The sequence below is a fragment of the Paraburkholderia sp. RL17-337-BIB-A genome (genome assembly GCF_046025895.1).
Lineage (GTDB): Bacteria > Pseudomonadota > Gammaproteobacteria > Burkholderiales > Burkholderiaceae > Paraburkholderia > Paraburkholderia fungorum_C.
This window is the reverse complement of the sequence record NZ_JARESY010000001.1, coordinates 4,541,189-4,598,859: the sequence shown is the minus strand read 5'-3', so window position 1 is coordinate 4,598,859 and position 57,671 is coordinate 4,541,189. Positions and strand designations below refer to the sequence as shown.

At 60.4% G+C, this 57,671-nt stretch carries 44 protein-coding genes and 1 pseudogene (1 of these 45 cut by a window edge); 9 read left to right on the top strand and 36 right to left on the bottom strand.

The window, feature by feature from the left end; genetic code table 11:
- Positions 1 to 169: 169 nt before the first annotated feature.
- A complete protein-coding gene (gene speG / locus P0D84_RS20490) occupies positions 170 to 712 on the bottom strand; it encodes a spermidine N1-acetyltransferase (RefSeq protein ID WP_408339384.1) in 543 nt (180 codons plus the stop codon).
- Positions 713 to 989: 277 nt separating this feature from the next.
- Here speG and P0D84_RS20485 point away from each other — a divergent pair, with 277 nt between their 5' ends.
- Positions 990 to 1,166 (top strand): hypothetical protein, encoded by a 177-nt coding sequence (locus P0D84_RS20485; protein ID WP_408339381.1) that lies wholly within the window; start codon positions 990 to 992, stop codon positions 1,164 to 1,166.
- Between the two features lie 6 nt (positions 1,167 to 1,172).
- On the opposite strand, the gene P0D84_RS20480 is transcribed toward P0D84_RS20485, so the two are convergent.
- The gene (locus P0D84_RS20480; RefSeq protein WP_408339378.1) at positions 1,173 to 1,598 is read right to left on the bottom strand and encodes an HIT family protein; all 426 of its coding nucleotides are present in this window, start codon (positions 1,596 to 1,598) and stop codon (positions 1,173 to 1,175) included.
- A gap of 70 nt (positions 1,599 to 1,668) precedes the next feature.
- Positions 1,669 to 2,604: a GlxA family transcriptional regulator gene (locus P0D84_RS20475; RefSeq protein ID WP_408339375.1), complete on the bottom strand. Its 936-nt coding sequence runs from the start codon at positions 2,602 to 2,604 to the stop codon at positions 1,669 to 1,671.
- 175 nt (positions 2,605 to 2,779) lie between these two features.
- Here P0D84_RS20475 and P0D84_RS20470 point away from each other — a divergent pair, with 175 nt between their 5' ends.
- Positions 2,780 to 3,592, top strand: a complete 813-nt coding sequence (locus P0D84_RS20470) for an SDR family NAD(P)-dependent oxidoreductase (protein WP_408339372.1) — start codon at positions 2,780 to 2,782, stop codon at positions 3,590 to 3,592.
- 117 nt (positions 3,593 to 3,709) lie between these two features.
- On the opposite strand, the gene P0D84_RS20465 is transcribed toward P0D84_RS20470, so the two are convergent.
- Positions 3,710 to 4,237, bottom strand: a complete 528-nt coding sequence (locus P0D84_RS20465) for an Lrp/AsnC family transcriptional regulator (RefSeq protein ID WP_179735367.1) — start codon at positions 4,235 to 4,237, stop codon at positions 3,710 to 3,712.
- A gap of 152 nt (positions 4,238 to 4,389) precedes the next feature.
- On the opposite strand from P0D84_RS20465, the gene mdeB reads away from it, so the two are divergent.
- Positions 4,390 to 7,212 (top strand): alpha-ketoglutarate dehydrogenase, encoded by a 2,823-nt coding sequence (gene mdeB / locus P0D84_RS20460; protein ID WP_408339369.1) that lies wholly within the window; start codon positions 4,390 to 4,392, stop codon positions 7,210 to 7,212.
- Positions 7,213 to 7,316: 104 nt separating this feature from the next.
- Here mdeB and P0D84_RS20455 read toward each other — a convergent pair whose 3' ends face one another.
- From P0D84_RS20455 to P0D84_RS20425, 7 genes are all read right to left on the bottom strand, one after another.
- The gene (locus tag P0D84_RS20455; protein WP_408339367.1) at positions 7,317 to 8,426 is read right to left on the bottom strand and encodes a diguanylate cyclase; all 1,110 of its coding nucleotides are present in this window, start codon (positions 8,424 to 8,426) and stop codon (positions 7,317 to 7,319) included.
- Between the two features lie 82 nt (positions 8,427 to 8,508).
- Positions 8,509 to 9,537 (bottom strand): chemotaxis response regulator protein-glutamate methylesterase, encoded by a 1,029-nt coding sequence (locus P0D84_RS20450; RefSeq protein ID WP_408339365.1) that lies wholly within the window; start codon positions 9,535 to 9,537, stop codon positions 8,509 to 8,511.
- Positions 9,538 to 9,554: 17 nt separating this feature from the next.
- Positions 9,555 to 11,999 (bottom strand): hybrid sensor histidine kinase/response regulator, encoded by a 2,445-nt coding sequence (locus tag P0D84_RS20445; protein ID WP_408339362.1) that lies wholly within the window; start codon positions 11,997 to 11,999, stop codon positions 9,555 to 9,557.
- On the bottom strand, positions 11,996 to 12,676 hold the full coding sequence (locus P0D84_RS20440; RefSeq protein ID WP_408339360.1) for a chemotaxis protein CheW: 681 nt from the start codon (positions 12,674 to 12,676) through the stop codon (positions 11,996 to 11,998). The genes P0D84_RS20445 and P0D84_RS20440 overlap by 4 nt, the downstream gene beginning before the upstream one ends.
- A complete protein-coding gene (locus tag P0D84_RS20435; protein ID WP_408339357.1) occupies positions 12,669 to 14,249 on the bottom strand; it encodes a CheR family methyltransferase in 1,581 nt (526 codons plus the stop codon). Before P0D84_RS20435 ends, P0D84_RS20440 begins: the two co-directional genes overlap by 8 nt.
- The gene (locus tag P0D84_RS20430) at positions 14,246 to 14,710 is read right to left on the bottom strand and encodes a chemotaxis protein CheW (RefSeq protein WP_408339355.1); all 465 of its coding nucleotides are present in this window, start codon (positions 14,708 to 14,710) and stop codon (positions 14,246 to 14,248) included. Before P0D84_RS20430 ends, P0D84_RS20435 begins: the two co-directional genes overlap by 4 nt.
- Positions 14,711 to 14,780: 70 nt before the next feature.
- Positions 14,781 to 16,406: a methyl-accepting chemotaxis protein gene (locus tag P0D84_RS20425; RefSeq protein WP_408339353.1), complete on the bottom strand. Its 1,626-nt coding sequence runs from the start codon at positions 16,404 to 16,406 to the stop codon at positions 14,781 to 14,783.
- Between the two features lie 344 nt (positions 16,407 to 16,750).
- Between P0D84_RS20425 and P0D84_RS20420 the strand changes: the two genes are divergently transcribed.
- The gene (locus P0D84_RS20420) at positions 16,751 to 17,083 is read left to right on the top strand and encodes an ecotin precursor (RefSeq protein ID WP_408339351.1); all 333 of its coding nucleotides are present in this window, start codon (positions 16,751 to 16,753) and stop codon (positions 17,081 to 17,083) included.
- Positions 17,084 to 17,186: 103 nt separating this feature from the next.
- Here P0D84_RS20420 and P0D84_RS20415 read toward each other — a convergent pair whose 3' ends face one another.
- From P0D84_RS20415 to mnmE, 3 genes are all read right to left on the bottom strand, one after another.
- Positions 17,187 to 17,348 carry a hypothetical protein gene (locus tag P0D84_RS20415; RefSeq protein WP_408339349.1) on the bottom strand — a complete coding sequence of 54 codons (162 nt, stop codon included), beginning with the start codon at positions 17,346 to 17,348 and terminating at the stop codon, positions 17,187 to 17,189.
- 355 nt (positions 17,349 to 17,703) lie between these two features.
- Entirely contained in the window at positions 17,704 to 18,921 is a 1,218-nt protein-coding gene (locus tag P0D84_RS20410) for a tyrosine-type recombinase/integrase (protein ID WP_408339347.1), read from the bottom strand.
- Between the two features lie 297 nt (positions 18,922 to 19,218).
- A complete protein-coding gene (gene mnmE / locus P0D84_RS20405; protein ID WP_408339345.1) occupies positions 19,219 to 20,613 on the bottom strand; it encodes a tRNA uridine-5-carboxymethylaminomethyl(34) synthesis GTPase MnmE in 1,395 nt (464 codons plus the stop codon).
- Between the two features lie 345 nt (positions 20,614 to 20,958).
- Here mnmE and P0D84_RS20400 point away from each other — a divergent pair, with 345 nt between their 5' ends.
- Positions 20,959 to 21,432: an XRE family transcriptional regulator gene (locus P0D84_RS20400; RefSeq protein ID WP_408339343.1), complete on the top strand. Its 474-nt coding sequence runs from the start codon at positions 20,959 to 20,961 to the stop codon at positions 21,430 to 21,432.
- Between the two features lie 104 nt (positions 21,433 to 21,536).
- Here P0D84_RS20400 and yidC read toward each other — a convergent pair whose 3' ends face one another.
- From yidC to rpmH, 4 genes are all read right to left on the bottom strand, one after another.
- The gene (yidC, locus tag P0D84_RS20395; protein ID WP_408339341.1) at positions 21,537 to 23,195 is read right to left on the bottom strand and encodes a membrane protein insertase YidC; all 1,659 of its coding nucleotides are present in this window, start codon (positions 23,193 to 23,195) and stop codon (positions 21,537 to 21,539) included.
- A 30-nt stretch (positions 23,196 to 23,225) separates the two neighbouring features.
- A complete protein-coding gene (gene yidD, locus P0D84_RS20390) occupies positions 23,226 to 23,456 on the bottom strand; it encodes a membrane protein insertion efficiency factor YidD (RefSeq protein ID WP_081936011.1) in 231 nt (76 codons plus the stop codon).
- A 124-nt stretch (positions 23,457 to 23,580) separates the two neighbouring features.
- Positions 23,581 to 24,084, bottom strand: a complete 504-nt coding sequence (rnpA, locus tag P0D84_RS20385; RefSeq protein WP_408339339.1) for a ribonuclease P protein component — start codon at positions 24,082 to 24,084, stop codon at positions 23,581 to 23,583.
- 10 nt (positions 24,085 to 24,094) lie between these two features.
- A complete protein-coding gene (gene rpmH, locus P0D84_RS20380) occupies positions 24,095 to 24,229 on the bottom strand; it encodes a 50S ribosomal protein L34 (protein ID WP_004198824.1) in 135 nt (44 codons plus the stop codon).
- A 392-nt stretch (positions 24,230 to 24,621) separates the two neighbouring features.
- Here rpmH and dnaA point away from each other — a divergent pair, with 392 nt between their 5' ends.
- The 3 genes from dnaA (at position 24,622) to gyrB (ending at position 30,171) form a co-directional block, all read left to right on the top strand.
- On the top strand, positions 24,622 to 26,259 hold the full coding sequence (dnaA, locus tag P0D84_RS20375) for a chromosomal replication initiator protein DnaA (RefSeq protein WP_408339337.1): 1,638 nt from the start codon (positions 24,622 to 24,624) through the stop codon (positions 26,257 to 26,259).
- Between the two features lie 219 nt (positions 26,260 to 26,478).
- Positions 26,479 to 27,582, top strand: a complete 1,104-nt coding sequence (dnaN, locus tag P0D84_RS20370; RefSeq protein WP_408339335.1) for a DNA polymerase III subunit beta — start codon at positions 26,479 to 26,481, stop codon at positions 27,580 to 27,582.
- Positions 27,583 to 27,696: 114 nt separating this feature from the next.
- A complete protein-coding gene (gene gyrB, locus P0D84_RS20365; RefSeq protein WP_408339333.1) occupies positions 27,697 to 30,171 on the top strand; it encodes a DNA topoisomerase (ATP-hydrolyzing) subunit B in 2,475 nt (824 codons plus the stop codon).
- A 1,189-nt stretch (positions 30,172 to 31,360) separates the two neighbouring features.
- Here gyrB and P0D84_RS20360 read toward each other — a convergent pair.
- From P0D84_RS20360 to P0D84_RS20305, 12 genes and pseudogenes are all read right to left on the bottom strand, one after another.
- Positions 31,361 to 32,566, bottom strand: coding sequence for an EAL domain-containing response regulator (locus P0D84_RS20360; RefSeq protein WP_408339331.1), 1,206 nt, complete (start codon positions 32,564 to 32,566; stop codon positions 31,361 to 31,363).
- Between the two features lie 49 nt (positions 32,567 to 32,615).
- Positions 32,616 to 33,779, bottom strand: a complete 1,164-nt coding sequence (locus tag P0D84_RS20355; RefSeq protein ID WP_408339329.1) for a response regulator — start codon at positions 33,777 to 33,779, stop codon at positions 32,616 to 32,618.
- A gap of 22 nt (positions 33,780 to 33,801) precedes the next feature.
- Positions 33,802 to 38,259 carry a PAS domain S-box protein gene (locus P0D84_RS20350; protein ID WP_408339327.1) on the bottom strand — a complete coding sequence of 1,486 codons (4,458 nt, stop codon included), beginning with the start codon at positions 38,257 to 38,259 and terminating at the stop codon, positions 33,802 to 33,804.
- 491 nt (positions 38,260 to 38,750) lie between these two features.
- Positions 38,751 to 38,972: a hypothetical protein gene (locus P0D84_RS20345; protein ID WP_408339325.1), complete on the bottom strand. Its 222-nt coding sequence runs from the start codon at positions 38,970 to 38,972 to the stop codon at positions 38,751 to 38,753.
- 132 nt (positions 38,973 to 39,104) lie between these two features.
- The gene (locus tag P0D84_RS20340; protein ID WP_408339323.1) at positions 39,105 to 40,733 is read right to left on the bottom strand and encodes an EAL domain-containing protein; all 1,629 of its coding nucleotides are present in this window, start codon (positions 40,731 to 40,733) and stop codon (positions 39,105 to 39,107) included.
- Between the two features lie 140 nt (positions 40,734 to 40,873).
- Entirely contained in the window at positions 40,874 to 43,048 is a 2,175-nt protein-coding gene (locus tag P0D84_RS20335) for an EAL domain-containing protein (RefSeq protein ID WP_408339321.1), read from the bottom strand.
- A gap of 249 nt (positions 43,049 to 43,297) precedes the next feature.
- Positions 43,298 to 44,926, bottom strand: coding sequence for an EAL domain-containing protein (locus tag P0D84_RS20330; RefSeq protein WP_408339319.1), 1,629 nt, complete (start codon positions 44,924 to 44,926; stop codon positions 43,298 to 43,300).
- A gap of 107 nt (positions 44,927 to 45,033) precedes the next feature.
- Positions 45,034 to 45,240, bottom strand: a complete 207-nt coding sequence (locus P0D84_RS20325) for a hypothetical protein (protein ID WP_408339317.1) — start codon at positions 45,238 to 45,240, stop codon at positions 45,034 to 45,036.
- A 232-nt stretch (positions 45,241 to 45,472) separates the two neighbouring features.
- Positions 45,473 to 45,782, bottom strand: a pseudogene (locus tag P0D84_RS20320) (recombinase family protein); the annotation flags it as partial.
- A 357-nt stretch (positions 45,783 to 46,139) separates the two neighbouring features.
- A complete protein-coding gene (locus P0D84_RS20315) occupies positions 46,140 to 46,628 on the bottom strand; it encodes a hypothetical protein (RefSeq protein WP_408339315.1) in 489 nt (162 codons plus the stop codon).
- Positions 46,629 to 47,221: 593 nt separating this feature from the next.
- Entirely contained in the window at positions 47,222 to 47,383 is a 162-nt protein-coding gene (locus tag P0D84_RS20310) for a SymE family type I addiction module toxin (protein WP_408339908.1), read from the bottom strand.
- A 494-nt stretch (positions 47,384 to 47,877) separates the two neighbouring features.
- Positions 47,878 to 48,873 carry a DNA/RNA helicase domain-containing protein gene (locus P0D84_RS20305; protein WP_408339313.1) on the bottom strand — a complete coding sequence of 332 codons (996 nt, stop codon included), beginning with the start codon at positions 48,871 to 48,873 and terminating at the stop codon, positions 47,878 to 47,880.
- Between the two features lie 613 nt (positions 48,874 to 49,486).
- On the opposite strand from P0D84_RS20305, the gene P0D84_RS20300 reads away from it, so the two are divergent.
- Entirely contained in the window at positions 49,487 to 50,158 is a 672-nt protein-coding gene (locus P0D84_RS20300) for a hypothetical protein (RefSeq protein WP_408339311.1), read from the top strand.
- A gap of 61 nt (positions 50,159 to 50,219) precedes the next feature.
- Here the strand turns inward: P0D84_RS20300 and P0D84_RS20295 are convergent, their stop codons facing one another.
- The 6 genes from P0D84_RS20295 to P0D84_RS20270 form a co-directional block, all read right to left on the bottom strand.
- Positions 50,220 to 50,576, bottom strand: a complete 357-nt coding sequence (locus P0D84_RS20295) for a nucleotide pyrophosphohydrolase (protein ID WP_408339309.1) — start codon at positions 50,574 to 50,576, stop codon at positions 50,220 to 50,222.
- A gap of 76 nt (positions 50,577 to 50,652) precedes the next feature.
- Entirely contained in the window at positions 50,653 to 51,840 is a 1,188-nt protein-coding gene (locus P0D84_RS20290; protein WP_408339307.1) for a DUF3322 domain-containing protein, read from the bottom strand.
- The gene (locus P0D84_RS20285) at positions 51,837 to 55,211 is read right to left on the bottom strand and encodes an ATP-binding protein (RefSeq protein WP_408339305.1); all 3,375 of its coding nucleotides are present in this window, start codon (positions 55,209 to 55,211) and stop codon (positions 51,837 to 51,839) included. Before P0D84_RS20285 ends, P0D84_RS20290 begins: the two co-directional genes overlap by 4 nt.
- The gene (locus P0D84_RS20280) at positions 55,204 to 55,854 is read right to left on the bottom strand and encodes a DUF4194 domain-containing protein (protein WP_408339303.1); all 651 of its coding nucleotides are present in this window, start codon (positions 55,852 to 55,854) and stop codon (positions 55,204 to 55,206) included. Before P0D84_RS20280 ends, P0D84_RS20285 begins: the two co-directional genes overlap by 8 nt.
- Before the next feature lie 2 nt (positions 55,855 to 55,856).
- On the bottom strand, positions 55,857 to 57,308 hold the full coding sequence (locus P0D84_RS20275; RefSeq protein ID WP_408339301.1) for a DUF3375 domain-containing protein: 1,452 nt from the start codon (positions 57,306 to 57,308) through the stop codon (positions 55,857 to 55,859).
- A gap of 138 nt (positions 57,309 to 57,446) precedes the next feature.
- Positions 57,447 to 57,671: the 3' portion of a reverse transcriptase family protein gene (locus P0D84_RS20270; RefSeq protein ID WP_408339299.1), read on the bottom strand. 783 nt of this gene lie beyond the right edge of the window; 225 of the gene's 1,008 nt are visible here — the last part of the coding sequence; the start codon falls outside the window, past its right edge; the stop codon is at positions 57,447 to 57,449.

The window sequence follows — 57,671 nt, the reverse complement described above, 5'->3', positions numbered from 1 at the left end:
TCTAATTAAGTGGATTAATACAATTACGGGATGAACTTGGTGCATTGCACACAAAGTCATTCACCCGACTAATCAGAAATCACGAAATAACGGCGTACTTGCAGAAGATAAAAGGTGCCAGGTGCGCCAGGCGATGCGGCATGGCGCATCTGGGCGACGCAGGTTGAGGTCACAGGTTGTGCTGATTGATCTTGAAGAACTCGGACTGAAACATGCACATGCGCAACGCATTGTGATAGCTGCCATTGCCGAAAAACTCCTCGATTAGCTCGGCCTCATGCCGGAAACCGCACTTCTCATAGACGTGGATGGCAGCGGTATTCGACTTGTCGACGATCAGGTAGACCTTGCGCAGATTCAGCACCGAGAACGCGTAGTCAATCGCGAGCTGCGTGGCGACCGTGGCGTAGCCGCGGCCTTGCGCATGCGGCGCGATGATGATCTGAAACTCGCCGCGCCGGTGAATGTAGTCGAGCTCGATCAATTCGACGACGCCGACGGTTTGGCCTTCGTTGTCGATCGCCACGAAGCGGCGCTCGCGCAGATCGTGCACGTGCTGGTCGTACAGTTGGGTCAGTTCGGAGAACGTTTCATAGGGCTCTTCGAACCAGTAACGCATGATCTTTGCGTTGTTGTTCACTTCGTGGACAAAACGCAAATCGGTGCGTTCGAGCGGGCGCAGGGTCAGTTCGCTGCTGCGTTCGATAATCATTGGATTCCCCTTGAGAATTATTGGTTTGAGTGCGCACGCTCAGCGTGAGCGCTCAGGCCTTGCGTTTCCTGTTAGTCCGAGCTCGGCGGAGGGGAGTTCTTGCAATGCCCGGCGCTGGTGCCGCGCATTCTTGCAAGTGCGAGGCGCCGCGCGGGTTCGGCGAGGCTAGGGCGTCGCGTTGTCGCCGGACGCCTGTCGCAAGTTTGTGAGGGACACGGCACTGTGTGGCACATGCGGTGCTCTACAATGAAATCATGCTCTTGCGATGGAGGCTACCGTGATTGAGCACTTGATATTAGGCGCCTTTCTGGTCATCCCGCTGCTCATCGTCGCGTTTCTTTTCTCCGACGAATTGTGGCAGGAACATCGGCATCTGCACGACATCCATCTCGAGCCCGTGAAACCTCGCCGCGACTGGCGGCATCCGCTGCGCCGCTGGCGGCATCGGCTGTAGGTAGCGTCAGTGGGCGCGCCAATGGTCGCGAATGCGCTTGGCCAGCGCTTCGAGCGTGGCCGCATCGGCGGCCTCGCGTGCATGCATGCGTAGCGGTTGTCCTTCCCAGCGCGGGATCACGTGAAAATGCACGTGCGGTACCGTTTGTCCCGCTGCGGCGCCATTGAATTGTCCGATGAACACGCCGTCCGGGCGCAGGGCCGCGCGAATGGCAATGGCGAGTTTCTGTGCCATGCGCATGCAGGCCACTGTCGACGCATCCGACAACTCGAATATTTCAACCGCTGCTTCCTTCGGCACGATCAGCACGTGCCCGTCGGCTTGCGCCATCAGGTCCATGAAGGCCAGCGCCGCATCGCTTTCCGCCACTTTGATGCAGGGTAGTTCGCCGCGCAGAATTTTCGCGAAGGGATTGCTGTCGTCGTAGTTCATCACGCGTCCTCGTAGGTTGCCGTCGGTAATAAAGGTGAGCTGCTGTCGGCAATATTGTCCACCACATCTATTACAAAGCGCGTGCTGCGCGTTTGATTGCTTGCGGCGGCTGGCCGAACGCGCGTAGAAAGGCGCGCCGCATCCGTTCGGTATCGATGAAGCCGGTTTCGGTGGCGACCGCTTCCATCGAGTGACGGCCCGCTTCGAGCATGGTGCGGGCGGCTTCCACGCGCAGCGCCTCGATGGCCTTGGCCGGCGATTGGCGCGTTTCGTCGCGAAAGGCGCGGCTGAACTGACGTGGGCTCAGATGCGCGACGTCGGCGAGCTGTTCGACCGTCAACGGCTCGCGCAGATGGTTTTTGGCGTACGACAGCGCGTCCTGAATGCGGTCGGACTTCGGCTCCAGATCGAGCATGGCCGAGAACTGCGACTGCCCGCCGGTGCGCCGATGATAGACCACGAGCTTCTTGGCGATGGCGCGCGAGACCGCGACGCCGAGATCGCTTTCGATCAGCGCCAGACACATGTCGATGCACGCCGTCATGCCCGCCGAGGTCCACACCGAGCCGTCGACGATGAAAATGCGATCGTCGTCGATACGGGTCTCGGGAAAGCGCCGCTGCAATTCGCGGGCATGGTGCCAGTGGGTCGTGGCGTGCCGGCCGTTCAGAATGCCGGCTTCGGCCAGCACGAAGGCGCCGGTGCAGATGCTGGTGGTGCGGCGCGAGACCGCGAGCGCGTCGTTCAAAAACGCCAGCAACGCCGGCGATGACGGCTCGATCTGCATCGAGCCCGTTACCACCACCGTGTCATAGGCCGGATCGCCGAACGGTTGCGTTGCGATCTCGACGCCCGACGAACTGCGCACCATTCCGCCCTGTTCGGAGATGACTTCCACCGCGTACTCCGGCTGACCGGCCTCGAGGTTCGCCAGCTCGAACACGGAGATCGCCACCATATCGAGGATCTGGAAGCCGGGGAAAACCACCACGCCAATGCGTTTCATCGCGATGTCCCAAAACGAGGTAAATATGACATTTGAGACAAAAGGCTACGCGCCTAGACTTCACTCGTCAACACCGCGTCGCCAACTAGAGGGCAGGGCGACGGTGGCACCAGGTTTTCCCATTCATCGATCAGGGCTCAGGCGTGACGCGCACAGCCCGCAAGGAGAGCTTCACATGGCAACGCAAGCAAACAAGGGCACGGCATTGATTACGGGCGCATCGTCGGGCATCGGCGCGGTGTATGCGGACCGCCTCGCGCGGCGCGGTTACGACCTGATTCTGGTGGCGCGCGACGTCAAGCGCCTCACCGGCGTGGCCGAGCGCCTCGCCGGCGAAACCGGCCGGCACATAGATATCGTGGCCGCCGATCTCACCGACAAAGCCGACACGCGCCGCATCGAAGAACGTCTGCGGACCGACCGCAACATCACGATGCTGGTCAACAACGCGGGCGTCGGCGCGACGGCTTCGCTAATCGACTCGGACGTGGATCAGCTCGAACTCATGATCGACTTGAATGTGACGGCGCTGACGCGCCTGACGGCGGCGATCGTGCCGGGTTTCGTGGAGCGGGGTAACGGTGTCCTGATCAATATTTCGTCGGTCGTCGCGCTGTCGCCGGAGTTGCTGAACGGCACCTACAGCGGCACCAAGGCCTACGTGTTGAACCTGACGCAGTCGCTGCATCATGAAGTGGGCGGCAAGGGCGTGCAATTGCAGGCCGTCCTGCCGGGTGCCACGAGCACCGCGTTCTGGGACCGCGCGGGTCTGGCGGTCGAGCATCTGCCCACGCAGATCGTGATGACCGCCGAGGACATGGTGGATGCCGCGCTCGTCGGCCTCGATCAAGGCGAACTGGTGACGATTCCGTCCTTGCCGGATGCAGCCGACTGGGAGCGCTTCAACACCGCTCGCCAGCATCTGGGGCCGAATCTATCGCATAAGCTGCCGGCTGCGCGTTATTCGCGCGGGGCAGCGGCGGCTTAGTGCGTCTGACGCGGCTGATTGGGCGCGCTTCAACGCCGCGTGGCAGCACCCGTCGCATAAGTTGTCCATTGCGCGCTATACGTGTGGGTCAGAGGCATAGTGCGGCGCGCGGGACGCTCACCGCCAATCCGTCGCCACGTCGTCGGGATCGACCAGCGTCAGTCCCGACGACGGCAGCGGCAACGCCGTCTTGTAGCGCACCTGCTTGAGCGCAAAGCTCGAACGAATGTTGGAAATGCCCGGAATCTTCGTCAGATGGTCGACGATGAAGCGCTCCAGCGTCTGCATATCCGGCATCACTACCCGCAACAGATAGTCGGCGTCGCCCGTCATCAGATAACACTCCATCACCTCGGGGCGCTCCGAAATCGCCTGCTCGAAACGTAGCAGCGCGTCTTCTACCTGCTTTTCCAGACTCACCTGAATGAACACATTGATGCGCAGCCCGAGCGGTTCCGGGTTCAGCAATGTGACCTGCTGCTTGAACAGACCCAGCTTTTCGAGCGCACGCACGCGATTGAAGCAAGGCGTGGGCGACAGATTCACCGAGCGGGCGAGATCCGCATTGGTGATGCGCGCGTTCTGCTGCAACTGGCTCAGGATGCCGATGTCGATGCGGTCGAGTCGTCTGGGCGGCGTGGTCATAGATGAAATATTCCGTGGCAGGTGCGAAATCCGGAATAAATAGCCTATCGGAGCGCGCGGTGGCAAGCAAATGAGAGGCTAATTTTGTGACCACGTGGGTACCATTGACTCACTCGATCTTGAGCCGGATGTGTGGATACGGGAGTGGCGCCATGACGGATTTGTCCAGTGGTAACGAGCAGTTGCGGTCTTTGGATCTCCAGCGCGCTGAACGTGCGGAGCGTGAAGATACCGACCCGCAGGAAACCGCCGAATGGCTGGAAGCGCTCGATGCAGTCGTCGCGCATGTCGGCCGGGATCGCGCGCAGTTCCTGTTCGACAAGCTCGCGGGGCATGCGCTGTCGCTGGGCGTCGAATCGGCGCGGACCAACGTCACGCCGTACCAGAACACGATCCCGCTCGAGCAACAGCCGCGCTACCCCGGCAATCTCGAGCTCGAAGAGCGCCTTGCCGGCGCGCTGCGCTGGAATGCGCTCGCGATGGTGGTGCGTGCAAACCAGGCTTACGGCGAACTCGGCGGCCATATCGCGAGTTATGCGTCGGCGGCGGATCTGTTCGAGGTCGGCTTCAATCATTTCTTCCGCGCTGCGGCACCGAGCGGCGAGGAGGGCACGGGCGATCTCGTGTACTTCCAGCCGCATTCGTCGCCGGGTGTGTATGCGCGGGCTTATCTCGAAGGCTTTCTCTCCGAGGAAAATCTGCAGCACTATCGTCGCGAGATCGGTGGCCCCGGGCTGTGCTCGTATCCACACCCTTGGCTGATGCCGGACTTCTGGCAGTTCCCGACCGGCTCGATGGGCATCGGCCCGATCAACGCGATTTATCAAGCGCGCTTCATGCGCTACCTCGCCAACCGCGGCCTCGCGCAGACCGATGGCCGCAAAGTGTGGGGTTTCTTCGGCGACGGCGAGATGGACGAGCCGGAATCGACCGGCGCGCTGTCGCTCGCGGCGCGCGAAGGGCTCGATAACCTCGTGTTCGTGATCAACTGCAATCTGCAGCGCCTGGATGGTCCGGTGCGCAGCAACGGCCGGATCATCGACGAACTCGAAGCGCATTTCATCGGCGCCGGCTGGAACGTGATCAAGGTGGTGTGGGGCTCGGACTGGGACGCGCTGTTCTCGCGGGACCGCACCGGCGCGTTGCTGCGAGCGTTCGCACACACCGTCGACGGCCAGTTCCAGACTTTCTCGGCCAACGACGGCGCGTACAACCGCGAGCGTTTCTTCGGCCAGAACCCGGAGCTTGCCGCGCTCGCCGCGCAATTGAGCGACGACGACATCGACCGCCTGCGCCGCGGCGGCCACGACGTGCGCAAGCTGCACGCGGCGTATGCGAAGGCGCTCGCGCATCGCGGCCAGCCGGCGGTGATTCTCGCGAAGACGATGAAGGGCTTCGGCATGGGTACGACAGGTCAGGGCCGTATGACCACGCATCAGCAGAAGAAACTCGGCTTCGACGATCTGAAGGCGTTTCGCGACCGCTTCCGTTTGCCGCTGACGGATGAGGACGTCGAACAGGTGAAGTTTTACAAACCCGCGGACGACAGCCCGGAGATGCAATACCTGCATGCGCGCCGGGCTGCCTTGGGAGGCTATCTGCCCAGAAGGCGGAGAGTTGCATCGACGGGGCTGATCGTCCCGCCGATGTCTTCCTGGGGGCAATTCGCACTGGATTCGAACGGCCGCGAGATGTCCACGACGATGGCGCTGGTCCGCATGCTGACCGCGCTGCTCAAGGACCGCGAAGTCGGCCCGCGCGTGGTGCCGATCGTCGCCGATGAAGCCCGCACCTTCGGCATGGCGAACATGTTCCGCCAGGTCGGCATCTATTCGCCGCTTGGGCAGTTGTATGAGCCGGAAGATCTGGGTTCGATGCTGTACTACCGCGAGGACACCAAAGGGCAGATTCTCGAAGAGGGCATTTCGGAGGCGGGCGCGGTGTCGTCGTGGATCGCGGCGGCGACTTCGTACAGCGTGCATAACCTGCCGATGCTGCCGTTCTACATTTACTACTCGATGTTCGGCTTTCAGCGCATCGGCGATCTGATCTGGGCAGCAGCGGATCAACGCGCGAGAGGTTTCCTGATCGGCGCGACCTCGGGCAAGACGACGCTCGGCGGCGAAGGGTTGCAGCATCAGGACGGCACGAGCCATCTGGCGGCATCGACGATTCCGAACTGCCGTGCGTACGATCCGGCGTTCGCTTATGAGCTTGCCGCGATCGTCGACGAGGGCATGCGCGAGATGGTCGAACAACAGCGCGACGTGTTCTATTACGTGACGGTGATGAACGAGAACTACGCGCAGCCTTCGGTGCCGGGGGGTGATTTGCAGACGCTGCGTGAGGGCATTCTTAAGGGTATTTATCCGCTCGCCACGCAAGTGCAGGGTGCTGCCTCGGCGACGCAAACGCAGGCGCCAACGTTGACTACGCAAACGCAGGAAGCAACCTCAACGAGGCACGGACGCAAGGCAACTTCAGCGCAAGTACAGTTGCTCGGCGCAGGCGCGATCCTTGGCGAAGTCATCGCGGCGCAGCAACTGCTCAAGGATGAATGGCAGATCGACGCCGCCGTATGGAGCGTGACGAGCTTCACCGAATTGCAGCGCGATGGGATGACGTCGGAGAGAAACGCGCGTCTTGGCGAGGCGACAGATGCGCCGTACGTGACGAAAGCGCTCGAAGCCTCGCAAGGCCCAATCATCGCCGCGACCGACTACGTCCGCGCAGTGCCGGAACTGATCCGCGCCTACATGCCGCGCCGCTACGTGACGCTCGGTACCGATGGCTTCGGCCGCAGCGACACACGCCAGGCGTTGCGCGAGTTCTTCGAAGTGGATCGCAAAGCGATTGTGATCGCGGCGTTGAAGGCGCTGGCGGACGAGAGCGCTATTGATGCAAGCCTGCTCGCAAAAGCACGCAGCAAGTATCGCGGCGATGCGCCAGCAGGTGCTGCGTCGTGGCAATGCTGATGCAGTACGGCTAATGAACCCGCGCCGTTTCCATTAAAAACGCGCCCCGGCGACATGCCGAGGCGCGTTGCCACTTAGCAGCGCTCAAATCGCAGCGCAAAAAATCAGCCGCTCACCGCCACCTGATTCTTCCCATCCCGCTTCGCCCGATACAGCCCGACGTCGGCGGCTTCGATCAGTGTCGTCACCGGCTCCGCGCCGGACGGCACGATCATCGCCGCACCGATGCTGATCGTCACGACACCGCTCGCAGAGCCTGCATGCGGGATGTCGAGTGCCTCGATAGCAATGCGGATTTTTTCAGCCAGCAAGCGCAAGCCACCCGACGACGCCCCCGGCAACACCACCGCGAACTCTTCACCGCCAAACCGCGCCGCGAGATCGGACGAACGTCCCAGGCACGACTCGACGGTGTGCGCGACCTGTTTGAGCACTTCGTCGCCGGCGACGTGCCCATAGGTGTCGTTGTAGGCCTTGAAGTTATCCACGTCGATCATCAGGAAGCCGAGGCCGGTCTTGTCGCGCGTCCCGCGACGCCATTCAGCGGCGAGGTACTGATCGAGATAGCGGCGGTTCGACAAGCCCGTCAAGCCGTCCGAATGCGTGAGCCGCTGCAATTCCAGATTGGTGGCGAGCAACTGCTGTTGCGATTGACGCAGCGCCCGATAAGCCTCGTCACGCTGCAGCAGATTCAGATACGAGCGTGAGTGATAGCGAATCCGCGCGATCAACTCGATGCGGTCCGGCAGCTTCACCAGATAGTCGTTCGCGCCCGCAGCGAAGGCCGCGCTCTTCACCAGCGGCTCTTCCTTGGTGGACAGCACGATGATCGGAATATCGCGCGTCGCCGGATTCTGCCGGTATTGCCGCACGAGCGTGAGGCCGTCGGTGCCGGGCATCACGAGGTCTTGCAGGATCACCGTGGCCCGGGTTTCCGCCGCGCAGTGCACCGCTTCTTCGGGCGACGCGCAGTAATGGAAATCGACGCTCGGTTCATCGGCGAGCGCCTGACGGATCGCCTCGGCGATGATCGCCTGATCGTCGACCAGCAGCACCATGATCGGGCACTCAGCCGCGGGCGGGTTGCCGAGGATGCGCGCCAACGCGTCGTCGATGGCGCTATTAGGCGCGTCCTCCGCGTACGTCTGCGCGTTCGCGTCGCGTGTGGCGAGATCCGGCGCGCTGGCGTTCTGTTGCGGTTTGGAAGTGTCCATGTTGGTCAGCCAGAATAAATTTCAGTGAATCGTAGCGAGCTAATGTGCGATCGACGTGCGGGTAGTGTGCGCCTGCCGGACGCTAACGTGTGCCCACGGATATACCCACGGCGCTGGCGAGCGCGGCGGCAATCCGGGGCAGCGGCAGGATCGCGGCGGCGGCATCGAGCGCCGCTGCCGCCTTCGGCATGCCGTACACGGCGCTGGTTGCCTCGTCCTGAGCGATCGTCTGATAGCCCTTGGTGCGCATCGCCTTGAGGCCGATCGCACCGTCGCGGCCCATACCGGTCAGCAGCACGCCGATCGCCCGTGCCGGCCAGCGTGCCACGACACTCTGAAAAAACACGTCGACGGAAGGCCGGTAGGGCGTTTCGGCCGGCACGCTCGTGTAGCCGAGCACGTTGGGCAGCTTCAGGTGCAGATGGTCGTCCGTGGCGGCCAGCAGCGCGACGCCCGCTTGCGGCCGATCACCTTCGATGGCGATCCGCACGGGCAGCGCCGACTGCTGGTTCAGCCAGTCGGCCATGCCGGCGGCGAATGCCGCGTCGACGTGCTGGACGATCACGATGGCCGCCGCGAAATCCTTCGGCAAGCCTGCGAGCAACGTGGCGAGCGCCGCCGGCCCGCCCGCCGAAGCGCCGATCGCAACCAGCGGCGTGTCGCGGTTTGTCACGCTGGCCGGTCCTGCAGCCGCCGCGTAGCCCGACACATTACGCTCCTTGACCAGCGCGGCGACGTGGTCGATCTTCGCGATCAGAGTGGCGATGCTTTTGTGCGCGTCCGGACCGCTCAGCGAGGGCGTATCCACCGCATCGAGCGCGCCCGCGCCCATCGCTTCGTAGACGCGCCACGCGTTCGCGCCCACGTCGACGGTCACGATCAGGATCGCGCACGGCGCCTTCGCCATGATGCGGCGGGTGGCCTCGATCCCGTCGACGTTCGGCATCACGAGATCCATCAGCACGATGTCGGGCCGCTGCGCGGCGCAGAAATCGACCGCCTGCTGGCCGTCCTGCGCAACCCACAGCACCTCGTAGTCCTGGCGCGCGGCAAGCGCGCGGCGCAGCGCCTCGACGGCGAGCGGCAGGTCGTTGGCGATTCCGATTTTCATTCGTTTTGCCCGTAGGTTTAACCGTAAGCTTCGCCGATCAGATCACGCACTGCATCGAGCAATGCTTCGTCGTGGAAACTGCCTTTCGCCAGATAATAATCCGCGCCCGCGTTCAGGCCGGCGCGGCGGTCTTCTTCACGATCCTTGTACGAGACGATCATCACCGGCAGCGACTGCAGTTGCGGATCGCGCTTGATGAGCGTGACGAGTTCGATGCCGTCCATGCGCGGCATATCGATGTCGGTGATCACGAGGTCGAAGCGCTCGCCGCGCACCGCGTTCCAGCCGTCCATGCCGTCGACGGCGATCGTCACGTCGTAGCCGCGCGTCGCCAGCAGCTTGCGTTCGAGTTCGCGCACGGTGAGCGAATCGTCGACCACCAGCACGCGCCGTGTCGCGCGCTGTGCCGTGAGCGCGGCGCCGAGCTGCGTGTGCTGCAGATCGCCGCCAGCGACGAGCTTTTCGACCGAGCGCAGCCAGTCGTCGACGTCCGCAATCAGCACCGGGTCGCCGTTTTCCATCAACGCGCCGGCTGTGATGTTCCTGATCTTGCCGAGGCGCGGGTCGAGCGGGTGCACCACCAGCATCCGTTCGCCGAGAAAGCGATCGACCACCACGCCGAAGGTTTGTGCGCCGTCGCCGATCACGATCAGGCTGACGGTATCGGCTTCGTTGGCGGGCGGCGCGGTGTCGAGAATCTGATGCGCGGTGACGACGCCGATGCGGCGGCCGTCGAAGGCAATGTGCTGATGGCCTTCGAGCAGTTCGATCTCCGCGCGGCGCACGTGCAGCGTGCGGTTCACATGCGCGAGCGGCACGGCGTACGGCTCGCACGCGACTTCGACGAGCAGGCTGCGGATCACCGAGAGCGTGAGCGGCAGTTGCAACTGCACGCGCGTGCCGACGCCGGGTTCATGCGTGATGCGCACCGTGCCTCGCACACGCTTGACGACGTCGTGCACCGCGTCGAGTCCGACGCCACGGCCGGAGACCTCGGTGACCTGGTCGCGCAACGAGAAGCCGGGCAGGAACAGGAATTCGAGCAGTTCGATTTCGGACAGGCGAGCGGCCGTTTCGGCGCTCGCCAGCTTTTTGCGGACAATCGAGGTGCGTAGCCGGTCGAGGTCGATACCCGCGCCGTCGTCGATGACGGTGATGACCAGCGCGCCGGCGGTGTGACGCGCGTCGAGCGTGAGCGTGCCCTCTTCGGACTTGCCGAGCGCGAGACGGTGCGCGGGCGCTTCGATGCCGTGGTCGATCGCATTGCGCAGCAGGTGGCCGAGCGGCGCTTCGAGCAGATCGAGGATGTCGCGGTCGACCTGAGTCGATTCGCCGACCAGTTGCCAGCGCACCTTCTTGCCGAGCGAACGCGCGACGTCGCGCACCATGCGCGCAAGACCGCTGGTGCCGTCGCCGAAGGGGCGCATCCGGCATTGCAGTGCGGCGTCGTAAAGCTGCTGCGACAGATGTGTCGAGCGGCGGTCGAAGCTCTCCAGATCGGCGAGACGCTCGGCCAGCAGATGTTGCGATTCCGCGGTGAGGCGGCGCAATTCTTCGAGCGCGGCGTGCGCGCGCGGGTCGAGTCTCAGGTCGGCGAGCGTTTCGTGCAACTGATCCAGCGCGCGCGAGCCGTCACGTTGGACGCGTTTGACGCGCAGCATGGATTGCGCGAAGGGTTTGAGCCAGCGCGATTCGACCAGCGATTCACCGGATAGGGAGAGCAGCCGGTCGAGGTTGTCGGCGCGTACGCGCAGCATGCGGCCGGGGTCTGTTGCTGGGGGGCTTGCTTCGTTTGAGGTGGACTCGGAGGCGCTTGCAACCCTGCTCGCCGGTGTGGCTGAGGCGGGGGACGCTTCTGCGCGCAGCGCGTTGGCTAGCAGATTGAATGCGGCGTCGGCGTCGTGTCCAGCGCCGGCCGATGCGATTTGCGGTCCGGTGGCTACGCCGGGTGCAGGTGCAGGTGCAGATGCAGGTGCAGCGCCGGCGACGCGAGCACGAGTCGCGGCAGGACCCGTGGCAGGAACATAAGCAGCCGGCTGCACAGCATCCCGCCGCATCGCAGCGCCATGCGGCACGACACCCGTCATACGCGCCTGCAACGACGCCACGCACGCGCTCACGGCATCACGCGCCGACTCGTCCTCGTCATTGCCGATGCGCGCAACGATATCGACACCGCGCAGCAACTCATCGATCCACGCAGCATCGAGCATCGCGCGCCCTTCCTGCGCCGCGACGAAGCAATCTTCCATCGCGTGCGCGAGTTCGACACCGACCGGCACGCCGACGATACGCGCCGCGCCCTTCAGCGAATGCGCCGCGCGCATGCAGGCCTCGAGCGCCGCCGCATCGCGTGGCGCGCGGTCGAGAGCGAGCAGGCCGTCGTTGAGCACACGTGCCTGGGTTCGCGCTTCCTCGCGGAAGAGATCGATCAGCGACGGGCGGCGCGGGTCGTCCGTCATCCGAGACTCCGGTTCAAGGTATCGAACAAGGCATCGGCGTCGAGCAGGCCGACCGTCATGCCGCGCCACGGGGCAATGGCGCGTGTGTGAGCAGCGGCCGCGTGCGAGAGCGTCGCGGGCGGTGGGCAAAAGCTGGAGACCGCGATCCGATGCACGCCGTCGACCTGATCGACTGGAAACACCGCGTGCTCTTCGGCGCGCGAGACCACCAGCAAACGTGGCAGATCGTGACGCGCTGTATCGTCGCCGGCGGTGTCAGCTTCGAAACCCAGCAGATGCGCGAGCGACAGACACACCAGCAAGTCACCCTGCACATTCACCACGCCCAGCACCGCGCGATGTTGCCGATGCGGCAACGTATGAATCGGCCGCGTCTGCACGATGCGCTTGAAGATCGGCGTGGGCAGCGCGAGCCATTCGCCGCCGATACGGAAGATAAGGAACGATTCGCTCGCACCTTGTACATCGTGTCGTTGCTGTTGCGCCGGCGTGCGGGCGTCATGCTGCGAGAGATCCACGAGCGGAATCGGACGCTCCAGCAATTCGGCCGCGGCCGCTTCGAACACGGGGCAATTCAGACAGCGCACGTATTCGACCAGCCGCTCGCACGACGAATCGCCGCGCACGCCGATGCGGTTCCAGCAGTCGTCGAAGGTCACTGTGCGGTCCTCAACCACGTTGCGCTCCCTGTGCGCGCGACGCGCGTTCCATTAACAGACGCGCGCCGTTGCGATCGCCTTCGAGTTCGAGCAGTGTTGCCAGATGCGCGAGCGCTTCAGTGTGCCGCGGGTCGAGGTAGAGCGCCTTGCGATAGTGGCCGCGTGCGAGGTTCGTATCGCCGCTGGCGTCCGCCAGTACGCCAAGCAGGTAGAAGGCGTCGGCGTGCGGTGCGTGCTGTTCCAGATAAACGTTGATCGCATTCGCGGCTTCCGTCAGACGGCCTGCGTCGGCTAATGCGTGCGCGGCTTGCAGCGTGTCGCGTGCGGCGTTGGCCGGCGAGGTGATGGGCGGTGACATGAATTCGTGCGACTGCGATGCGGCTTTGGACGCCTGCAGTGAGTGTTGCGAAATGTCGTTCAGAGGCGTGCGCCGTGAAATACCGTTCGCGGGCGGGTGCTGTGAAGTGTCCTTTGGCGGTGTGCGCCGCGAAATGTCGTTCAATGACGTGTGTTGCGAAGCTCCATCCAACGGCAAGCGTTGCGAAATACCTTCCAACGGCATGGGCGGCGAAATTCCGTTCTGTGGCGATTGCGTTGAGACGCCGCCGAACGAGTTACGCGCAACCGGATCGGGCCACGCGAAAGGCTCCGCCGAGAACACTTGCAGCGGCGCGAGCGCGGGCACTGCCGAATGGGTCATCGCGAGCGCGGCGGCCGTGGCGAGCGGCGCGGTGTGCCAGCCGTTGGACTGCGCTTCACCCGTCGCCGCGCGGCGGAACGCGAACGCCAAAGGAATCTTCGCCGACTGCATGCCGTGACGCATCAACAGCCCGGTTTCCGCGGGACCGACGAACAGCGTGCCGTTTTCTGCCAACACGCTGTTGAGCGCATGCAAGGCCGTCTGCTGTGCTGCGCGGTCGAAGTAAATCAGCACGTTGCGGCAGAACACGAAGTCGTAGACGCCGAGCGCCGTCGCATCGAGTTGCATCAGGTTAGCGCGCGAGAACCGCACCGCGTCGACGACGCGCGGCGCGAGACGCCAGCCGTCTTCGGTGCGCGTGAAGTGCGCGTCACGGAATGGAAACGCATTGCCGCGAAACGAGTTGCGGCCGTACACGGCGCGCTGCGCGACGGCCAGCGAACGCTCGCTGATATCCATCGCGTCGATGCGCATGTGCGCGGCGTCGATGCCGGCGTCGAGCAGCGTCATCGCGATCGTGTACGGTTCTTCGCCGGTCGAGCAGGGCAAGCTCAGAATCCGCAGCGGCAGCGCGGTGCCGCGCTCGCCGAGGCGTTCGTGCGCGAGACGCGCAAGCGCTTTGAACGCGTCGGCGTCGCGATAGAACCAGGTCTCCGGCACCACCACCGTTTCCACCAGCGCCTGCACCATGGCGGGCGACGCGTGCGCAGCTTCCCAGTAGTCGGCGAGCGTGGCGCCGGCGTGACCGTCCGCGTACCAGGCGGCGGCGCGCTGATCGACCGCGCGCTCGATCGCGCTATGACCGAGCGATGCTGCATCGAGCCCGATGGTTCGATACAGCAGATCGGTGAAGCGTCGATAAAGCGGCGCGTTGTCGTGATGCGCGTTCATGTGTGCGCCTCGGGAAACAGCAGGGCTTTGACGTCGTCGGGCAGCAGATGCTCGACGCGAATCCATTGCACCAGACCGCCTGCTTCGCTCGCGACCGGGCCCAGATAGCGCGCGTGCGGCAGGTCGATGCCGGCGTCATGAAACGTGTCGGCGGCGAGGCGGATGGTGCGCGTGGCGCCTTCAAGCAGGAGCGCGAGCAAGCGCACCGTGCCCGCATACGGATAGCGCACCAGCACCACACGCGTCGACATCAGCTGCGCCGCCGGGCGGCCGAGCGCGAGCGCCGGCAAATCGATCACCGGCAGCGGCGTGCCTTCGTGATCCAGCACGCCCGCGACCCACGACGGCGCGCCGGGGATCGTCTTCGGCGGCGACTGCGGCGTGAGCGACATCACACGCTCCACCTGCGTCGCGTCGATCACGTAGCGTTCGCTATCGAGCGTGAAGAGGATGAAGAGCATCGGCGTGGGCTTGGGCTGTGGGAAGGTGTGTGGGGCGGCGAGCGTGATTCAATGAGCCAGCCGCGACGCGTCAGGCCACCACCTTGAAGCGCGATACGCCAGTGCGCAAGCTATTGGCGACGTGCGTCAGATCGTCGATCGCCTGGGTCGACTGGCGCAGCGATTCCGCCGTCTGTTGCGCGGCCTCCGAGAGCTGCGTCAGCGCCTGGGTAATCTGCTCGGCGCCGGTGGCTTGGGTCTGCATGCCCTCGTTGACCATCGAGAAGCGCGGCGCGAGCGCCTGCACCTGCTGAATGATCTGCGTGAGATGGCCGCCCACGTTCTGCACGTCGAGCATGCCGCGCCGCACTTCTTCGGAGAACTTGTCCATGCCCATCACGCCCGCGGCAACCGCAGACTGGATTTCCTTGACCATCTGTTCGATGTCGTAGGTCGCCACGGCGGTTTGATCCGCGAGGCGGCGAATCTCGGTCGCCACGACCGCGAAGCCGCGGCCGTATTCGCCGGCTTTTTCTGCTTCGATCGCCGCGTTCAGCGAGAGCAGATTGGTCTGATCCGCGACCTTGGTGATGGTGGCGACGACCTGATTGATGTTGCTGGCCTTCTCGTTGAGGATCGCGAGCTTCGCGTTGACCGAGCCGGCCGCTTCCATCACGAGGCGCATGGTGTCTTCCATGCGCGCGAGACCCGCGTGCCCCGTGCCCGCGAGTGCCGCCGACTGGCCGGCCACTTCGGAAACCTCGTTCATGGTGCGCAGCAGGTCGCGCGAGGTCGCGAAGATTTCACGCGACGTGGCGCCGATCTCGGTGGTGGTCGCCGCGGTTTCGTTCGCGGTGGCTTGCTGTTCACGCGAGGTCGCGGCGATTTCCGTCACCGACGTCGTGACCTGGACTGCAGACTTTTGCGCCTGGCCGACCAGTGCGGTGATCTCGTCAGTCATGCGGTTGAAGCCCGCTTCGAGCGCGCCGATTTCGTCCGCGCGGTTCAGGTGCAGACGTTGCGTGAGATCGCCCGTGCGCATGACGTCGACGACTTTCAGCACCTTGGCCATCGGCGTGGTGACCGCGCGCAACAGCCAGTAACCGGCCAGCGCGGCGACCATGGCGGCGATCAGCAGCATCACGAGCAATACGACACGGGTCGTCCCGACCGAGCTGCGGATGTTTTCGGCGGCCTTGTCGGCGTCGGCCTTGTTGTTTTCGACCAATTTGCGCACCGACAGACGGCCCGCTTCCCAGATCGACGTGAGTTGCGAGTTGAAGATGTGCGCGGCGTTCTCTTTCGAACTCGGCAAGACGTTCAACAGGGAGGCCTGGATCGGCAGGTACTGCGCGTGTTGCTGGCGGAAGTCATTGAAGAACTCACGATCGCTTTCGCTATAGATGGTCGCGCCGTAATCGCCGAGGAGCTTCTGAAGGGTCTGCTCGGTCTCTTGCAAACGGGCTGTGTCGCGCTTGACGGCGTCGGGGTCCGTATCGACGTAAATGAGACGCTGCGTGACGGTGTAGTTCTCGAACCAGGCCGCGCGCATCGCGGTCGCGTAGTAGAGGCCGGGCATCGAATCGTCCTGCTGACTCTTCGCGTCGCGGTCGATGCCGCCGAGTTGCTCGAAAGTGACGATTGCCATTGCCAGCATCACGATCAGCACGATCCCGAAGCTGCACAGAATCCGTTTCCGGATGGTCCATTGTTTCACGCGCACGCCCCTTAACTTTTTTAGCTTGGACTCGACGCCCGATGTCGACTGGCGGTCTCGGGGTCGAACGATCGGAAAGCTTTGAGGGTCGTCGGATTTGTCCGACGGGTCATGCGGCGGATTTTACATTGATCGTGGGAATGGATGGCGGTGCGGAAGGGCGAGGTGGCATTTTGAGGTGTCGGCGGGTGCTGGCCTAAGGCTCACTGTTTTTTCTGGCGGAAATTGGTAAGCAAGGACGCCTGCGCGGCGTTACATCGGTAATCGCCAGTTACCAACTGCAGCATCTATTTCTGCAAGTACCCCACACAATCTGCTCCATGCCTGAACGGCGGGAGCGAAACATGAAAAAGATTGCGGTGGCGTTGTTGATGGTGGGGAGCCTGAGCGTAGCGGGGCAAGCTTCGGCTCATGGGAATGGCGGCGATGTGGTCGGTGCGCTGATCGGCGGTGCCGTGCTGGGCGCCGTGGTGACGTCCGCATTGAATCCGGCGCCGGTGGTGGCTTATCAGCAGCCAGTGTATGCGCAGCCGGTCTATCAGCCGGCGCCTGTGTATGCCGGGCCGCCGCCGGGATACTGCTATGACCAGTACCAGCGTGCGTACGTCGCGTGCGGTGCGCCGCCGCCCGCACAGTACGGGTATCCGCAGCAGCCGCAACCGCAACCGGGCTGGTAACGCCATGTATTAGCACGCGTCGTTTCGCGACGCTCGCGCTCGCGCGCACCAGAGAAAAAGGCCGTCGCGTGGTGCGACGGCCTTTCTTGTTGGGTATCCGCGCTCAGTGCTTGTGATGCAGCCACTCCGCATAGTGCGTGTCGAGCCAGCGTTCGAGGCGCTCCGGCTTCGTTTTGGCGTGGTAGTGGGACGCCGCCCAGATCACCGCGCCGACCAGCAGCATCACCGCCGGTCCCAGCAAATAGGCTACTAAAGATTCAGACATGGAGCCTCCGTCTCGGCTTTCATCCACGCTTTAGTTTAGGCGATGAACAGCGGGAAAGAAGGACGCTGTGAGGGGTTGGCTGGCGGTGAGGTGGGATTGACGTGATTGGGCGGGCTGGAAGGCGGAGCGCGCTCGCCGAGAACCCAGTGAAGAAGATGTTTTTATTTTAAATACAGGTCTTTGCAGGTTGTGTTTGTTTGTCTGTGTACCATCAAGCACGCCGTCGGCCTATGGTGAAATGGACTGCTGGAACGCGCATAGGACTCGCCGGACCTGCCGCGCATAGCCGATTACGCTCGTCGGCCAAGGCGTGCTGGATCATCTGCACGAATCTGGCGGCGAGCCTCGCGAACCTTCAGAACGCGACCGCGGGTTTGCGTGCCGCGCGCTCGATTTGAGCGTCGACAAAATCCGCCCACAGTTGCAAGGTCCGACGCTGCTCTGCGGCATGCCCAGCGTGGTGGCCCCCGCCCGAGGCGTCCTTGACGGCATGTGCCAGCGCATTTTCGATCGCATCCGAAGGTTGCCCCATCTCGCGTAAGTGGGTCGCGGCGGTGCGCCGGAAGTCATGTAAGACGAAATGCTCCACGTCGAGTCCGAGCGATTTGACGGCCTGGTTGAGCGTGCTTTTAGCGATCGGCCGATCGTCGCCCCTGACGCTTGGGAATACGAAATTTCGGCTGGTCTTCGTGTCCTGAAGCTCGCGAAGCAGGGCGACCGCCTGATGCGGGAGATGCACCACATGCTCGCGGTCCTTGTTCATCCGCGCGGCGGGGATCTTCCATCGCGCTGCGTCGAGGTTGAACTCGGACCAGGCTGCCTCGACGATGTCCGATTTCCGCACCATCGTCAGCACGAGCAGGTGCAAAGCCAATTTCAGCGGACGTCGAATGTTCGAGGCGTAGATCGCGCGGAGCATGGCGCCCATTTCGTCTGGAGCGAGTACGCGGGTGCGGCTGTCCGGCGTCGCGATGAAGCGGGCCGGGATGAGCGCCGCCGGATTGTCCGTGGCCAGCTGCCGGGCAATCAGGTACTCATAGAGCCGCTTGACCGCGTTGCGCGTGTGCAGCGCCATTTTGGGCGAGCCACGGCTTTTGATCTGATCGCATATCGCGCGGATGTCGTCGGCCGTTACGGCCTTGATCGGCTTGGCGCCGATGGCGGGGAGAACGTCCTTTTCGAGCGCGCGCCGCGTGGTGCGCTGATACTCCGCCGATTTGCCGGCCATCTCCGTCGCGAGGTAGAGCTCCGCTGCTTCGCGCAGCACCTCGGCCTTGCTCTCTACACCGCGGTCGCGGCGTGCCGTGGCTACCGGCGAGACGCCGCCTGCAACCATCTCTGCGTATTTCTGCGCCTTGGCGCGCGCGACGCGTAGCGAAATCATCCGGTAGTCGCCAATCGTGACGAGCGGCTGACGCTTGCCGTTCAGTGAGTAGCGGAAGCGCCAGACCTTGGTGCCTGTGGTCATTACTTCGATGACGAGGCCGTTGCCGTCTGCGACGCAATATCGCGTCGCGCGGGGTTCAAGCGCGCGGATCTGCGTTTCGGTGAGAGGGGCGGCTAGTTTTGGCATGACGGGCGTTTGATACATGGGACAGCGGTGATTGTAGATCGGCCGTCGCTTGTGTACCAAAAAAATGGGTGGATTTTGGTCTACAAATTGTCTTCAGTGCACATTATGCAGACGTGAAGCAGGGGTAGCCGCTGATGCCACGCGTTGCTGCGCGTCAGCAGGTCGACCATTTTGGTGACTTTACCGAAATGGTGTTGGGCGCGGTGGCTCGACCGCTCAGGGACAGTCTTCGCCTTCTCGGCGGGCGATAACGTTTGACGGTGCGCTTGTGAAAATCGGTTGTCACCTGGCAGTAGATTATTTTCCGATACAAAACCGGCTGAAAATCACTCCGAGCAGATCATCCGAACTGAATTCGCCGGTGATGGAATTCAGCTGATCCTGCGCTAGCCGCAGTTCTTCGGCGAACAGATCCAAGGCTTGAGCGTTCTGATCGGCGTGCGCGGCAGCCGTCGCCAGATGCTCCTCAGCCGCGCGCAGCGCAATCAGATGCCGTTCGCGCGCGAGGTACACGCTTTCCGCGCCGGCCTGCCAGCCGGCGATGCGCAGCAATTCCTCGCGCAGCAACGCGACGCCATCGCCTTGTTTAGCCGACAGCCGTACTTCGCTGAGATCGAGATCGGCGTCCAGCGGGGTCACGGTCGGCGCGAGCTCGGTCAAGTCCGTCTTGTTCAGCACGCGCACCACCGGTACACCGCTCGGGAAACGCGCCGCGATCGTTTCGTCTTCGACGTTCATGCCAGTTCGTGCATCCAGCAGATGCAGGACGACGTCCGCGCGCTCAATCTCGTTCCACGTGCGCGCTATGCCGATCTTTTCCACCTCGTCTTCGGTATCGCGCAGGCCAGCTGTGTCGATCACATGCAGCGGAATGCCTTCGATCTGGATCGTCTGCGCGACCTTGTCGCGCGTCGTGCCGGCGATCGGCGTCACGATGGCCAACTCCGCGCCGGCCAGCGCGTTTAGCAACGACGACTTGCCGACGTTCGGCTGTCCCGCCAGCACCACCGACAAACCCTCGCGCAACAACGCACCTTGACGTGCTTCGCTCAGCACGTGCGCCAGGCGCTCGCGGATTCGCGCGAGCTTGCCGCGGGCGTCGGCGGCTTCGAGAAAGTCGATTTCCTCTTCCGGAAAATCGAGCGTCGCTTCCACCAGCATCCGCAGCGTGATGACTTCTTCGACCAGCGCATGGATGTCGCGCGAAAACGCGCCGTCGAGCGAGCGGCCCGCCGAGCGTGCCGCGGCCTCGGTGCTGGCCTCGATCAGATCGGCGACGGCTTCCGCTTGCGCCAGATCCAGCTTGTCGTTGAGAAACGCGCGCCGCGTGAATTCGCCCGGCTCAGCCAGACGCAAACCGAACGCACGGCCGGCCTCGATGCAACGTTGCAGCACCAGTTGCAGCACGACCGGACCGCCGTGGCCTTGCAATTCGAGCACGTGCTCACCGGTGTAGGAGTGCGGCGCGGGAAAGTACAGCGCGATGCCGCGGTCGAGCGCGTTGCCGGCCTCGTCGAGGAAGGGCACATAACTCGCGTGACGCGGCGCCAGTGCCTGGCCGGTGAGCGCTTGCATCAACGGCTGCGCGGCAGCTTCCCCAGCTCGGCCGAACGAAATTCGCACGACCCCGATTCCGCCTCGGCCGGGTGCAGTGGCAATGGCGACGATCGGATCGGAATCGGTGGCGAGCATGGGAATGAAACTATCAGAAGGGATTGAATGCGCAGGGAGCGGGCGCGAGGCATTGTAACGCGGGCACTGTCGGTTCTGGACCCAAGTCATTCCTAGCGCGGGCCAGTTTTCATAAGACAAATAGAGATTTATCTCGCGCAAGCTAAGATAGCCTAAGATTCACTTGCGACTAATCGACGCGCCAGAGTCGCTAAAACGCACACCCCACAAGGAAAAGACAGGATTTTGAAAAATCGTGAAACACGGTATTTGGCGGCTATTTCAGGCTAAAAATAGCTTATTTACGCTATAAAGTAGCCCAATTGGTTGTCCACTGATTATGCGTCGAATTGCACAATCGGGCCCATGCCGACCTCCAAAGAAAAAGCAGCTTTCGCCAAACGGCTGAAAGACTCACTCCCCAAAGACATTAAGGGCGGGACCGATTTAGCTAGGGAATTCAATCTGCTTTATAGCAGTGGCCCTGCAGTCTCACCACAAACCGCGCACAAATGGCTCGCGGGTACGACGATACCAAAGCGCGACAAGTTGCAGGTTTTAGCCGCCTGGTTGCAAAAGGACGTTCACTGGCTGCATTACGGGCCAGCGCCATCCGGCAAGGCAAAACCGCTTGCCCGCGGCGAAAAGTATCCACTTACGCCGGAAACGGTCGAGATGGTGACGCAGATGGCGAACCGGTTCGCGGGTTTGTCGCCGCGCCAGCGCAATCTGGTGGAAGAACTGATCACTGAATTTGACGGCGGCACGCAACAGGAAAGCGACGCCGCGCCTGAAGACGCATCGGCATCGAAAGATAAGGGACCATCCGCCGAGGCATAAAAAAAACCGCCCGGTGCAAACCGGGCGGCTTTTTTACGGCTAGCTTCAGCTTCTGCCTCTCAACCAGCGGGCGCTACCGCCGCCCGCCGCAGGCAAGACATCAATCAGGCCGCTTTCGCCTTCGACTGACCCATCATCCGCGTGATGTAGTACTGCTGGGCGATCGACAGCACGTTGTTCACCACGTAGTACAGCACCAGACCGGCCGGGAAGAAGAAGAACATGACCGAGAACGCGATCGGCATGAACATCATCATCTTGGCTTGAACCGGGTCCGGCGGCGTCGGGTTCAGCTTGGTCTGCAGGAACATCGAGACGGCCATCAGCACCGGCAGGATGAAGAACGGATCCTGTTGCGACAGATCGTGAATCCAGAGAATCCAAGGCGCGCCGCGCATTTCAACCGACGACAGCAGCACCCAGTACAGCGAGATGAACACCGGAATCTGAATCACGACCGGCAGACAGCCGCCGAACGGATTGACCTTCTCGGTCTTGTACAGCTCCATCAGCGCCGAATTCATCTTCTGCGGATCGCCCTTGAAGCGTTCGCGCAGCGCCTGCATACGCGGCGTGATCGCCTTCATGCGCGCCATCGACTTGTAGCTCGCGGCCGACAGCGGGAAGAACACGGCCTTGATCAGCAGCGTGAGCAGCACGATCGACCAGCCCCAGTTGCCGACATAGCTGTGGATCTTCTCGAGCAGCCAGAACAGCGGCTTGGCGATGATCGTGACCCAGCCATAGTCCTTCACCAGTTCCAGACCCGGGGCGATGCCTTCGAGCATGCGCTCTTCTTCCGGACCGGCGAACAGACGCGCGGACACGTCAACCGATTGGCCCGGGGCGATGGTCGCCACCGGTTGCTTCACGCCGACGCGATACAGCGTCGGATCGATCTTCTCGACGTAGATGTCGCGCTTCACGCCTTGCTGCGGAATCCATGCCGACGCGAAGTAATGCTGCACCATCGCGATCCAGCCGTTGTCGGCCGAATTGACGAAGTCTTCCTTGTTCTTGTCGATGTCGCCGAACGTCATCTTCTGGAAGTGGTGCTGGTCGGTGTAGACAGCCGGTCCGATGAACGTGTGCGAGAAGCGCGGCGTTTCCACCGGCTGGTCGTCGCGCACCAGTTCCATATAGACCGACGGGCTCACCGGCGCCGTGCCGACGTTCTCGATCTTCGTGTCGACGCCGATCACATAGCTGCCGCGCGTGAACGTGTAGGTCTTGATGACCTTCACGCCACCCTTGACCGGTGACTCGAAGCTGAGCTTGAACGATTTGGCGTCGCCCGTCAGGTCGGTCGGCTGGTTCGGGAGCGGCGTGTAGATGTCGTTATGGTTCGGGAAATCGCCGCCGAGCAGACCCGTGCGCGCCACGTACGTGTGGTTCGCGGTGCGGTCGAACAGGGTGATGACCAGATCCGGCTGCTTGCCGTCGCCCTGCTTGACGAGCGACAGCTTCGACAGCGTGCCGCCGCGGGTGTCGATCTCGCCGTTATAGACGTCGGTGCTGAACTTGATCAGCTGGCCTTCGGCCGCGGCCGGCGCATTGCCCGGCGCTGCTGCGTTGGTGGCCGGCAAATCGGCGGGCTGGGTTCCCGGCGTTGTGGTTCCCGGTGCGGCGCTACCGACGGTCTTGGTCGGCGTGGCGCTCGGGAAGAACATCGACGGGCGTCCGTGGTCGCGTTGCCAGTTGTCGAACAGCATGACAGCTGACATGAAAAAGATGACCCATAGGACGGTGCGTTTGATATCCATGCGTTGTCTCAGTGTCGATGGAACGGCGCGTCAGCGCTTTTCAGAAGTGGGAGGCGGGACGAGATCGATGCCGCCCGCGGAAAACGGGTGGCAGCGGCAAATACGCCTGGCGGCGAGATAAGTTCCGCGCGCGGCGCCATGATACTGGATTGCTTCGCGCGCGTAATCAGAGCAGGAAGGGTAAAAACGGCACCGGTTGCCGAGCATGGGGCTCACAGCAACCTTGTAGAAACGCAATAAAGCGAAGAGTACCGTTTGCATGGCTGGTGCGGCCGAACGGCGCCGCGCAACGTGGAGTACCGGGTGAGGCCCGCGCAGCAGGGCTGCCGAAGCAATTTCGGCGAACCGCGCTGCCCGTACGACCAATCGGGCGGTCACTTGAGCGTCATTCCGTCTTGGGCGCTTCCGCGGGCGGCGCCTCACGACGGGCAATTTCACGCGCTGCCTTGTCGAGCAGCGCCTCTATCTCGCTGCGGCACAGCGCCCTCACCGGGGGCGACGAGGCGCTCGGCAAAGCTTTCTTGTCGAAGCGCGTGTGCAGACGCAGCAGCACATCCCAACCGCCGAATTCCGCGCGACGCAGCCGGAAGGCTTCACGCGCGAGTCGACGTACCAGATTACGCGTGGCCGCGCGCGGCGCATACTTCTTGCCGATTACGAGGCCCAAGCGAGCGTCATTGCCGGTGGGCCGGCCGTACACCACGAAGTGCGCGGTGCGGCGCCACGGGCGCAAACGAAAAACGGATGAAAATTCATCCGTTTTCAGTAGCCTTGCGGCTTTGGGGAAGGCGGCTTGCGCTCGCAACGGAACCGAGCCCAGTTGCTGCGCCCCAGCCGTTCCCACGTTACTACCGCAGGCTTCGCTTCCCGGCACAGACGGAGCGCGCAATCCGCTAACCTTAGATGGCGAGGCGCTTGCGGCCCTTCGCGCGACGTGCGTTGATGACCTTGCGGCCACCAGCGGTCTTCATGCGAACGCGGAAGCCGTGGGTACGCTTGCGACGGGTAACGGAAGGTTGGTAAGTACGTTTCATGTTGCTCTCACTTGATCGACTGATCGAAAAATAACCGCACGATCATCGCTGAAGCGGCAATGGCCGGAGGTTTACTGAATTGGTTTTCGCGGAACCCGCTATTTAAACCGGTTTTTCGTTGACCGTCAATAGTTTAGCCAGGTCCAGCCTGGCCCCGAGGGGAGTTCGCCGGATGATCGGTCCCTGTGGATAACTCCCTTTCGCCGACGATTTGGCGTTAGAATCTCGCCTTACTTCCCAAAAATCCTGCACGCCGCTCCGGCTCGCTTGCCCCGCAAACCCTTGTGGCACAAGCGCCTGGAGCCGCTACGCCTGGCTGCTGAGGGCCTTGTTGCGCGCACGCGACAGGGGCAGCGGCGAACCGCCGTGCACACCATAACGACAGCAACTCGATGAACGATTTCTGGCAACACTGTTCCGCATTGCTGGAGCGTGAGCTTACGCCCCAGCAGTACGTGACGTGGATCAAACCGTTGGCCCCGGTCGCCTTCGACGCCGCTGCGAACACGCTCAGCATCGCCGCGCCGAACCGCTTCAAGCTTGACTGGGTCAAGAGCCAGTTCTCCGGCCGCATCGCGGATATGGCCCGCGATTTCTGGCACGCTCCGGTCGATGTGCAATTTGTGCTGGATCCGAAAGCCGGCATGCGTGCGCCGGCTGCGAGCTCGTCGCCGGCTCCGGCGCGTCCGTCTTCCGCCGCTGGCTCGATGGGCGGCGGCCAATCGGCTGGCTCGAATGGCGGCGGTGCCGCTGTGGACGCAGCCGTCGGCGCCGTGCAATCGGCGCAAGCCGCGCGCGCCAATGGCGCGAACAGCGCGATGGCGAACCTCAACGCGAATGCACGCGCCGCAGCTGAACAAAACGCAAACGCACGCGCGGCGGCGGCGGAAGATGCCGACCTCGATCTGCCCAGCCTCGACGCGAACGAGGCTGCGGCCGCACGCCGCACGTGGCGTCCGGGCCAAAGCGCGAGCTCGAACGGCAACGGCGAGAACGACTCGATGTACGAGCGTTCGAAGCTCAACCCCGTGCTGACCTTCGACAACTTCGTGACCGGTAAGGCCAACCAGTTGGCGCGCGCCGCGGCGATTCAGGTCGCGGACAACCCCGGCATCTCGTACAACCCGCTGTTTCTGTACGGCGGCGTGGGTTTGGGCAAGACCCACCTGATCCACGCAATTGGCAACCAGCTTCTGATGGACAAGGCCGGCGCGCGGATTCGCTACATCCACGCGGAACAGTACGTGTCCGACGTGGTGAAGGCCTACCAGCGCAAGGCGTTCGACGACTTCAAGCGCTATTACCACTCGCTCGACCTGCTGCTGATCGACGATATTCAGTTCTTCTCCGGCAAGTCCCGCACGCAAGAGGAATTCTTCTACGCATTCGAGGCGCTGGTCGCGAACAAGGCGCAGGTGATCATCACCAGCGACACGTATCCAAAGGAAATCTCCGGTATCGACGACCGCCTGATCTCGCGCTTCGACTCCGGTCTGACGGTGGCGATCGAGCCGCCCGAACTGGAAATGCGCGTCGCGATTCTGATGCGCAAGGCGCAATCGGAGTTCGTGAGCCTGAATGAAGACGTCGCGTTCTTCGTCGCCAAGCATCTGCGCTCGAACGTTCGTGAACTGGAAGGCGCGCTGCGCAAGATCCTCGCGTATTCGAAGTTCCACGGCCGCGAAATCACGATTGAAGTGACGAAAGAAGCGCTGAAAGACCTGCTGACGGTACAGAACCGGCAGATTTCGGTGGAAAACATCCAGAAGACCACGGCTGACTTCTACAGCATCAAAGTCGCGGACATGTATTCGAAGAAGCGTCCGGCGAACATCGCGCGGCCGCGGCAGATCGCGATGTATCTGGCGAAGGAGCTGACGCAGAAAAGTTTGCCGGAAATCGGCGAACTATTTGGCGGGCGCGATCACACCACCGTGCTGCACGCGGTGCGCAAGATTGCCGGCGAGCGCACGACAGACGCCCAGCTAAACCACGAACTGCACGTGCTGGAGCAGACGCTTAAAGGTTAAGCAGGCCGGACGTAAAAATCGACCTGTTTATTTCGGAACTCGCCCCCATTTTAGGGGAGCGGTTCTGTTTTCAGGCACAATACAGGTTTAACCGCCCGGCGGCCGCGGGCGGAATTCACGCCGTGACAGGCGCTGCGTGGCGCCGGCGGGGAGCCGCGGCTGCGCGCTGTAAGGCTGGCAAGCTAAGCGCGCAGGCCGTCATATCAACGAAGGAACTCTATGCAACTGGTCAAGACCGAACGCGATAACCTCCTCAGGCCGCTGCAAACCGTGAGCGGCATCGTCGAACGCCGCCATACGTTGCCGATCCTCGCCAATTTGCTGATTACCAAGAACGGCCCGGACGTGTCGTTCCTGTCGACCGACCTCGAGTTGCAGATCACCACGCGTGCCGATTTTGGCGTGGGCGGCGATTCGGTCGCGACCACGGTGGCAGCAAGAAAGCTCCTCGACATTCTGCGCGCCATGCCCGACGGGCAAGTTACGCTGACCTTGAACGACAAGCGTTTGACCGTGCAATCCGGCAAGAGCCGCTTTGCGCTGCAAACGCTGGCGGCCGACGAGTTCCCGACCGTCGCTCAAGCTAAAGACTACGGCGCGAATCTGGTGGTTCCCCAGAAAACGTTCCGCCAGTTGCTCGGCATGGTCCATTTCTCGATGGCCCAGCAGGACATCCGCTACTACCTGAACGGCATGCTGCTGGTGGTGGACGGCGACCAGCTGATGGCAGTCGCAACCGACGGCCACCGCCTCGCGTTCTCGTCGATGAAGATCGAAGGCTCGTTCGCGCGTCAGGAAGTGATCATTCCGCGCAAGACGATTCTGGAACTGCAGCGTCTGCTGGAAGACATCGACGACACGCTGAAGATCGACATCGCACCCACGCAGGTGAAATTCACGTTCGGCCAGGTCGAACTGGTGTCGAAGCTGGTGGAAGGCAAATTCCCCGACTTCCAGCGCGTGATTCCGAAGTCGCACAAGAATCAGTTCTTGATCGGCCGTGAAGAACTGCAGCGTTCGCTGCAACGCGCCGCGATTCTGACGTCGGACAAATTCAAGGGCGTGCGCTGCATCGTCGAGCCGGGCCAGTTGAAGATCATGTCGACCAACGCCGATCAGGAAGAGGCGCAGGAAGAACTGGAAATCGCGTACGACGGCGACAGCGTCGATATCGGGTTCAACGTCACGTATCTGCTCGACGTGCTCGCGAACCTGAAGGTCGACATGTTGCAAGTGAGCCTTGGCGACGCCAGCTCCAGCGCGTTGATCACGATTCCCGAGAACGACGAATTCAAATACGTCGTGATGCCGATGCGCATCTAACGCGTCCAAAAACCAAGAACACACCAAGGGGCGCAGCGCCCCTTTGGCGTTTTTATGGTGTTTTGAAAAGTCCCGAGCAGCAACCCAGCAGCAACGCAGAACCGGAAAAAATCCATGACTGAAACGAACAATTCGCAACCCGACAATAGCGGCTATGGCGCCTCGTCCATTCAGATCCTTGAAGGTCTGGAGGCGGTGCGCAAGCGTCCCGGGATGTATATCGGCGATACATCGGACGGCACCGGCCTGCATCACCTCGTGTTCGAAGTGCTCGACAACTCGATCGACGAAGCGTTGGCCGGGTACTGTAACGACATCCAGGTCACCATCCACGCGGACAACTCGATTTCGATCACCGACAACGGCCGCGGTGTGCCGACCGGTCTGAAGATGGACGACAAGCACGATCCGAAGCGCAGTGCCGCTGAAATCGTGATGACCGAGCTGCACGCCGGCGGCAAGTTCGACCAGAACAGCTACAAGGTGTCCGGCGGCCTGCACGGCGTGGGTGTGTCGTGCGTGAACGCGCTGTCGTCGTGGCTGCGCCTGACCATTCGCCGCGATGGCAAGAAGCACTTCATGGAGTTTCACCGTGGCGTGCCGCAGAACCGCATCGTCGAGGAGATCGACGGCGTGGCTGTCTCGCCGATTCAGGTGGTTGGCGACACCGAAAACCGCGGCACCGAAGTGCACTTCATGGCCGACGAGACGATCTTCGGCAATGTCGAATATCACTACGACATTCTGGCCAAGCGGATTCGCGAACTGTCGTTCCTGAATAACGGCGTGCGGATTCGCCTGCACGACTTGCGCAGCGGCAAGGAAGAAGATTTCGCGTTTGTGGGCGGTGTGAAGGGTTTTGTTGAGTACATCAACAAGAACAAGGCCGTCCTGCACCCGAACATTTTCCACGTCAGCGGTGAGAAGGACGGCATTGCCGTCGAAGTCGCGATGCAGTGGAACGACAGCTACAACGAAAACGTGCTGTGCTTCACGAACAACATTCCGCAGCGCGACGGCGGCTCGCACTTGACCGGTTTGCGTGCGGCGATGACGCGCGTGTTGAACAAGTACATCACCGATCACGAAGTCGCGAAGAAAGCGAAGGTTGAGACGGCCGGCGACGACATGCGCGAGGGGCTCTCGTGCGTGCTGTCGGTGAAGGTGCCGGAGCCGAAGTTCAGCGCGCAGACTAAGGACAAGCTGGTGTCGTCGGAAGTGCGCGCGCCGGTGGAGGATGTGGTCGCGAAGGCGCTCGAAGAATTCCTGCTGGAAACGCCGAACGACGCGAAGATCATTTGCGGCAAGATTGTTGATGCAGCGCGGGCGCGGGATGCGGCTCGGAAGGCGCGGGAGATGACGCGGCGGAAGGGTGTGCTGGATGGCGTTGGTTTGCCTGGGAAGCTGGCGGATTGCCAAGAGAAGGATCCGGCGAAGTCTGAGATTTATATCGTCGAGGGTGACTCGGCAGGCGGCTCGGCGAAGCAGGGACGGGATCGGAAGTTTCAGGCGATTTTGCCGCTGCGCGGCAAGGTGCTCAATGTGGAGAAGGCGCGCTATGACAAGCTGCTTTCTTCGGAGCAGATTGTGACTTTGATCACTGCCTTGGGTTGTGGCATCGGCAAGGAAGACTACAACCTCGACAAGCTGCGTTATCACCGCATCATCATCATGACCGATGCTGACGTGGACGGCGCGCACATCCGCACGCTGCTGCTGACGTTCTTCTATCGTCAGATGCCGGACATGATCGAGCGTGGGTATATCTATATCGCGCAGCCGCCGCTGTTCAAGATCAAGGCGGGTAAGGATGAGCGGTATTTGAAGGATGAGGCTGAGGTTAATGCTCACATCCTGAAGCTGGCCTTGCAGGGGTCGGAGTTGTTGGCTTCGGAAGGTGCTACGCCTATCACTGGTGATGCGCTTGGGGAGTTGGCTCGGGCTTATTTGTTGGCTCAAGCTGTTGTGAACCGACTGAGCCGGTTGTATGACGCTGGGGCGCTTGAGGCTGTGATGGATGGGGTTGTGATTGACCTGTCTAGCGAGGAAGCGGCTGAGGCTTCGGCGAAGGCGCTTGAGGCGAAGCTGCGGGATGATCCGTTGAAGCCTGAGGTTAAGGTCACGACGATGTATGACCCGGTGCGTGAGCTGCGCTCGCTGCGCGTTGCGCGGACTCATCACGGGAATCAGAAGATTTCTGTGCTGGATCAGGATTTTCAGCTGACCGCTGATTACCAACAGCTGATCAATACCGCTAATACGTTTAAGGGGTTGATTGGGACTGGAGCGGTGATTAAGCGTGGTGAGCGGAGTATGGCCGTTACCGACTTCAAGAGCGCTATGAAGTGGTTGCTGGCTGATGCTGAACGCAATATCTCGAAGCAGCGATACAAAGGCCTGGGCGAGATGAATCCTGGGCAGCTTTGGGAAACGACGATGGATCCGACGGTGCGTCGCTTGCTTCGTGTGCAGATTGAGGATGCTATTGCTGCCGACGGCATCTTTACGACGCTCATGGGGGATGATGTGGAGCCGCGTCGGGCTTTCATTGAGTCGAATGCGTTGCGGGCGGGGAATATTGACGTTTGAGGGCGTTGCTTCTGCAGGGAAACGGAAATCATTGGACTATCGCGGGGTTAGCTGGACTCGAATGCACGGAAATGATTAGATTTTCGCGCTTTTCATCAGAAAGCACTCAACGTTAGGTCCACGTCGCATGTTTTGAGGGGTGCGATCCGACGCGGTTGGCTCGAATTGCCCGATTAAGCAACTCGAAGGGTTACAGGTAAACAGCCTGTAACCCTTTTTGCGTTTGGGTGTTGGAACTCACCATGGAGAAGGGTTCGGTCAACCTCGCTGAGGAGCTGTCGGGTGCCACGGAAAGTGAAACTGTGCCAAGTAAGTGAAAAACTGCTGCCACAGATTATGAAAAAATCGAGTTAGTTTTCGTGAGCCTTGGTACTCGCCGCTCGAGACGGTAATCGAGCTAAGTGACCGCACACGCGGACGTCAGTTATTGCGACTGGCAGGCGGGGCGAAAGGTCAAGCAAGAGCGGTGGCCTCTTAATCCGTAGCGCGACTGTTCCGGTCATCCGCGCTGCGCCAATAAGTTGAAAGGGTTACAAGCGATTCGCTTGTAGCCCTTTTTGTTTTGCGGACCCACCTTAACCACGGTGCACCGGATTTGCTGAATGATGGGTCTGAGCAGATTAAATAGTATTGCTAACAATATTATGACGAAACGTCAGCGCGCTCGGGTCGCGACCTCTGTTGTGTTCCAAGCGTAATCACGCGGAGCGAAGGCTGGCGTCGTTGTCGGGAAGCTCGGTACCGTTCGGCGTACCAACCTTAAGGATTCTGCTGAGCGGAGAGGATAGAACTTCCGACCTTCGCATTGCGAATGTAAAAATGCGGCTAGCTATGAAGGCACTTATAGCTAATTCAACGCGTATTTGCCACAATATTGCCACACCGACCCACACCGGCACGATAGATGGCAACTTTTCGCAAGCGCGGTCCCTATCAATGGGAAGCACAAATACGACGGCGCGGCTAACCGTCCATACAGACAGCAGCGGGAAACATCGTCTGACCTCCGAGAACCGGCACCTCATGCAGGTACGCGCGGTTGGGCACGCTCGACTACGGCCAAACATGTGCGGCGCAGATCGGGCGATCGGGCAACCGGGCTTCGAACTTGCAAGCTCGATGTGTCTAAACGGAGCTAGACAACCGTAGAAGGCCGCCGGCAAGTTGGTTTCCAGATGCTAAAAAATGATTACAGATTTGCATAACGGCATTTCCACTCGGCGTGCCATTGATGCAACTGGTCCGCAGGCATCGGTCGACCGATAAAATAACCTTGTGCAACGTCGCACGAGGTAGCTCGCAGGAACTGCCAGTCTTCCGCGTTTTCAACTCCTTCCGCAACAGTGCTCAAATTTAGTTGCCGTGCAAGTGAAAGGCTAGCCTTCACGATGGCTTTACGCGATTCATCATGGCATGCGCTATGGATGAAGGTTCGATCTATCTTGAGTTCGTCAAACGGAATGTCTAGCAGATGCGCTAGTGACGCGTGACCGGTGCCGAAATCGTCGATCGACAGACTGATGCGTTTGAGTCTTAACCGCGTCATGATATCGAGCGATATGAGCCGATCGTGCATCAACCGTGTCTCAGTAATCTCCAGGATCAGTTTCGACAGGGAAAAGCCAGTGGCTTGTGCCGCGTCGACTACGAAATCCGGGAAATCCAGCGATGTCAGATTGTCCATCGATAGATTGACGGCAAGTCGCAAGTCGATGCCGTCTTGCTGCCACTCAGCAGCCTGCCTCAACGCTGCCGGCAAAACTGCACGAATGAGTTCGTCAACCAGTCCGTAGCGCTCCATCCGGTTGACAAATCGGTCTGCCGTAACGAGTCCGTCGCGCGGATGCTGCCAGCGGACCAACGCTTCGACCCCCAACAAGGACCCGGTGGACAGGGCAACTTGTGGTTGATAATAAGTTACGAGCTGGCCTTCAAGGATCGCCGCACACAGCTCGTGCAGTTGGTATGGCACGTCCTGCGGCTTCGCCGGTTCGCACTCTGCGGTCGCTGGCGCTTTGAGACGTTGTTGCACCTGCTCGCGCGTCGCTGGTTTCGATAGAGAGCCCAGCACGCGTAGCCCGTGTGCCGATGCCAGCTTCTCCGCGCTTTTGAGTATTCTCGGATCCTCTCCGCTCACGAGCACCAGGTGCCCGTTATATCCCGCCCGTACAAGTTGTCGCACGAAGTCGACACCATCCATCACGGGCATCTGCAAATCGGAAAACACCACATCGATGACGTGGTCTCCCGCTTCCAGGATGCCGAGCGCTTCTCTTGCGTTTTCGTACGGAATCACCTCGTGACCCAGTTGAGTCAGTTGCCTTTCAAGCAGCTTGAGTGCGAATGGCTCGTCGTCGACCACGAGGATTTTGCTTTTCTTTGGAGACTCGTTCATTCCACCCGCCGTTCGGGAGAGCTTTCGTTTGCACTGCGGGTAGCAGCGCTCATGGCGATGTAGTTACCGGAATAAACGTGTGTAGCTTGTCGAGCAACTTGACCCTGTCAAGAGGCTTGACCAGGAAGTCGGCGGCCCCAGCCCTCAGGCTTTCGACGACGACGTTGCGTTCGCTATGCCCCGTCACCATAATGATCTGTATGTCCGAAAAGTTCGCGATGTCCCGGATCCGGCGGGTCGCCTCGATTCCGTCGACATCAGGCAGCCCCACATCCATCAGAATGACGTTTGGCCGGTGCTGCCATAGCAACCCCATGACTTCGGCTGCAGACGACGCAAATATCAGGTCGATGTTCTGCCCCGCGAGAGCGCGCGCCACCAGCTTTTGCTGAAACTCATCGTCGTCCACCATCAACACCACCGGGCGAACCTGCCCAGCGAGCTCCAGCATCGCCCGCACCGGTGCCAGACGTGCACCGATGCTCCGTCCCGCGTCAGTGGCCAGCCCGCGCAAAGCCTCGATCGCGTGCACCATGGACCGAAAGTGCTTTCGCATGTTATCCATTTTGACACGATCGAGACCGCTACTCAGGTGAGACCCGGCCTCGGCGGGGACTTCCTTCAGCAACTCGTCGAAAGCCCCGTTGAGTGCGTGTTCTGCCTGCCTGACGGTAAGTCTGGCAACGTCGACATGCTGTCCGATCTGCGACACATACTGTGTCAACTCAGGTTCAAGCGCTGCGAGGGGGCGAGCCCGGACGGCCAGCTGGCTCACGGTCACCGGGTTCAGCGACGCTGCTTTCGCACGTTGCAATGCGTGGTGCACCGCCATCCGCAGGCGCGGAGCATCATTGGTAATTGGCCAGAACAGCACATAGTCGTCGAAGTGTTCTTTCTTGCACAGCTCATACACTCGCCAGAGCTCGTTCTTCGAGCACAGGATCAGCGTGCGGTGTGGCACGGCGTGGGCCACCTTACTGAGCCGGTAAAGGCCAAGGTAGTACTGCTGGGCCGCTTCAAGCGTGTCAAAGGCGAGAATCAGCACAGCGGGTCGATGCGCTTCGAAATCGCTGACCGCATGTTCGGGCTTGATCGAGAGCCGGACATTGTGAAATTCGTCGCTCAGCAGTGTCACGACGAGTTCAGCGTCAGCCACGGCTTCGGTTGCCACAAGAATCGGGGCGTTTTGCGCAGAGAAGTCAGCTTCTAACATTTTTGGGCAATTGTCATTTTTATCAGGTTGTCTCGAGCAGATGCGCAATCGCTTGTTCAACCGCAACGAGCGCAGCGTCGAACTGCTGGACCCAGCTAGCCAACGTGGCAAGGTCTCCCGCTTTACCAGCGTTTTCCAGCTGTGCGCAAAGGTCGCCCAATGCGATAGCACCGATCGAGCGGGAGGATGACTTCAATTTGTGCGCAACCGAACCCGCTTCGCGGCCGCGTCCCTGTGCGCAATGCGTGCGCAGTTCTGTCGCAAGATTCCGGACAGATTTCAGATAGTCTCCGAGTAACTCGCGCACGACGTCTGCGTCGTCGCCCACGATACTTTTCAGGACATCGATGTCCACCACGGCGGCGGAGTCTGTTTCATTCAATTGGACAGACCGCATTTTTTTGAGACGTAAGGCTTCCCGGGCCGGAAAGTGCTGTTCAAGTACCGCCTGCAACCGGCTGAGTTGCAATGGCTTCGTCAGATACCCATCCATACCGAGGGCAGCTGCCCGCGCGGCTTCGCCCTGAATTGCATTTGCCGTCAGGGCGATGACGGGCAAGCGCAGCTCGCTTTGTTCTTCGCGTCTGATGGTCTCCACGAGTTCGTACCCGTCCATCTTCGGCATATGGAGGTCGGTAAGCAGCAGTGCGTAACGGGTAGTACGCCAGAGATCCAACGCCTCCGTACCGTCACCGGCAACCTCGGCAACATGTCCAAGAAGCGCGAGCTGCCTCAGAATGACCTTCTGATTGATTTCATCGTCTTCCGCGACGAGAATGAGTCGCCCATCTTCGCGCGCCTGAGCGACGGTCATTGGCGGTTCGTCCCTATCCTGGCCGACCCTTACCACACTTGCGGCAATGTCGGCGGTGGACCGACCTACCGCCAGCAGCGCGGCATCCTTCAGCGACTTCCGTCGCAATCCCTCGGAGCCGATGACAACGACGCTGTGGCGTTCCGCACGGGCGGCGCAACGAAGACCAGGTACGATCCGCAACTCAGAGACCAATATGGGAGCGCTATCGCCTGAACCGAAAACTCGCGACGCTGACAGGTCGCCGAGATCCTCCCTCACAACCAGGACCGGGAGACGGGAATTCTGTATCGCCTGCTCGACGCCGCTCAAGTCATCTGCCACCGCAAGCTGGGCCCGTTCACGTTGCAGCCACGCACAAATACTGTCGAAGTCGTAGCTCGTCGAGCGCATTACCACGCAGCAGACACCGTTCAGGTCTGACCGTTCGCACGATGGCTGGGCTACGGGCACGTCGAACGGCAGGCGGACGGTGAACGTTGAACCTTCGCCCAGCGTACTGAGTACCGATAGGTCTCCTCCCATCAAATCCACAAGCCGGCGGCAGATGGCAAGGCCAAGCCCAGTCCCGCCGAATCTTCGGGTTGTCGACACCTCTGCCTGACTGAATGGCGTGAAGAGCCCGGCCAGCGTCTCCCTGGACATACCGATGCCGTTGTCCGCGACCTGGATACTCACTTCGAGCGGCGCTTCGCGCGACAGGTCGAGCCGAACAGACACGGAACCGGCCTTGCTCGGACGGCCACCCGAAAATTTAATCGCGTTGCCAACGAGGTTGTAGAGCAACTGCTTCAGCCGCGTGTCATCGGAGAGCACAACGTCTGGTACGTCGGGTGCAACGAAGGTGGCGAGTCGGACACCGGCCCTTTTAGCTACAGGCGTCAGAGAAGTGCTGACGTTTTCGACAAGGTCGACGATGGCGACCGGTGTACTTTCGATCTGAAGGCGCCCCGCTTCGATTTTCGAAAAATCCAGAATGTCGTCGATGATCGTCAGAAGTGAGTTGGCTGATTCGCGGATGGTGGAGACCATGTCGTCCTGATCCGGAGTCAGTGCAGTCCGGGCGAGGACGTCAGTCATGCCGATGACGCCGTTCATCGGCGTCCGGATCTCGTGGCTCATTGTTGCAAGAAAAGAGCTTTTGGTCCGCGACGCTGCCTCCGCTTCAGCTCTTGCCTGCTCGAGCTGTTCGGTTGCGCTACGGCTCTCCGTAACATCTCGTGCCGTAGCGTAGACAATGCCATCCAGTTGTATCGCCTTCCATGCCAGCCAGCGAGACGATCCATCCTTGCACAAATAGCGGTTCTCGAAATGGTCTATCGGGTCGCCCGAGCGATGTAGTTCTATCTCCCGCAGCGTCATCTCACGATCATCGGGATGGACGAATTCAATCAAAGGCCGGGAAAGCAACTCCTCGCTGGTCCACCCGAGCACTCTGGAAAAAGCAGGATTGACCCGTTTGAAATGTCCCCTTGGCTCCGCAATAATGCAGGTAAGATCAAGTGAGAGAGCAAAGAACCGGTCCCGTTCCGCCTCGGCTTCCTTGCGGCTGCTGATATCCTGCAGCATAACGAGGGCACCTGGCGCTCCATCGATTTCATAGGGTACTGCCATCGCCTCGCCAATGAACGTTGATCCGTCGAGCCGAAGCCACTTTTCCTCCATGGGGGGTGCCACGGTGCGTTTCTCTCGCATCCTGGCTATGCGCTCCTCGACAATGGGGATGCTGTCGGGATGCAGGAAATCAAGGACGGACCGTCCGACAATCTGTCGCGCCGTATGCGCGCCAAGCATTTCCAGGGCTTTCGGATTGGCAAACCTTATCTGCCGATTTTGAGCCAGAAACACTGCATACGGAGACAATGCAATAAGTCGACGATAACGCGCTTCGCTTCGCAGCAGCGCCTGCTCGCTCGCATATTCATGACTGACATCGCGCACGACAAGCACCACGCCGCTGACGCGATTGCCGGAATCCCGGATGGGAGCCGCGCTGATCGCGACATTCCGTTTTTCACCCTCCCGCGAGATGAGCGTTCGGCGATCGCCGAGGCGGAGCAGTTGCCCTGTCTTCAGGACGTCTTCCACCGGCACCGCCGCATGACAGCCAGTCGTGACGCTGGCGAATGGAAACACTTCGCTGTGGAGTTTCCCGATAGCATCAGGACTGAGCCAGCCAGAGAAATTCTCCGCAACAGAGTTCATTCGCTTGATGCAACCGTGTTCATCGACTGACACGACAGCATCACCGATGGCGTGCAATGTACTGTCGAGATCTCGCTCGCTATCGTTGATCCTGGATTGCTCAGTGATATCCCGGATCAATGCGACGGTTCCCGTGGACGAGCCATATCGCCTCTCGACGCGCAGTTCGTAGACGACTGGCTGGGGCACTTCAAGCCGGAACACCGCACTGACAGAGCCTTCAGCGGACTTGTCGCAAAGCATCGAGGCGAAGCGCAAGGCTTTTTCCGTACGGTCGGCGCCCTGATCTTGCCGGAAGAAAGCCGAGGTCAGCAGGGTAGGTGTCGCACGGGCAAGCTCGTGCGTCGTCCATCCAAGCAGCGTAAGCAGGTGTGGGTTGAAGCCGTCAATCTCCCCTTGAACGGAGAATCCTACAGCCGCATCGGGTATGGCCGCGAAGAGTGATTCTATCCTCTGCGCCTTCAGGATTTTGAACTCGTTCGCGTCGCGCTCGCGTTCAGCGGCCACCCTCATCTTTTCGAGTAGGCGAGCTCTTTTGGCCCCGGCAACAAGAATCAATATGGTTAAAAGGCCCCCCGCCGCGAACAAGGCGGTTGTCCGGGCACGGAATGAGTGCAGAAAATCGGACGTCGAAAATCCAACGACGACCGCAACCGGATAGTCCGCCAACGTCTGGTAACTGACCGCTCGTTCGACGCCATCTACCGGACTGAGATAGTTAAATTGCCCTCTGGGCGCGCGAGTCAAGGCTGTGCGCAGCGGATTCTGTGGAGGCAAGTAAAGGTCGGTGGCGTTTGCAGAACCGCTGCGGCGAGCACGCGTTACAAAGTCGCCGGTACCGACGACCCATATCAATCCCCTGTTGCCAATGCGTAAGGCGTCGTAGAACTCCGTGAGGCAGGACGGGGCCATCGAAATAACCACGACCCCGAGAAAGTTGCCGGCGGCATCGTCAATCCGGCGTGATAACTGGATCGACGGCTTGCCGCTGACGCGTCCGATCACAGCCTTCCCGATAAACAGGCGCGAACTGGCATCGTTGACGTGAACCGTGAAGTGTTCGCGGCCGGCCACGTTGACGGGGGTGAAGCCGGGTATCGTCGATGAACGAACGATTCCGTGCCTGTCGATCACGGATACCTGTTCAGAAACATCGAGCTTGAACAATCCTGAACTGACGTAGTCTCCTAACGGGACGCTTACGCCATGCCTTTGCGCTTGCCAGGCGATCAAGGCAGCAAGCTGGTCAGCCTCTCGCAACACGCGGCTCGTATGAGCGGCGAGCGCATCGGCTAGCGTCTCTGTCTGGGCATCGACGCTCTGCAATTCAGTGCGCGCATCCCACGCCGTGAACGTTCCCAACGCGAGCCACAGCGCCACAATCAGAATCAGGCTGCAACGGCCCATCCGTAGCAGGCGTAACGTCCGCGCACCAGATTCGCGTAATTTTGAAGCGACCATTTCAGTACAGGAACAATGCTCAGGACCAGGGGAGATACTTCATGCACGTTGACGTTTTGAGCTGCGCGGGCCGGTCGGCCCCGTTGCCATGCCCATCAGCACGCGCCAACGTCGGCAGTCCCGGTCTCACGCCAGGTTAGCCCGGAAGTCGGACCGGTACCACGCCAGCATTGCCGCAACCGACGAAAGCGGTCCATGCGAAGCTGAGCCGCCAACGGTGATCGTTGCATCACCCGCAAGGCAGCTATTTCTTTTGCCACAGTAAAAGGTGCCAGACCTGTTTTAACGTCCATTTTGCGGGGAACTTTAGGCCCTGGTCCCGACCTTCGCGACTCAATAACGACATCGAAGCCTCAAGTGGGGAGTCGGCCGCGCGTTCGCACGTGAGTCGCTGTAGCCGGCGACGGTCATGACCCAGCTCGCGCAGCGCTCGGCGGGGGCGGCCAGGGAGATCAAGGAACTGACTGAGGACTCGGTCAGACGACCGCGCGTTAGTCCGAGACGAATACCGTAACGGCCTTTGGATGGTCCAACTCGAATGCGTGGACGCGTCCCGCGCGGACATCGAGTATCAGCTGCTCGATCAATTCGACCTCCTGAAACTCCGGTTCAATGTTGCCGCTCGGCATGACTGTGATTGCTTCGAGCAGCGCGCGCCGACGGTTAAGCAGATACAGCACGGCGCTTGCGCGTCTAAAAAAAAAGCGATCCATTTCAATTGCCGACGTCTTTCTCAATCGATTGGGGAACGCATTCAGTCCGGTCAAACGTGGTGGCGAGTATGAATCCGGTCCGCGGACCAAGGACCGACGTCCGCTGGATTTCCCCGATGAATTTTCCGGGCATCAAAACGCCCAGGCGCGGACGCTTGCCTTTTGCGCACGAAGTGACGTTCCACCGGCCTCAAGAAAGGTGCGCAGAAGGCTTAGGACCATCGTTCGACCGTAGAAGAACCCCTGCCCAAAGTCGGCTCCTGACTGGCTGACCACCACGTGATGAGTAGCGCTTTCCACACCCTCCGCAACGACAGTTGCGCCTAACCGGCGAGCCACATTGATCACCGCTGTCAGGCGCCGCCCGCGCTCGTCCGTGTCCAGAGCCAGTACCTGCCGGTCGATCTTGACCAGCTCGAAAGCAAACGCCGGCAGTATGTCGTGACTCCCCGGCCCGGTGCCGACATTTGAGAGGGCAAAGCGCACCTTTTTTGCTCTCAATGCCGCAAAGGCATTGAGGGCATTTGCAGTCGGCTTTGCACAACGACTCTCCGGCATGTGCAGAACCAGTCGGGAGAGGATCCCTGTAGCCGCCCTGCGCACATCCGACACAAACGTTGCGCTCTCCACATGTGAGCTGGAGACATTGATACCGATGTACAGGGAACTGTCAGCCGCCAATGGTCCGAGTTCGCGGGCCGCAGTCGAAAGCACGAACCGCGTGAGGGGGCCGATCAGTGCCGTGCGCTCGAGACGGCTCATGTAATGCGCTGGCCCCAGCGAGCCGTACTCCGCATTGTTCCAGCGGATCAGGGCTTCGACTCCTACGCACCTGCCGTCGGTGAGGCTGACTACCGGCTGGTACTCCAGACCGAACTCACCTTTTCTTAACCCAGCCCGAGCGGCGCGAATGAGCCTTGCATCGGGTGCGAACCGTCGTTTGTAGAAAAGCCATGCCAGCCCGAACAGGCCCAGAAGCGCCAGCCACGAGGCCAGCCATAGTCCCACCCACGACAGCAGATTGGCTCCGATGGAGACCCTTGCGCCCTCGGGCGGGTGCGCACCAGGCTGGCCGAAGCGGACGGAGCGGGTCTCCGCGCCAGGCGGTGCAGGTGTTGTGTGCCAATCGCATGCGTCAGCTTGTCCGCAGCCGGTTGGCAGAAGCGGCGTGAGCGAAGGATTGGCAGATTCTCGTGAGCGAACAGTGACGCCGAGCGAGGAGACCGGCGCGGGAGGGGCGCTGCCCTCGCTAAACGGGCCTCTGCTTAAGATGAAAAGTGCGCCCGCGATCATTGGTGGCGCTTGAATCGCGTTGCTTTCTGGTAGGGAGACGAGGTCTCCAGGCGCAACGTTTGATGTGTCGCTTAACGAGAGGCAATGCAGCTGCCGGATGTCTACGATCTCCATCGGGCCTGCATTTGCCCCTCCCAGCGTCGCGGGCGTCAGCAAGATTGGGGGAAGCGTGCAGACGGCGCCGAATTGCAAAGGCACGACAGGGGGCTGCGGGAGAATCGGCCTGGCGATTCGTTGCACTGCGCCCGCAAAGGCGTCACGGCCTGATCCGGCGTCTGCCCAGGGCGTGCCAGCGCTGGCCGGCGTCGCCGGTAGAGCGAGCGGCAATATCGCCGCGAGCAGCGTAACTGCCAGTCTGGATGCGCGATCCCGTGTGACGGAAGGCAGGCGCTTGTCTGCACAGCGGGAGCTTTCAGTCCCCCGCGAGAAGGTCGGGCCATTCATTTTCGTATGCGTAGATTTTTTCATCGCGGCGCTCAATTGACGGTGGGCGTCATTCCGGGAGTCGTAGATGGTTCCAGCGCTTCCTGCCCCGGTCAGGGGCTTGGGGCTTCATGCCGGGACATGCGTGGCTGGCCTGGCGGACCTTCGCCATGGCCAGTCGGCCATCACGGCGCGATGGCCGCATCAAAAATTTCCTCAATCGGAGCGGGCCGGTGCCGCAGAAAACCTTGGGCATAGTCGATGCCCATGTCGCGTAACAGCCCTTCGACCGCCTCGGTCTCCACGCATTCGGCCACGGTCTTCTTGCCCGTGATGCGGGCCACAGCGCTGATGCACCGGACTGCCTCCTGGTTCACAGGATCGTCCACCAGCCCGTTGATGAACTGGCCGCCGATTTTCAGATAGTCGACCGGCAGCGCTTTCAGGTAACCGAACGACGATACGCCGCTGCCGAAATCGTCGAGCGCGAAGCGCACGCCCCGCGCGCGCATGGATTCGAAGAACGACGTTGCGTCGTTCAGATTGATGATGGCGGCAGTCTCCGTGATCTCGAAGCAGATCTTGTGCGCATCGATCGCCATCGTCTCCATCAGATCGTCCACGTAGCGGTGGAAATCCCGGTCGCCAATTGACTGGCCCGACAGATTGATCGCAACAGTGGACAGATGCGCGCATCTGTCACGGTGGATGGTCAGGAACTCGAACACCTGCCGGATCACCCATCGGTCGATGCGCGAGGCCATCTGGAAGCGCTCGGCCGGGGCGAGGAACCGAGCCGGCGGAATCAGCGTTCCATCATCGTTGATCATCCGTAACAGGACCTCGCCGTGCACCCCGCCGCCGTCGCGACCGAGCGCGTTGATCCGCTGCCAGTGCAGGGCGAACTGCCCTTTGTCGAGAGCCTGTTCGAGGCGCCGAACCCACTGCATGTCTTCGCGGTGAGATTCGATCACCTCGTCCGCTGCCAGGTACGCATGCACGCGATTCCTGCCGGCTGCCTTCGCCGCATAGCACGCGCTATCGGCCGCTTCCAGGACGTGCGCGGCGGTTGGCCAGCGCTCGTCCACCGGCACCAGACCGATGCTCGCGCCGACGTGGAAATGCTGCGGACCTTCGTGAAACCGGAATGAATCGAGCGTGTCGCAGATCCGTTGGGCGATGCCCTCGGCACCCTCGATACCGCAGTCCTTCACGACCAGCCCGAATTCGTCGCCGCCAAGCCGGGCCAATGTGTCGTCGCTGCGAATGAACCGCTTGATGATCCCGACGACATGCTTGAGCAGCCTGTCCCCGGCTGCGTGCCCGGCCGCGTCGTTGACCAGTTTGAAGCGGTCGAGGTCGATGTACATCAGCGTATAGCGGGCCTTACCGACACGCGCGCCGTCGAGCGCGAGCTGCAAGTGGCGCTCGAACTCGTCACGGTTGAGAAGCCCCGTCAGCCGGTCGTGCGTCGCTCGCCAGGTCATTTCGCGATGCAGCTGGATCTTTTCGGAAACGTCGCGAAATACCAGAACGGCGCCAATCGTCTCGCCGGACGTGCTCTTGATCGGTGCAGCCGAGTTTTCGATGCAATACTCCCGGCAGTCGCGGCCCAGCAGGATGGCGTGGTCGCCGGCGTCGGTGAAGGCTCCACCACTCAGGCATCGCATCGCCGGGCTCTTCACGCGCCGCCGGCTCGTTGCGTCCACGATCTGGAGCACCACCTCCGACGGCACGCCGCGTGCCGCCGCACTGGTCCATCCGGTCAGTCTTTCCGCAACGGGGTTCAGGTAATCCACGCGACCATTGGCATCGACCGCAATAACGCCGTCGCCAATCGAATCGAGCGTCACGCGCAGGCGCTCATGCTCGGCAAGCAGTTCCCGCTGTACGCGTTTGCGTTCGGTCACGTCCTCCATCACTGTCAGCGAAACGGGATGACGGCCCGGCGCATCGCGCTGCACGACGGACGACAGTGACACATCGATCACGTTGCCGTCCTTGCACATCAGCTGATATTCAATCCCTGCACACCGGCCCACGCGAAAAAATTCAGGAATCGCCGTCTGTATGGCGTACTCGCGCGATTCCGGCGTAAGAAAGTCGGTCACAGAACGGCCAACCACCTCGTCGCGCGCATATCCCAGCGTCGCCAGCCAGACGTCGCTCACATGAATTAATCGGCCTTGCGCATCAATCGAATGCAGCATGGCGGGTGTCGATTCGTAGAGCATGCGGTAACGCGAGGCCATCGATTCATCGCCGGGCGAACATGACCCGACCCGCGCGCCGCCAGCCGCCTGACCGTCAGTCTGTGCATCGCGGCCAGCAGGATCGAAAAACGGGACATTGCAATTCATTTTGTATCTATCTATATGACGTGTTGGTAACCGGAAAATGAGCACGTCGCGGCTGGAGCAGATCCCGATCTGGCTGAGGCTGCCCGGAAGACTTATCCTCCTCACCGGCGATCGGGGAAACGTATGTGAGCATCGGGTGCGTCGGCTTGCGGGTTGATATAAAAACCTGCTCACGAGTTAGCAGGTGCCGGGTTCCACCAGAAGATATTCACCGGTTGAGAATTCACGATACAGAAATTGACTGGACCGCTATGAACCCAATACCGCCAACGAACGCTGCCCATGGGATGCACGTGAAGCGGGACGCCCGGCGGACGTCGCATAGCCTTGTGCGAATTCTTTGGCGCGCTCCGGCCTCGCAAACAGGAAGCCCTGCGCAAGTGGCACGCCGATCGTGTCCAGCACATCCTGCTGTGCGCGCTCTTCGACGCCTTCGGCGACAACGAGTGCCCCGACTTGTGCTGCGAGGAAAGTAATACCTTCGAGCAGCGCGCGATCGTTGCCGGCAACGCCCTGGACGAATTGCCGGTCGATCTTGATGTAGTCGAAATGAAACCGCTGCAGCAAGGCAAGATTGCTGTTCTCTGTCCCGAAGTCGTCGACGGCGAATTTGACACCCTGGCGCTGCAGCCGGGCCAAGCTGTCTTTCACGCCGTCGATGCCCGCGAGCAAGCCGCGTTCGGTGATTTCGAGCACAAGCTGAAGTCGGGTCTGGCTGGCAGAGAGGATCTCGCTCAAGTCGCCGGGAAAGCCGCGCAGACCTGCATGGAATGCCGAAAGGTTGACGGTGAGCCTGAACCCGTTTGGCAGCTTCATGGCACCCAATTCCTTGAGCGCTCGCCGGAGGACGAATTGCGTCAGGTCCGCGATCACCGGACTATCCTCCACTTCGCCAATGAAATGACCCGGCATCACCAGGCCCCGGCGGGGATGCTGCCAGCGCACCAGCGCCTCGGCGCCCACCCATTTCCCTGTCGCCACTTCGACGATCGGCTGATAGACCACGAGGAATTCGCCGCGCGCGAGACCTCGGCGAACCCGACGGATCAGACGTTGTCGTGGCGTGTATCCGCTCAGATAGCCGGCGGCGATCGCCAGCCCCACCATCATGCCGATCAGCATGGCAACGTTTTCGACATCGCCCAGATCCTGTTGCCGCCACGTTGGACCACCTTGTACCGATACGGAAAACGGAGCGTCCGGAGCCGGGTAACTCGCCCATCCCTTTCCCGGGGCGAAAGACGCCAGAATCCGCCCGTCGCTGGTGAACGCACTGCCATCGGTGCCGGTAATAGCCGCTGACTGGGCTCCTGACGCCCGCACCCGTCCGAGCAGGCCGTCAATGTATGCGCCGCTAACGACGAGGCCAATCCCTGCTCTCTCGGACAGGCGGTCGTACACGATCATCGCTGGGCTCTTCGGGAAAAGCGGTGTACCCGCACGCATTGCTATGCTGACGCCTGGTCCGGGCGGCAAAATATACGCGCTCAACGGGACGTCGCCGGCTCCCGATACCATCGTGCAGTAGACGCGATTGTCCCTGGAAAAAAAGGCATTGCGAACGTACAGGGCAATCCTCTTGTCGCCCGTGAGGCCTGCGAGGACCCTGGTGCAGGACTGTCCCGCCAACGGTGCGAGTTGCGGCCTGTCGCGTTCAGCGATGGCGATGATCCGCGCCAGGGATCGGCCAATATCCTGCGCCAGCGCTGCCTCGCGCTGAAGTGTGCGCTCTGCGGCGATGTGGTAGCCCACCGCCAGCGAAGCTGCTACAGCGGCACCAAAGAGAACTGAGGCCGAAGTCCACGCCCCCCACGGACGCAACGCCACAGCGACTGCGCGATGAAATACGGCGGCAGTCAGTTTTGTGATCACGATCATATTGAAGTAGTCATGGAGGCGAGTCGGTGGTGCGATAGACACCTGGCGTAACGCGTGGTCTGGGCCGGCGTTAAATCCACACGTACCTGGACGTAGCCGGTCAGGCGTTAGTCCGAGACGAATACCGTAACGGCCTCTGGATGGTCCAACCCGAACGCGTGGATGCGTCCTGCGCGGACGTCGAGTATCAGCCGCTCGATCAACTCGATGCCCTGAAATTCAAAGTCAACGTTGCCGCTCGGCGTGAGCGCGATTCCTTCGAGCAGCGCGCGCCGACGGTTACACCGCGATGCGCTGTGTGAGCAATTTCGCAATCGACGCCTCCGGCTCGCCGAGGTTAGTGTCATTATGATACCATACGGTACGGTATCGCTATGAGATTGCGAACCGTTTTGGCATCGAGGGATGCACACACCTGAATGCACGCCGCGCGAGGACATGGTTATCTCAGTCCTTTTCTGCCGGTGCGAATGCCGGTTCCATCACAGGTCAGCGAGGGGCTTCATCTGACGTTTGACATAAAACCTGTGCGCACTGCGAGGTATGTAGTCCACTCTGCGTCCTCTCGATCAACAGATCACGTTCGAACTCCACTACCGCGTTGAGGACACCCACGGCCATCTTGCCCGCAGGACTGGTCAGATCTGCACCCATAGTGCGAGGCAATGCGCTCGCATGCCGATCTGCGCCAGCTCTCCACAGTCTCGCGCACATCCATTGCATTGTGCTCGCGGGCAAGTTTCGCGACGATGACCACGTCGCCCGCTTCTAGTGTGTCAAGTAACTCGATGAAGCCGGGACGCTGCAAGGCCGCCACAGACCCGCTGATGGACTCCTCCACGATGCGGCGCTTATCGAACAGTAAGCAAAGACTCCGGACATGATTTGAGTCACAGAGACACACTTGAGCAGTGGACGAAAATGGCGTACGAAATCTAGGTCCCGTACATAAAGTCCCAAGCTATTTTTCGCACACATGTAAGAAGGGTGTACGTAATCGATCGTTTTCGGAATGAGGCAGGCGCCCTTTGGGACAGCCGGCGTTCTTTTTGATTGGTGCGACTGCGCAGGCGTGCGAGCCAAGATAGGTGGGGGCTTGTTTGCGGAGGTCAAGCCAGCAAAAAAGCTTGCGGAGTCGCGCACTACGATCCGAGTCGGATAAGTTTCGAATCGTATGTGACTGTGCTTCTGTGCATCTTCGAAGCACTTCGGTTCAGCGCTGAAACTTCGATTGCAGCATGAGTATCTGCGCCTGATCTTGGTCGGCTTGGCGTTGGTATGCATTTGAACGCAAGACATTGTCCTGCTCTGGCTCGCTATGATGGTTCATTTCCGGGCCAAGGAGAAAATCTACCTCTTGCTCTGCCGCTGCTTTCGCCTGCGTAATTCGTTGGATTTCCGATGAAATATAGGCATCAGTGTCACAGGCGGCAACTCTTGTTTGAAGCATCTGTGCACGCTTAGTGCTTTCATCCCGGCTACTCTCTGCACCAGCTAGCTTATTGCGTAGTTCTTGCATTTCCGGAGTGCCATTGGTCGAAACCGTATCCAGTTGCTTCTGCAGAACGGCAATATCTCGGTCACGGGGGGCAACATACAAGAATGATCCGGTTGCCACAGTACAGGTGCCGCCGATTGCAAAGAAGAACGCGGCCCACCACCATGGGTGATTTTCGTAATAACTTTTTAGTTCGATTGACATAGGCTTTCGCAAAATCTCCAATGCACCATGCATGCGGCCAAAGCATCCTTGGCCGCACAAACAGTTAACTGGTTATCGGCAATAGCCTTCTGGGCTTGAGCGTGCAATCTGCGCACCGATCGTGCCGGTGTATTTTCGGACCACCGATGTCGCTTGGCGTTGCGCGCACAAAGCTTAGAAGCTATGCAGACTGTCGAGAGCTGCGATTGTTTCGTTCGGTCCGACCAAAGAACCAGCCGGCCTGATCGCCAGAGCCAATCCGGCGACTATTCGATTCGTAGGTGCGCTTCGACGTCGAACTGTAGGCCCCAAGGCGATCTTCACCGAAAACTCCGACGAGTTCCTAGTCGGGGAACTGGTCAATGGTCGGGATTTTAACGTCTTCCACCCTCGATGCTGGTATCTGCATGCTTGTTGAACCCGTACACTCGGTGCTGCGTGGCGCAAGTCTTGGCGCTTGATACGAGCGCGTGTCATCGGCACAGTCTGATGGCGGGACAAAAATCCTGTTGAAACTTCTGAGCAAAACATTTGAATCAGGGCCAACGATGAAGACTCAGCGTTGACCGCGGATCAGTCGATCCGACAAATTTCTACGCTGGGGTAATAACCAGCTTTCCTTTTTCTACCTCAACCTTTATTCGTCCACTTATCTCAAATCCCGCCTCCTCCAACCACCGCCCTGACAACCTAATCCAAGGCGCCGGCGGTAAGTCTGGAAAAAATTTGACATGATCCGGCGCGAACGTTTTCATCGGGCGCGGGCGTCTTTGTGACGAAATGGTCAAGATGCGTTGGGTTAGGTGCGCAACTGCTTTATGATTGGCGTCAGCCATGATCAACTCCTTGTTCGAGCTGGTTGTGGTCAGCGGGTCGTGTGGGTGGCAGCCCATGCGTCCCGCGCTTTATCTCCTTCCTCGTTCTCCTTGGTGCTCGGCTCGGCGCTTTCGCGCCCTCTGCTATCCTCCAACGAGCCAATCGTTCGGTGATGCTCTGCAAACGTAACGCGTCGTGATCGTCGATTATGTCATTAGGCATCCGATGTATTTTCTCGCATTGTCGGACGTTGTGCAACAGCGTCGAACGCTCGACGAACAACAAAACAGGGCACATATTTCGTCGCTGGATTTAAGACAGAATCGCGCCGACAGACGTCGGATGAGATCAAGCATGTCGAGGTCCGATTAACGGTCGCGCGAGCCAGTCGGAAGGGGCGTCTGCGAACTACTAGGTAAGGGCGCGCGATGCGTTATCGGCGCTGGGGAGACGAACCGATGCCGACCTGATCGACCCCGTTCGGGTGATACGCCCAAAGCGACGATTTCGGAATGCCTGCAGCAAGCCGCCCCGAATCGGGCCTTGCGTTCCACGGACGGCTGAAGTTTCCGAGCACGACGTCGGCCTGAAGCGTCCCGTCCTTGTTAGTATCGGACCAAGGCCAACAGAAGCCGGCCCCCAACCGGCCAGTCGCGCCCGCTTGCACCTTATCCTTTGTCGCGTTTTCCAACGCATCCGGAGACCGAAAAATCCAGAAATCGAAAGCGTCGTGATCGTTCCCTTCGAAGCGCGGACGGTCACCAATACCCAACATCATGTTTATCCAGCGAACAAACGCATCTGAGCCGTTACAGCGGAACTGTGTCTCGAGTTCAGATTCGTACACCGCACACTTGTGCTTCTCCACGTACTCCCGAATGTAGGCGACGGAGCCGATTTCCCTCGGGCGTACGACCTCATGATCGTCAATGAAAAATACCGAAACACGTGCGGCCGCGATCAATTCCTCCAGTTGCTTCAGGCCGGATTTCTTGTTCGCCGGCGTGAAGCGATTGCTGCTCACGTCCCGGATACGATGTGCTTCGTCAGTGACCAGCACGTCCACCGAATCAGCCTGCGCGTCGACGTAGCCGTTCGTGTGCGTAAACAGCTCCTGACCTCGTGAACCAATGATCTTCCGCAGCGTTTCAGTGAACGCTTTGGAGCCGGTCACGTAGTGCGTCGAGTAGTGACGTGATAACAAACTCGCGACGAGGTTGATCGCCAGCACAGACTTGCCGGTGCCTGGGCCACCCTTGATGATGATGATCTGCTTCTGACGGTCATGCACCCCGCGACGCGCAGCGGTCATCACGGCGTCGAATGCCACCTGCTGCTCGTCAAGCAGCGTGTACTCCGGGTTGTTGTTGATCACGGACGCCACATAGTCCATCAGCTTCTTGTTAGGGCGATAGCGATTTTCTTCCATGCGACGCAGCACTTACAGACCGTCGCCACCTCCAACCCGATCCACCAGAAACTTGACGAACTCGTCTATGTCGTCGGCGACTGAACGTCGGTGGCATCTCTAGCAACGCCGCGAATTTAGGCGCCCGGAGCGGATCAGCCGGATGCGAATGGTAGTTGTTAAATAGGCGCAAGCAGCGACTCCAATCGGAGTCTCGTCCGCGTAGCAAGCCTCATGATTGTCCCGAAGATAGGACGCGTATCGCGCTACCTGAGTTGAGGGATGCAGTACGTCGCGGACGCAACCATTGATGAACGTCGAGACTTCGTTGTCCCCCGCCGACCCCTCGCATGTCTGCCATTGCTTCAGCTCGATCGGTACGGCCGTCGGCGTTCCATCTTTCGCGGAGCCAAGCCGGACCAGCGCCCCGCACTGCCAAAAATTTCCACCAAGGCAGACGCAACCACTCTCAATAAAACCCACCCGAGTCATCCTGGGCGTGTCCATAAGGAATATTTAACATTCTTCAACAATCCAATTTGCGCCGTCTAGGATCTGCTTCGTAAAATCACCCAATTCCGCGAGGCCGCGTGAACAAGCAATTGTGCGTATCCGACGCGCGGAGAACGTGAATATGAAATCGAAAAACACCGTAGCGGTAGCTTTGATCCTATTGGTTGTGGCTTTCAGCGGTGATGCCAACGCGAAGCTCAAGGCCGCAAGCGAAAGAGACGAAATAGAAGTTCAAACTTGCAAAGTTTCCATCGCGCCGAATGCGCGCGGAGAAATCATGAAGCCGAGAAAAGAGAATAATTATAAGTTTGCGGGATATAGCGAAACCTTCGAATCTAAGGGCATCAGTCAACGTTTCGGATTATCGATTGGATGTGTCGACCGCATTACGAATAGAAATGATGTGGCCAAAGAACACGGTGGATACTTTGATTCAGGAAAGAAGACGTGGGTTGCATACTATGTCGATGAACAGGACAAGGACAGTCTCGCCCCTGCAACACACATCTACGCGATTCACACTTCCAATGCTAGCGGATTCGCACGGACGACCGATGACGTGATTGGGGATCCCCGTCAGCGCGCACGTGCATTGTCATACTGTCTGTTTCACGACGCGAAGGCGATTTGCGGGGAGGGGCAAGTTATGAACTTATCCGATCAAAGGGCAAACTTTCTCCCGACGGCACTGAAAATTTTACGCAGCGTGGAGTTTGTCGATGTTAAGCCTAACGATCGGTCAGCCTTGGGCGCCACGGGAACGGTGGCACCGGTCGGCAAATCAACTCGATGAAGGTCCTGCAAGGGTTTGCGTACAGTCGACTTGGTCTTTGATTTTAGTTTTTGTCAGATCCTTAGTCTTGGTAATCAGAGTACTTACGCGAATCCCCTCGCACTTTCTCGGCAGGATATTTCGCGTGATTGATATCGATCTTCTCCAAACAAGCTTGATAGAGGTCGACATCAAGCTTGTCTGCCAGCCGGACAAGATATAGCAACACGTCCGCCATTTCGTGACGAATCGCGGTTTGCTTGCCTTCGTCCAGCTCGCTCTTGACTCCGGAGGTCAGCCACTGAAATGGCTCCAGTAGCTCACTTGCCTCGACGCTTAGCGCTGTCGCCAGATTCTTCGGCGTGTGAAATTTATCCCAGTCACGTTCATCCGCAAACTGACGAACGAGGTCACGCAAGTTAGCAAGGTCACTTTGCATTTCAAAATCTCTTTGTGTTATGGCCGCTCAACCGGATGGGGACAACTATTCGGATACACAGAAGCACGTTTAAGAATCACTTCCCCCGCTGCAGTTTCCCAAGCGCCGCCTCCACCCACCCAAACCCGATCTTCTCCTGCTCCAGCCTCAAATTCTTGCGCAACCGGTTATCGCGCAAGTCGTCGTACAGCGCCTGTTCATCGCGACCAAGGCGCGGCAAATCGCGTGTCGTCTGTTTCTCTTCCCGATCCCACTGCGACGCGAAACTCAACAACGTCTCGCGATCCATCAAAAACGACTCCACATGGCTGAACAGCCCGCGCAACTGATCGAGGATCGCAAATCCATGCGTATCGATATCACCCCAATAGAACACTGTACGACGCGAAAGCCAGGCGGCGTCTCTCAACATGTCAAAGCCATACCCAGCGCCGAACACAACCATGCTCTCGTCAACGGGCGGAAAAGCCAAAAAATTGATCTCATTCTCGGTGACAAAAACGCGGCTAATGTCGGGGTCCAGTTGCGCAAAACTGGCGGCATCCAAAGTGACGTCCTGCTCGGTAGTCGCCGGCTGAAATAGCGCTTTCTTCGCGTCCAGCATACGGAAGCGGATACGCAATGGCTTATCGCGAAAGCCGTAACGTAGCGAGAACTGGCTGAGACCTGAATACGCCGGGTCGACCGCCTCGATTGGCAGAATGTAGTCCAACAATTCGGCAAGCACACCGCGATAGCCTTCGATGAATTTGGTGTGCACGTCTGTGATATCGATTTGCCGGAGATATACGCCAGGCCGCGGATGCCGCTCCAGCCAACCGCACACATCCAGCAAACGATCCCATACCTCGGCGAGTTCAAGCGCCCGCAACGGCCTTTTGGCAAGCCACGGAACAAGGCGCGGTTCGCGCAAACGCGTGACATCCAACAACGATATAAATCGCCCGGCATCGCGCTGTTTCCCGATCAATGCAACGCCGTCCTCGAAAGAATCAATCCACGCTTCGTTCGGCAATGCATTCGCGCCGAACACGCGATGTCGAAACTCACGCATTTGCACCCGGCAATGCGGCATGGCTCTGAGCGAACTACTCCACTGGCGAATATCTTCAAAGCGCTCAGCAATCTCAGTAGAGGTCGGCCCTTTAAGAACAAGACGCTTCGGAAACGACGGCGTTTCCATCGCCAGATTGGCCAGCAGCTCGCCTCGCTCCCAAAGCCGGTTCACCTGCGCCCGCAGATCCGCCGGTGTAGTCCAACTCACGTTTCGCTCCTGCCTTTTTCCTCGCGGTACTCTTCAATCGACAGATTACGCAGCCGCGATTCCCGCCCTTCCTTGTTATCGACAAACCCAACGCTGGCAACAAACGGCTCGATGATATAAATCTTCTGCAACGGTGTGACGATCAGTAATTGCAGGTTCAACTGCGCGAACAGCCGCAAACCGTATTGCGCCGATTCATCGGACCCACGTCCGAATGCTTCATCGATGACCACGAAGCGGAACGAGCGCGAGCGCACCGCGCCCCATTCGAGTCCAAACTGATACGCGAGACTAGCCGCCAAAATCGTATAGGCGAGCTTTTCCTTCTGGCCGCCCGATTTGCCGCCCGAGTCGGAATAGTGCTCATGCTCGCTGCCGTCTTCACGCCAACGTTCGCTGGCCGCGAACCCAAACCAATTGCGTACATCGGTGACCTTGGCCGACCAGCGGCGATCCTGCTCGGTCAACCCTTCACGACCCCGGAAACGCTCGATGATCTGCTTGACCTGCAGAAACTTGGCCTCGGAGTACTGCACGTCTTCCGAGCCCGTCAGCGTGCCTTCGGTACACGAACGTAAGTCGCTCTGGAAGTCGCGAATTTCCGCATCCTGACTCAACTGCGCTTCGAGAACGATGTAGCGGCCGGCGTTGTAGTCGATCTGCGTCAACGACTCATTGATCAACTCGATCCGCTCCCGGATCGTCTCGCGTTCGCGAGCCAGCTGCGACTGGAAGTTGGCCACTTCGCGGATGGTATTTTCGTTGAGCAGATCTTTGAAGCGCGCTTCGAAGCGCGGCAAGTCGTCGGCTTTCAGCGTGTCCAGCATGGCGCGATATTCCGCCGCCGCCTCAATGGCGACATCCACCTCTTGGGTTTCCAGCGGGAACGCCACACAGTAGGCTCGCATCGCATCGATGATCTTGTCGCGCTGACGCGAGACCTTCTTTTCCTCGGCATCAATATTGTCTTGCAACCACTTACGCATATCGCTCTCGCGATTGTCGCAAGACTCGACGGTCAGCTGGTGCTTACCAAGCACCTCGGGCCACAACTCCGCGAGCCGCGCAAAGTAAGCGGTATGGCCGGCGTAAGCCTGGTCATCCAGAATCACCCGCGTTTGCGCCCGGAGATCGTCGGCGATGCTCTGCCGCTCTTCGGTACGTGTGCGCTCCGCTTTATGTCCGTCGAGTTGCGTCTCGACATCTGCAAGCGCAGCGGTCACCTGGTTGAGCCGCTCAGCCAGTTGCTGCAACAGGTCGGAGGCAGATTCCAGACGCGTCTTCTCGTCACGCAACTCAGCAACCTCCGCCGCAAGCGCGCGCCAGTCGAGCTCGCGGTAGTCTGCCTGTTCAGAGAGTAGCGACAGTGCATTCAGGCGCGTCTTCAAGGCGCTCTGCTGCACTTGAATCCGGCCAATCTGCGCACCGAGATCACGCAGTTGCGCGGCCAACTGAGCGGATTGCGCTTCAAGCGCCTCGATTTTTGCAGTGTTGGTCCAACCCAGCACGTAACGTCTGCGGTCATCCAACCTGTGACGATCGTCCTTTTCGTGCCGCTCACCCGGCGCCTTGATCTGACCCGCCCTCGTAATGGCCCGCGTCTCGCGCCGAAATTGTTCCTGCGTGTCGCAGCACACCACATTGAAGCGCTGCGCCACTTCATACTCGAGCCAGTCGTAAAACGGTGAGTCGGGTTTGACGGAAATCTTGCGCGCCAGCGAGTCACGGTGCAATTCGGTGCGTTCGCGTCGCGCAGATTGCCGGATCCGAAAATAGACCAACCGCCCCTTGAGGTGAGTTCTGTCGACCCATTCGGTGACGGCGGCGTAGTGCTCGTCGGATACCAGCAAGGACAGGCCGAAATTGCGCAAAAGACGCTCGGCGGCTCCCTCCCAATCGCGTTCGTCTTCGCGTACCTGCAGCAGTTCGCCAGCAAAGCTGAGATCCGCTTCGGGCAACGCAAGTGCGTCGCACAAGGCGGCACGCATCGCGATCTGTTCTGCCGGGATATTGCTGCGCCGGCTCTTCAAACTGTCGATCTCGGCCAGCAGCGCGTCGTGCTCCTGCTTGCCCGTGCGAAAACTGACGCCGTGTTCGGTCAAGTCATTCTGCAGGCGGTCATCGTCCGACTGCGCGCTGTCGACGAGTTCCGGCAGGCGCCGCCTGAGCGCGAGAAAACCGGATTCGTCTTGCGCCACCGGCTCGCCGATGATCTTCGCGAGCTCGTCATAGCGCAGCGCCTTTTGCTTACGTCCAGCGCATTCCTGATCCTTCGAGCGGATGTCAGCCTCGAGCCGCTCCAGCCGATCGCCGCCGTTGTCGGCAATATTGCGCCGCAGCTCGCTTTCCTGAATTCGTTGAGCGGAGCGCGTTGCATCGAGCCGCTTCACATGAGCGTCCTGTCGTTGCCATTCCGCGGCGAGATTTTCAATGCGCTTGTCGAGCAAACCGAGCTTGAGATCGGCGGCGTACGATCGGAGCGCTTCCCGGCAGGCGCGCAAATCGTCGACTTGAGAGACGAGCAGCGCATGCCGTTCGCAATCGTCGACGAGCGGACTCAGCCGCTCCATCTGCCTCTTGGCCTTTAACACGGCCTCATGGGCGCGGTTGAGGTCGTCGAAGTGGCCGATCAGCGCGGTGATACGTGGTGCGACATCGAACGGCTCCAGCATGTGGCTACGGACAAAATCAGTCAGATTGCCCACCGATTTCATCGACACCGTTTGATGAAACAACTCCAGCGCCTGATCGTTCTCGATGCCGAAGCGACGCCGGAACCACGCAGCATAGGGCGGAAAACTGTCGAACACTTCCGCGCCGGCCGCGCGCAGCTTTTTGCGCAGGCCCGAGATGTCGGGGCCAAAGCCGGCGAAGTCAGCAGCAATCGAGAGTGCCCGTTCCGCGCCGACAAAGAGCCGCGCGGGCTGCCCGTGTTGATCCTTCATCCAGAACACTTGGGCAAGTGTGATGGTCTGGTCGTAGCCGGCATTGTGAAACCGGCCGAGAATTACCGAATAGCTGTTGTGGTCCCGCAATGCCACGGGTTTGGCTGTCCCGCTGGTCTCATTGCGTTCCGATTTGTAATGGCCGAGCACGTACGAGCGCAGGGTGCGTTCCTTACTGTCCGCGCCCGCTGCCTTGTTATATGCGATGCGTTGCGCGGGTACCAGCAGCGTCGTCACGGCATCGACGAGCGTCGACTTGCCCGAGCCGATGTCTCCTGTCAGCAGCGCGTTTTTGCCGTCTGGTTTTAGCGTCCATACACGGCCGTCGAACGTGCCCCAGTTGAACACTTCCAGCTGATGCAGGCGAAAGCCGGACAGGGCGTCGTCGGCGACGAAATCGAGTCCGGGTAGTTGCATGTCAGTCATCGCCACTCCCTGGCGCGGCTGCACCAAGTTGTGCCTGATAGACAGCGAGCCGTGCGTCGAAATCAGCCAGCCACTGCGCGTCGACAAACGCTTTAAGGATTCGCTGCACTTCGAACGCAGCAGCTTGCCCATCGCGCCTGCCGACAGCCGGCTTGAGCTTGCGCAAAAAGCCGAGTTCGATGATCTTGTTGATGTGCGTGTCGATCTGATCGGTCAACCTGGCCTCGTTGCTGCCCGCGGGCAAGAACACCCGCACCATGTCCACGATTTGCTCCCGCGTGAGAATAAGGCGTGTATCTCCGCCGCTGGCATCGGATTCGGCGAGTTTCTTGCGCAGCAATGCCAGCAGCAAGCTGACCGGAAACGACAGCGGGCGTCTTGCAACAAGTCTTGGCAGAGCGGGAGAATCGTCGCCGTTCTCGGGGCGTGAGCGCAGAAATGCATAGCCCTCGGCTTCGTCGAGAACCAACTCGAGATTCAACACCGCGACGTATTCCCTGACGCGGGCTTGCAGGTCGAGCAGTGCGCCCCAAGCCGCGCTATCCGCCTCCCGGTACATCACGCCTTTTAGCAAGGGAATCAGAAGGCTCGATAGATCATGCGTCGACGTCAGAGCGTCGGGCTCGTTTTCCTGTTGCAACATCTTCATCTCACGAAAATGACACGTGGCAGGCTCGCCTGCCTGGTATGTTGTGCGCCGCCTTCTTCCTGGCCGTGCCAGACGATCGTCTCACTGACCTGTTCATCCACCACCGTGCTAAACGAGTCGCCTGCAAGTTGCAGGTAGGCAATCAGTTCTGCCAACCCCTGTTGCAGAGGTTGAATGTCGCACAGTTCACGCAGCGTCACCTGCGAGCGATCCTGCAGTACATGACGGATGTGCCAGGCCAATCTGGCTTTGTCGACGACGACTTGCGAATACAACGCTGTCGCATCGATGTCAGCATCGCCAGCCTCGATCGAAATCGACGCAATGCGCGGTTTCACGCTGGGTGCATAAAGAGGGCGCTCCATCGGCAATTCGATGTCGGCGGCCGTATCGGCGATGGTCATCACTTCACCGGCCGGCGGCGTGTCCCGCAATGCCAGCGCTTTTGCTTCCACGCCGCGCAGGATGTCCATGATGCGGCGGTTTTCGAGCCACGCCTGATCGTCGAGAAAGCGCCGCAGTTGCTGTGACAAAAAGGCAACCGTGCGTTGCGTGTGTTCGCCGGCTTCGAGCCAATCGTAGTGGACCCGCCGGGTGCGTGGCCCCGGCTTGAGTTCAGCCACCGGAGGCAGGGCGAGCACGCGGTCGAGTAGGGTGGTCAGTTCTTCCTGGCGGCTGCTCGACATCAGAAAGTCCCAGAACGCGCGGAAGCTGCGGCCTTGATCCGAGTCGGCGATCGTATCGCGCTCGCCCATGATTTCTTCCAGCAGTTCGCCCTTCGCACCGTCCCACAGCGCAATACGCTCCCGCACTCGACGGTCGAGGTTGCGAAAATTGTGCTCGACTTCGCGAAAGTCGGTCAGTAGTTCACGGGCGATGGAAGTGAATTGCTGAAAGCGGTCTTTCAGCGCGGTGTCATCCAGTATAGAAATATCGCCGGCCTGGGCACGTTCGATCTCCTCGTCGATCTCGGCGCGGCGCTTGTAGAGTTCGGCGAGGCGAGCTTCGGGGTCGCGCTCGCTGCCTTCGCTCATCTGTTTGAGCAGTTCAAACAGCGTGAGCAAACGCGACTCCGTACCGACGAAGCTGCGTTCAGTCAACGTGCCGAGCCATGCAATGGCTTTTTCCGTCGCCGGCGTCAGATCGAAATACGGTTCGTCAGAGTCTTGATAGAACTTGCGCAGCCAGCTTTTATCGTTGGCGGCCCAGTCGTTGAGATAGTCGGAAGCTGCTTTGGGAAAAGCGGACGGTCCGAGCTGTTCACGCAATGCAAACAGTTCGTCTTCGAGGGCCTCGGCTAAATCGGCTTGCGCGATCACGCGCACGTTGGGCAGCGTGAAAGTTCGGTGCAGGAAGCTCGCCACCAGCGGTGCGTGATCCGAGCGCAACAGACGCCATGCGGGATGGTTCTGGCGCAATAGGTCGAGCGTGGAATAGTCGAAGTTCATGGTGCAGGCGTTGGAAAGGCTGAAGCGACCGCAGTGTCCGAAACTATCGATGATAGTCCACGTCGTGGTCGACGCGGGCGCATGGGGTTGGGGCGGCGGCTAGGGTTCGTGGCGCTGGCGCATGAAACGCTTCATTTTCTAGACTTCGTCCCACTCGATTTGCTCAAAGATCCCCTTCAACTTCGCCCCTCGCGCCGCGTTCACCATCACGGCGTGGGCGACCCTGCCCGCCAGATGTGCGTGAAAGTCACGGTGACCGTCACGGTTTTGCGAGACCGGCCCGTGTCTGACGCAATTGGTCAGCACCGCCTTCAACGTATCAAACTCCGGCCGCGCAAGATTGGGATGGCTGTTGATCACAAC

Excerpts from the sequence above, each read along its gene's own strand:
- speG (WP_408339384.1), bottom strand. The coding sequence starts at position 712 with ATGATTATCGAACGCAGCAGCGAACTGACCCTGCGCCCGCTCGAACGC.
- P0D84_RS20480 (WP_408339378.1), bottom strand. The coding sequence starts at position 1,598 with ATGAACTACGACGACAGCAATCCCTTCGCGAAAATTCTGCGCGGCGAA.
- P0D84_RS20475 (WP_408339375.1), bottom strand. The coding sequence starts at position 2,604 with ATGAAACGCATTGGCGTGGTGGTTTTCCCCGGCTTCCAGATCCTCGAT.
- P0D84_RS20470 (WP_408339372.1), top strand. The coding sequence starts at position 2,780 with ATGGCAACGCAAGCAAACAAGGGCACGGCATTGATTACGGGCGCATCG.
- P0D84_RS20465 (WP_179735367.1), bottom strand. The coding sequence starts at position 4,237 with ATGACCACGCCGCCCAGACGACTCGACCGCATCGACATCGGCATCCTG.
- mdeB (WP_408339369.1), top strand. The coding sequence starts at position 4,390 with ATGACGGATTTGTCCAGTGGTAACGAGCAGTTGCGGTCTTTGGATCTC.
- P0D84_RS20455 (WP_408339367.1), bottom strand. The coding sequence starts at position 8,426 with ATGGACACTTCCAAACCGCAACAGAACGCCAGCGCGCCGGATCTCGCC.
- P0D84_RS20450 (WP_408339365.1), bottom strand. The coding sequence starts at position 9,537 with ATGAAAATCGGAATCGCCAACGACCTGCCGCTCGCCGTCGAGGCGCTG.
- P0D84_RS20445 (WP_408339362.1), bottom strand. The coding sequence starts at position 11,999 with ATGACGGACGACCCGCGCCGCCCGTCGCTGATCGATCTCTTCCGCGAG.
- P0D84_RS20435 (WP_408339357.1), bottom strand. The coding sequence starts at position 14,249 with ATGAACGCGCATCACGACAACGCGCCGCTTTATCGACGCTTCACCGAT.
- P0D84_RS20430 (WP_408339355.1), bottom strand. The coding sequence starts at position 14,710 with ATGCTCTTCATCCTCTTCACGCTCGATAGCGAACGCTACGTGATCGAC.
- P0D84_RS20420 (WP_408339351.1), top strand. The coding sequence starts at position 16,751 with ATGAAAAAGATTGCGGTGGCGTTGTTGATGGTGGGGAGCCTGAGCGTA.
- P0D84_RS20415 (WP_408339349.1), bottom strand. The coding sequence starts at position 17,348 with ATGTCTGAATCTTTAGTAGCCTATTTGCTGGGACCGGCGGTGATGCTG.
- P0D84_RS20410 (WP_408339347.1), bottom strand. The coding sequence starts at position 18,921 with ATGCCAAAACTAGCCGCCCCTCTCACCGAAACGCAGATCCGCGCGCTT.
- mnmE (WP_408339345.1), bottom strand. The coding sequence starts at position 20,613 with ATGCTCGCCACCGATTCCGATCCGATCGTCGCCATTGCCACTGCACCC.
- P0D84_RS20400 (WP_408339343.1), top strand. The coding sequence starts at position 20,959 with ATGCCGACCTCCAAAGAAAAAGCAGCTTTCGCCAAACGGCTGAAAGAC.
- yidC (WP_408339341.1), bottom strand. The coding sequence starts at position 23,195 with ATGGATATCAAACGCACCGTCCTATGGGTCATCTTTTTCATGTCAGCT.
- yidD (WP_081936011.1), bottom strand. The coding sequence starts at position 23,456 with ATGCAAACGGTACTCTTCGCTTTATTGCGTTTCTACAAGGTTGCTGTG.
- rpmH (WP_004198824.1), bottom strand. The coding sequence starts at position 24,229 with ATGAAACGTACTTACCAACCTTCCGTTACCCGTCGCAAGCGTACCCAC.
- dnaA (WP_408339337.1), top strand. The coding sequence starts at position 24,622 with ATGAACGATTTCTGGCAACACTGTTCCGCATTGCTGGAGCGTGAGCTT.
- dnaN (WP_408339335.1), top strand. The coding sequence starts at position 26,479 with ATGCAACTGGTCAAGACCGAACGCGATAACCTCCTCAGGCCGCTGCAA.
- gyrB (WP_408339333.1), top strand. The coding sequence starts at position 27,697 with ATGACTGAAACGAACAATTCGCAACCCGACAATAGCGGCTATGGCGCC.
- P0D84_RS20360 (WP_408339331.1), bottom strand. The coding sequence starts at position 32,566 with ATGAACGAGTCTCCAAAGAAAAGCAAAATCCTCGTGGTCGACGACGAG.
- P0D84_RS20355 (WP_408339329.1), bottom strand. The coding sequence starts at position 33,779 with ATGTTAGAAGCTGACTTCTCTGCGCAAAACGCCCCGATTCTTGTGGCA.
- P0D84_RS20350 (WP_408339327.1), bottom strand. The coding sequence starts at position 38,259 with ATGGTCGCTTCAAAATTACGCGAATCTGGTGCGCGGACGTTACGCCTG.
- P0D84_RS20345 (WP_408339325.1), bottom strand. The coding sequence starts at position 38,972 with ATGGATCGCTTTTTTTTTAGACGCGCAAGCGCCGTGCTGTATCTGCTT.
- P0D84_RS20340 (WP_408339323.1), bottom strand. The coding sequence starts at position 40,733 with ATGAAAAAATCTACGCATACGAAAATGAATGGCCCGACCTTCTCGCGG.
- P0D84_RS20335 (WP_408339321.1), bottom strand. The coding sequence starts at position 43,048 with ATGAATTGCAATGTCCCGTTTTTCGATCCTGCTGGCCGCGATGCACAG.
- P0D84_RS20330 (WP_408339319.1), bottom strand. The coding sequence starts at position 44,926 with ATGATCGTGATCACAAAACTGACTGCCGCCGTATTTCATCGCGCAGTC.
- P0D84_RS20315 (WP_408339315.1), bottom strand. The coding sequence starts at position 46,628 with ATGTCAATCGAACTAAAAAGTTATTACGAAAATCACCCATGGTGGTGG.
- P0D84_RS20310 (WP_408339908.1), bottom strand. The coding sequence starts at position 47,383 with ATGAAAACGTTCGCGCCGGATCATGTCAAATTTTTTCCAGACTTACCG.
- P0D84_RS20305 (WP_408339313.1), bottom strand. The coding sequence starts at position 48,873 with ATGGAAGAAAATCGCTATCGCCCTAACAAGAAGCTGATGGACTATGTG.
- P0D84_RS20300 (WP_408339311.1), top strand. The coding sequence starts at position 49,487 with ATGAAATCGAAAAACACCGTAGCGGTAGCTTTGATCCTATTGGTTGTG.
- P0D84_RS20295 (WP_408339309.1), bottom strand. The coding sequence starts at position 50,576 with ATGCAAAGTGACCTTGCTAACTTGCGTGACCTCGTTCGTCAGTTTGCG.
- P0D84_RS20285 (WP_408339305.1), bottom strand. The coding sequence starts at position 55,211 with ATGACTGACATGCAACTACCCGGACTCGATTTCGTCGCCGACGACGCC.
- P0D84_RS20280 (WP_408339303.1), bottom strand. The coding sequence starts at position 55,854 with ATGTTGCAACAGGAAAACGAGCCCGACGCTCTGACGTCGACGCATGAT.
- P0D84_RS20275 (WP_408339301.1), bottom strand. The coding sequence starts at position 57,308 with ATGAACTTCGACTATTCCACGCTCGACCTATTGCGCCAGAACCATCCC.